The 56,910-nt window shown below is 67.9% G+C and carries 47 protein-coding genes (2 of these 47 cut by a window edge); 27 read left to right on the forward strand and 20 right to left on the reverse strand.

Translation table 11 applies throughout. The features are described from left to right. From hrpA to fadD2, 4 genes are all read right to left on the reverse strand, one after another. Positions 1–1,049, reverse strand: partial view of an ATP-dependent RNA helicase HrpA gene (hrpA, locus tag HMPREF1224_RS18825; protein WP_003105494.1) — the 5' end (the start) only. It extends 2,932 nt beyond the left edge of the window; the window shows 1,049 of its 3,981 coding nt (coding positions 1–1,049); it begins with the start codon at positions 1,047–1,049; the stop codon falls past the left edge of the window. 174 nt (positions 1,050–1,223) lie between these two features. Further along, positions 1,224–1,433 (reverse strand): hypothetical protein, encoded by a 210-nt coding sequence (locus HMPREF1224_RS18830; RefSeq protein ID WP_003105496.1) that lies wholly within the window; start codon positions 1,431–1,433, stop codon positions 1,224–1,226. 120 nt (positions 1,434–1,553) lie between these two features. Continuing rightward, positions 1,554–3,242: a long-chain-fatty-acid--CoA ligase FadD1 gene (gene fadD1 / locus HMPREF1224_RS18835; RefSeq protein WP_003091643.1), complete on the reverse strand. Its 1,689-nt coding sequence runs from the start codon at positions 3,240–3,242 to the stop codon at positions 1,554–1,556. Between the two features lie 234 nt (positions 3,243–3,476). Next, the gene (gene fadD2 / locus HMPREF1224_RS18840) at positions 3,477–5,165 is read right to left on the reverse strand and encodes a long-chain-fatty-acid--CoA ligase FadD2 (RefSeq protein WP_003091644.1); all 1,689 of its coding nucleotides are present in this window, start codon (positions 5,163–5,165) and stop codon (positions 3,477–3,479) included. A gap of 246 nt (positions 5,166–5,411) precedes the next feature. Here fadD2 and HMPREF1224_RS18845 point away from each other — a divergent pair, with 246 nt between their 5' ends. From HMPREF1224_RS18845 to HMPREF1224_RS18855, 3 genes are all read left to right on the forward strand, one after another. Then, positions 5,412–6,362, forward strand: coding sequence for an alpha/beta hydrolase (locus tag HMPREF1224_RS18845; RefSeq protein WP_003115465.1), 951 nt, complete (start codon positions 5,412–5,414; stop codon positions 6,360–6,362). Beyond that, the gene (locus tag HMPREF1224_RS18850) at positions 6,359–6,829 is read left to right on the forward strand and encodes a MaoC family dehydratase (protein WP_003091647.1); all 471 of its coding nucleotides are present in this window, start codon (positions 6,359–6,361) and stop codon (positions 6,827–6,829) included. The genes HMPREF1224_RS18845 and HMPREF1224_RS18850 overlap by 4 nt, the downstream gene beginning before the upstream one ends. A 150-nt stretch (positions 6,830–6,979) precedes the next feature. Next, positions 6,980–8,155, forward strand: coding sequence for an MFS transporter (locus HMPREF1224_RS18855; protein ID WP_003117592.1), 1,176 nt, complete (start codon positions 6,980–6,982; stop codon positions 8,153–8,155). On the opposite strand, the gene HMPREF1224_RS18860 is transcribed toward HMPREF1224_RS18855, so the two are convergent. From HMPREF1224_RS18860 to HMPREF1224_RS18885, 7 genes are all read right to left on the reverse strand, one after another. Next, positions 8,136–8,993: an efflux RND transporter periplasmic adaptor subunit gene (locus HMPREF1224_RS18860; protein WP_003091654.1), complete on the reverse strand. Its 858-nt coding sequence runs from the start codon at positions 8,991–8,993 to the stop codon at positions 8,136–8,138. The two genes, HMPREF1224_RS18855 and HMPREF1224_RS18860, sit on opposite strands and share 20 nt — an antisense overlap. Positions 8,994–9,019: 26 nt before the next feature. Beyond that, entirely contained in the window at positions 9,020–9,223 is a 204-nt protein-coding gene (locus HMPREF1224_RS18865; RefSeq protein ID WP_003091655.1) for a DUF1656 domain-containing protein, read from the reverse strand. Then, positions 9,210–11,204 carry an FUSC family protein gene (locus HMPREF1224_RS18870; protein ID WP_003113160.1) on the reverse strand — a complete coding sequence of 665 codons (1,995 nt, stop codon included), beginning with the start codon at positions 11,202–11,204 and terminating at the stop codon, positions 9,210–9,212. The genes HMPREF1224_RS18865 and HMPREF1224_RS18870 overlap by 14 nt, the downstream gene beginning before the upstream one ends. 208 nt (positions 11,205–11,412) lie before the next feature. Continuing rightward, complete coding sequence (gene ccoM, locus HMPREF1224_RS46095; protein ID WP_003091657.1) at positions 11,413–11,526, reverse strand: cytochrome c oxidase subunit CcoM; 114 nt, start codon at positions 11,524–11,526, stop codon at positions 11,413–11,415. Positions 11,527–11,774: 248 nt separating this feature from the next. After that, positions 11,775–11,936, reverse strand: a complete 162-nt coding sequence (locus HMPREF1224_RS45585; protein ID WP_003091659.1) for a hypothetical protein — start codon at positions 11,934–11,936, stop codon at positions 11,775–11,777. Then, on the reverse strand, positions 11,933–12,535 hold the full coding sequence (locus tag HMPREF1224_RS18880; RefSeq protein WP_003115462.1) for an alpha-ketoglutarate-dependent dioxygenase AlkB family protein: 603 nt from the start codon (positions 12,533–12,535) through the stop codon (positions 11,933–11,935). Before HMPREF1224_RS18880 ends, HMPREF1224_RS45585 begins: the two co-directional genes overlap by 4 nt. Positions 12,536–12,588: 53 nt before the next feature. Further along, positions 12,589–12,897 (reverse strand): hypothetical protein, encoded by a 309-nt coding sequence (locus HMPREF1224_RS18885; RefSeq protein WP_003091664.1) that lies wholly within the window; start codon positions 12,895–12,897, stop codon positions 12,589–12,591. A 234-nt stretch (positions 12,898–13,131) separates the two neighbouring features. Between HMPREF1224_RS18885 and rapA the strand changes: the two genes are divergently transcribed. Continuing rightward, positions 13,132–15,984, forward strand: a complete 2,853-nt coding sequence (gene rapA / locus HMPREF1224_RS18890) for an RNA polymerase-associated protein RapA (RefSeq protein ID WP_371106236.1) — start codon at positions 13,132–13,134, stop codon at positions 15,982–15,984. A 282-nt stretch (positions 15,985–16,266) separates the two neighbouring features. Continuing rightward, positions 16,267–16,722 (forward strand): universal stress protein, encoded by a 456-nt coding sequence (locus HMPREF1224_RS18895; RefSeq protein WP_003091672.1) that lies wholly within the window; start codon positions 16,267–16,269, stop codon positions 16,720–16,722. A 69-nt stretch (positions 16,723–16,791) separates the two neighbouring features. Here HMPREF1224_RS18895 and HMPREF1224_RS18900 read toward each other — a convergent pair whose 3' ends face one another. Beyond that, positions 16,792–18,447, reverse strand: a complete 1,656-nt coding sequence (locus tag HMPREF1224_RS18900) for a phosphoethanolamine transferase (protein WP_003091675.1) — start codon at positions 18,445–18,447, stop codon at positions 16,792–16,794. A 326-nt stretch (positions 18,448–18,773) separates the two neighbouring features. Between HMPREF1224_RS18900 and HMPREF1224_RS18905 the strand changes: the two genes are divergently transcribed. Further along, positions 18,774–20,954: a putative bifunctional diguanylate cyclase/phosphodiesterase gene (locus HMPREF1224_RS18905; RefSeq protein WP_010793250.1), complete on the forward strand. Its 2,181-nt coding sequence runs from the start codon at positions 18,774–18,776 to the stop codon at positions 20,952–20,954. A gap of 3 nt (positions 20,955–20,957) precedes the next feature. Here the strand turns inward: HMPREF1224_RS18905 and HMPREF1224_RS18910 are convergent, their stop codons facing one another. Next, a complete protein-coding gene (locus HMPREF1224_RS18910; protein WP_003113156.1) occupies positions 20,958–21,848 on the reverse strand; it encodes an NAD(P)-dependent oxidoreductase in 891 nt (296 codons plus the stop codon). Positions 21,849–21,996: 148 nt separating this feature from the next. On the opposite strand from HMPREF1224_RS18910, the gene HMPREF1224_RS18915 reads away from it, so the two are divergent. The 6 genes from HMPREF1224_RS18915 to HMPREF1224_RS18940 all read left to right on the forward strand — a co-directional run bounded on the left by HMPREF1224_RS18915 (position 21,997) and on the right by HMPREF1224_RS18940 (position 26,666). Further along, a complete protein-coding gene (locus HMPREF1224_RS18915; RefSeq protein ID WP_003113155.1) occupies positions 21,997–22,854 on the forward strand; it encodes a putative selenate ABC transporter substrate-binding protein in 858 nt (285 codons plus the stop codon). Continuing rightward, a complete protein-coding gene (locus HMPREF1224_RS18920) occupies positions 22,851–23,654 on the forward strand; it encodes a phosphonate ABC transporter ATP-binding protein (RefSeq protein WP_003119655.1) in 804 nt (267 codons plus the stop codon). The genes HMPREF1224_RS18915 and HMPREF1224_RS18920 overlap by 4 nt, the downstream gene beginning before the upstream one ends. Then, positions 23,648–24,481 carry a PhnE/PtxC family ABC transporter permease gene (locus HMPREF1224_RS18925; RefSeq protein ID WP_003113153.1) on the forward strand — a complete coding sequence of 278 codons (834 nt, stop codon included), beginning with the start codon at positions 23,648–23,650 and terminating at the stop codon, positions 24,479–24,481. Before HMPREF1224_RS18920 ends, HMPREF1224_RS18925 begins: the two co-directional genes overlap by 7 nt. After that, entirely contained in the window at positions 24,478–25,248 is a 771-nt protein-coding gene (gene phnE, locus HMPREF1224_RS18930) for a phosphonate ABC transporter, permease protein PhnE (RefSeq protein ID WP_003091685.1), read from the forward strand. The genes HMPREF1224_RS18925 and phnE overlap by 4 nt, the downstream gene beginning before the upstream one ends. Before the next feature lie 123 nt (positions 25,249–25,371). Next, positions 25,372–26,100, forward strand: a complete 729-nt coding sequence (locus tag HMPREF1224_RS18935) for a hypothetical protein (protein WP_010793251.1) — start codon at positions 25,372–25,374, stop codon at positions 26,098–26,100. 65 nt (positions 26,101–26,165) lie between these two features. Further along, the gene (locus HMPREF1224_RS18940) at positions 26,166–26,666 is read left to right on the forward strand and encodes a hypothetical protein (protein WP_003113150.1); all 501 of its coding nucleotides are present in this window, start codon (positions 26,166–26,168) and stop codon (positions 26,664–26,666) included. Between the two features lie 57 nt (positions 26,667–26,723). Here the strand turns inward: HMPREF1224_RS18940 and HMPREF1224_RS18945 are convergent, their stop codons facing one another. Together HMPREF1224_RS18945 and HMPREF1224_RS18950 are read right to left on the reverse strand one after the other, a co-directional pair. Then, positions 26,724–28,802, reverse strand: coding sequence for a phosphocholine-specific phospholipase C (locus HMPREF1224_RS18945; protein WP_003113149.1), 2,079 nt, complete (start codon positions 28,800–28,802; stop codon positions 26,724–26,726). Between the two features lie 230 nt (positions 28,803–29,032). Then, positions 29,033–29,488, reverse strand: a complete 456-nt coding sequence (locus HMPREF1224_RS18950) for a DMT family transporter (RefSeq protein ID WP_003091697.1) — start codon at positions 29,486–29,488, stop codon at positions 29,033–29,035. An 88-nt stretch (positions 29,489–29,576) separates the two neighbouring features. Here HMPREF1224_RS18950 and HMPREF1224_RS18955 point away from each other — a divergent pair, with 88 nt between their 5' ends. Next, on the forward strand, positions 29,577–30,491 hold the full coding sequence (locus HMPREF1224_RS18955; protein WP_003113148.1) for a LysR family transcriptional regulator: 915 nt from the start codon (positions 29,577–29,579) through the stop codon (positions 30,489–30,491). Between the two features lie 7 nt (positions 30,492–30,498). On the opposite strand, the gene HMPREF1224_RS18960 is transcribed toward HMPREF1224_RS18955, so the two are convergent. After that, entirely contained in the window at positions 30,499–31,311 is an 813-nt protein-coding gene (locus HMPREF1224_RS18960; RefSeq protein ID WP_003113147.1) for a MerR family transcriptional regulator, read from the reverse strand. 311 nt (positions 31,312–31,622) lie between these two features. On the opposite strand from HMPREF1224_RS18960, the gene HMPREF1224_RS18965 reads away from it, so the two are divergent. From HMPREF1224_RS18965 to HMPREF1224_RS18975, 3 genes are read left to right on the forward strand one after another with little or no spacing between them, the layout of a single operon-like run. After that, positions 31,623–32,498, forward strand: a complete 876-nt coding sequence (locus HMPREF1224_RS18965) for a M24 family metallopeptidase (RefSeq protein WP_003091703.1) — start codon at positions 31,623–31,625, stop codon at positions 32,496–32,498. Beyond that, on the forward strand, positions 32,495–34,273 hold the full coding sequence (locus HMPREF1224_RS18970) for an SDR family oxidoreductase (protein WP_003117579.1): 1,779 nt from the start codon (positions 32,495–32,497) through the stop codon (positions 34,271–34,273). The genes HMPREF1224_RS18965 and HMPREF1224_RS18970 overlap by 4 nt, the downstream gene beginning before the upstream one ends. A 9-nt stretch (positions 34,274–34,282) precedes the next feature. Continuing rightward, positions 34,283–35,170 carry a metal-dependent hydrolase gene (locus HMPREF1224_RS18975; RefSeq protein ID WP_003117578.1) on the forward strand — a complete coding sequence of 296 codons (888 nt, stop codon included), beginning with the start codon at positions 34,283–34,285 and terminating at the stop codon, positions 35,168–35,170. Between the two features lie 342 nt (positions 35,171–35,512). On the opposite strand, the gene HMPREF1224_RS18980 is transcribed toward HMPREF1224_RS18975, so the two are convergent. Further along, a complete protein-coding gene (locus HMPREF1224_RS18980; RefSeq protein WP_003091706.1) occupies positions 35,513–36,118 on the reverse strand; it encodes an ATP-dependent Clp protease proteolytic subunit in 606 nt (201 codons plus the stop codon). A gap of 481 nt (positions 36,119–36,599) precedes the next feature. Here HMPREF1224_RS18980 and HMPREF1224_RS18985 point away from each other — a divergent pair, with 481 nt between their 5' ends. From HMPREF1224_RS18985 to HMPREF1224_RS19030, 10 genes are all read left to right on the forward strand, one after another. Next, positions 36,600–43,658, forward strand: a complete 7,059-nt coding sequence (locus tag HMPREF1224_RS18985; protein WP_010793252.1) for an amino acid adenylation domain-containing protein — start codon at positions 36,600–36,602, stop codon at positions 43,656–43,658. Further along, the gene (locus HMPREF1224_RS18990; protein ID WP_003091709.1) at positions 43,655–44,821 is read left to right on the forward strand and encodes an FAD-dependent oxidoreductase; all 1,167 of its coding nucleotides are present in this window, start codon (positions 43,655–43,657) and stop codon (positions 44,819–44,821) included. Before HMPREF1224_RS18985 ends, HMPREF1224_RS18990 begins: the two co-directional genes overlap by 4 nt. Continuing rightward, the gene (locus tag HMPREF1224_RS18995; protein ID WP_003119646.1) at positions 44,818–46,146 is read left to right on the forward strand and encodes a condensation domain-containing protein; all 1,329 of its coding nucleotides are present in this window, start codon (positions 44,818–44,820) and stop codon (positions 46,144–46,146) included. Before HMPREF1224_RS18990 ends, HMPREF1224_RS18995 begins: the two co-directional genes overlap by 4 nt. A gap of 1 nt (position 46,147) precedes the next feature. Then, the gene (locus HMPREF1224_RS19000) at positions 46,148–47,062 is read left to right on the forward strand and encodes an SDR family NAD(P)-dependent oxidoreductase (RefSeq protein ID WP_003106196.1); all 915 of its coding nucleotides are present in this window, start codon (positions 46,148–46,150) and stop codon (positions 47,060–47,062) included. Beyond that, the gene (locus HMPREF1224_RS19005) at positions 47,055–48,311 is read left to right on the forward strand and encodes a cytochrome P450 family protein (protein ID WP_010793253.1); all 1,257 of its coding nucleotides are present in this window, start codon (positions 47,055–47,057) and stop codon (positions 48,309–48,311) included. Before HMPREF1224_RS19000 ends, HMPREF1224_RS19005 begins: the two co-directional genes overlap by 8 nt. Beyond that, positions 48,308–48,733, forward strand: a complete 426-nt coding sequence (locus HMPREF1224_RS19010; RefSeq protein ID WP_003091711.1) for a nuclear transport factor 2 family protein — start codon at positions 48,308–48,310, stop codon at positions 48,731–48,733. The genes HMPREF1224_RS19005 and HMPREF1224_RS19010 overlap by 4 nt, the downstream gene beginning before the upstream one ends. Before the next feature lie 3 nt (positions 48,734–48,736). Further along, on the forward strand, positions 48,737–49,729 hold the full coding sequence (locus HMPREF1224_RS19015) for a beta-ketoacyl-ACP synthase III (protein ID WP_003091712.1): 993 nt from the start codon (positions 48,737–48,739) through the stop codon (positions 49,727–49,729). A gap of 13 nt (positions 49,730–49,742) precedes the next feature. After that, on the forward strand, positions 49,743–49,982 hold the full coding sequence (locus HMPREF1224_RS19020) for an acyl carrier protein Acp3 (RefSeq protein ID WP_003106204.1): 240 nt from the start codon (positions 49,743–49,745) through the stop codon (positions 49,980–49,982). A 117-nt stretch (positions 49,983–50,099) separates the two neighbouring features. Then, on the forward strand, positions 50,100–50,852 hold the full coding sequence (locus HMPREF1224_RS19025; RefSeq protein ID WP_031628354.1) for an SAM-dependent methyltransferase: 753 nt from the start codon (positions 50,100–50,102) through the stop codon (positions 50,850–50,852). 91 nt (positions 50,853–50,943) lie between these two features. After that, on the forward strand, positions 50,944–52,110 hold the full coding sequence (locus HMPREF1224_RS19030) for an MFS transporter (protein ID WP_004345139.1): 1,167 nt from the start codon (positions 50,944–50,946) through the stop codon (positions 52,108–52,110). Positions 52,111–52,120: 10 nt separating this feature from the next. Here HMPREF1224_RS19030 and rfaD read toward each other — a convergent pair whose 3' ends face one another. Next, on the reverse strand, positions 52,121–53,113 hold the full coding sequence (gene rfaD, locus HMPREF1224_RS19035) for an ADP-glyceromanno-heptose 6-epimerase (RefSeq protein ID WP_003113140.1): 993 nt from the start codon (positions 53,111–53,113) through the stop codon (positions 52,121–52,123). A 95-nt stretch (positions 53,114–53,208) separates the two neighbouring features. Beyond that, on the reverse strand, positions 53,209–53,499 hold the full coding sequence (locus HMPREF1224_RS19040) for an Rdx family protein (RefSeq protein WP_003091717.1): 291 nt from the start codon (positions 53,497–53,499) through the stop codon (positions 53,209–53,211). A gap of 68 nt (positions 53,500–53,567) precedes the next feature. Here HMPREF1224_RS19040 and plpD point away from each other — a divergent pair, with 68 nt between their 5' ends. Continuing rightward, a complete protein-coding gene (gene plpD, locus HMPREF1224_RS19045; protein WP_004345146.1) occupies positions 53,568–55,754 on the forward strand; it encodes a patatin-like phospholipase PlpD in 2,187 nt (728 codons plus the stop codon). 7 nt (positions 55,755–55,761) lie between these two features. On the opposite strand, the gene HMPREF1224_RS19050 is transcribed toward plpD, so the two are convergent. Beyond that, positions 55,762–56,910, reverse strand: the 3' portion of a protein-coding gene (locus HMPREF1224_RS19050) for a motility hub landmark protein FimV (RefSeq protein ID WP_010793255.1). It continues 900 nt past the right edge of the window; 1,149 of the gene's 2,049 nt are visible here — the last part of the coding sequence; its start codon lies beyond the right edge, outside the window — the gene reads right to left on this strand; the stop codon is at positions 55,762–55,764.

Here is a 56,910-nt window from a genome sequence, read left to right on the forward strand (position 1 = left end):
TTGCGTCCCGGGCGCGGCTGGAAGATCTTCTGCTGCTCGGCCGGGGTCAGTCGCGCGTACAGCGGCAGCACCTCGGTGTGGCGCAGGTTGGCCTTGCGCAGCATCTCCGCGGCGTCGCGGATCTCCCGCTCGCCGGGGAGGAACACCAGCACGTCGCCGGGCCGCTTGCCGACCTCGCGTTCGTGGGCGGCGATCTCGTCGAGGGCGGCGAGGATGCCCTGGTCCACCGACAAGTCGTCCTCGACCCGGTTGCCCTCCTCGTCGGTTTCCGCCGCCAGCGGCCGGTACCAGGTCTCCACCGGATAGGTGCGGCCGGAAACCTCGATCACCGGGGCGCCGTCGAAATGCCGGGAGAAACGCTCCAGGTCGATGGTCGCCGAGGTGATGATCAGCTTCAGGTCCGGACGCCGGTGCAACAGGGTCTTCAGGTAGCCGAGGAGGAAGTCGATGTTCAGGCTGCGCTCGTGGGCTTCGTCGACGATCAGCGTGTCGTAGCGCTCCAGGTAGCGGTCGTGCTGGGTCTCGGCCAGGAGGATGCCGTCGGTCATCAGCTTGACTAGGGTGCTGTCGTCGCTCTGGTCCTCGAAGCGCACCTGGTAGCCGACCAGCGCGCCCAGCGGCGTACCGATCTCTTCCGCGACCCGCGTCGCCACGCTGCGCGCCGCCAGCCGACGCGGCTGGGTATGGCCGATCAGGCCGTGGATGCCGCGACCCAGCTCCAGACAGATCTTCGGCAACTGGGTGGTCTTGCCCGAGCCGGTCTCGCCGGCGATCACCACCACCTGGTGGGCGGCGATAGCGGCCTTGATCTCGTCGCGCTTGGCGGCGATCGGCAGGCTGTCGTCGTAGCGGATCGCCGGCACGCTGGCGCGCCGCGCCTCGACCTTGGCGCAGGAGGTCTGGAAGCGCTCGACCCACTGCGCCAGGCGCGCGTCGTCGGGCTGCTTGCGCAGTTCGTGGAGCTGCCGGCGCAAGCGGTGGCGGTCGCTGATCTGGGCCTGGTCGAGGCGCCGGACGAGTTGGTCAAGGGAAGGAGTCTGGTCGGTCATCTAGGCTTTTCGAATGCTGTGAGCGTGCCGCAGTCGCGGAGGACGGGAGAAGCTCCGGCCACTGCCGAGGCGAAAAATATTCGGAATTGTCGCAGATTTGAGCGGAAGAGGACGAATCCCGGTTAACGCTCGCTGCCGCGATACGGCCGACGCTGCTGGTGGGCGATGGCCCTCTCAGCGCCCCAGTCGCTTGAGCATCTCGGCCAGCGGCAGCGCATCGGCGGTGCCCGCCCGGCAGTCGGCGAGGCGATCCTCGGCCACTGGCGGCCATTGGCGCTCCACCTCGGGGCCGGCGCGATGCAGCAATGCCTGGGTCAGTTCCAGACGCCGGCTGATCGGCAGACGGCGTATTTCTTCGGCCAGGGCAGGATCGAGGCGGGCCATGGGGGGGCCTCCGGCAGGTGATGCGCTGCCGGCACGCCAGCACAGGCACGCTCATCCGCAACCGACTGCCTGCAACGAAGAAGCCCCGCATCGGCGGGGCTTCTTCAGGCAACGGCGGACTTACTTCTGGCCCGCTTTCTTCAGCTCTTCGTCGCGCAGTTCGCGGCGCAGGATCTTGCCGACGTTGGTGGTCGGCAGGCTGTCGCGGAACTCCACGGCCTTCGGCCGCTTGTAGCCGGTCAGGTTGTCATGCATGTGCTGCATGACCTGTTCCTTGGTCAGGGTCGCCCCCGGCTTGACCACCACGAAGACCTTGATCGACTCGCCGGACTTCTCGTCGGGGATGCCGATCGCGGCGCACTGCAGGACGCCCGGCAGGGTCGCCAGCACGTCTTCCAGTTCGTTCGGATACACATTGAAGCCGGAGACCAGGATCATGTCCTTCTTCCGGTCGACGATGCGCATGTAGCCGTCTTCCTGGATGATCGCGATATCGCCGGTCTTCAGCCAACCATCGGCGTCGAGGATCTCGTCGGTGGCCTCCTGGCGCTGCCAGTAGCCCTTCATCACCTGCGGACCCTTCACGCAGAGTTCGCCGCGCTCGCCCAGGGGCACTTCCTGGCCGTCGTCGCCAATCACCTTGCACAGGGTCGAGGGCACCGGGATACCGATGGTGCCGACCTGGATGTTCTGGAACGGGTTGACCGATACCACCGGCGCGGTCTCGGTCATGCCGTAGCCTTCGCAGATGGCGCAGCCGGTGACTTCCTTCCAGCGCTCCGCGGTGGCCAGTTGCAGCGCCATGCCGCCGGAGAGGGTCAGCTTCAGCGCGGAGAAGTCCAGCTTGCGGAAGGTTTCGTTGTTGCACAGGGCGACGAACAGGGTGTTCAGGCCGACGAAGCCGGTGAACTTCCACTGGCCGAGGTCCTTGAGCATCGACGGCAGGTCGCGAGGGTTGGTGATCAGGATGTTGTGGTTGCCGGTGAGCATCATCGCCATGCAATGGAAGGTGAAGGCATAGATGTGGTACAGCGGCAGCGGCGCGATGAGGATCTCGCAGCCCTCGTTGAGGTTGGCGCCCATCAGCGCCTTGCACTGCAACATGTTGGCCACCAGGTTGCGGTGGGTCAGCATGGCGCCCTTGGCGACCCCGGTGGTGCCGCCGGTGTATTGCAGCACGGCGACGTCGTCGGCCTGCGGCGCGGCTTCCTGGAACGACTTGCCGGCGCCCCTGGCCAGCGCGTCGGTCAGCTTGGTGGCTTGCGGCAGGCTGTAGGCCGGCACCATCTTCTTGATGTGCTTGACCACGAAGTTGACGATGAAGCGCTTCAGCGGCGGCAGGATGTCGCCGACTTCGGTGACGATCACCTGCTTGACGCCGGTCTTCGGCAGTACGCCCTCGACCAGGTGGGCCATGTTGGCCAGGCAGACCACCGCCTTGGCGCCGGAGTCGTTGAACTGGTGTTCCAGTTCGCGCGCGGTGTACAGCGGGTTGGTGTTGACCACGATGAGGCCGGCGCGCATGGCGCCGAAGACCACGATCGGGTATTGCAGGACGTTGGGCAACTGGACGGCGATGCGGTCGCCGGGCTTGAGATCGGTGTGCTGCTGCAGGTAGGCGGCGAAGTCGCCGGACAGCTTGTACAGCTCGCCGTAGGTCAGGGTCTTGCCCAGGTTGGTGAACGCGGGCTTGGTGGCAAAACGTTGGCAGGACTCCTTCAGTACCGACAGGATGTTCGGGTACTGGTCGGGATTGATCTCGGCAGCAATACCCGCTGGGTACTTGTCCTTCCAGAAGTTTTCGATCATGGAAGCCCACTCCTAAGCAACAGCTAATCTTCACCGCTCATGGCGGCATCTTGTTGTGATCTGCTCGCTAACCCTGGACCCAGGGCTATTAGGCGCGCCGAGATTATCAGCTTTGCCAGAGGCAGACCAGCACCAAACATGACCTATTCGGTCAAAAAAATGACCGAGACATTAGTCTCGGTCACGGTCTTTCCTGTCCCCGGCAAATGCCCGTTTCAGAGCCTTGTAAGGCTATCAGGCGATTTCGCGCAGCTCACGACGGAGGATTTTACCCACAGGCGTCATCGGTAATGCATCCTTGAGCACAATCTGTCGCGGAATTTTGTATCCGGTGAGGTTTTCCTTGCAGTAGGCCTTGAGTTCCTCGACCGACAGGCTGGGGTCGCGGGCCACCACGAACAGCTTCACCGCCTCGCCGGACTTCTCGTCGGGAATGCCCACTGCCGCGCAACTGGCCACCTTCGGATGGGCCATTACCACGTCTTCGATCTCGTTGGGGTAGACATTGAAGCCGGAGACCAGGATCAGGTCCTTCTTGCGATCGACGATGCGCACGAAGCCGTCCTCGTCGATCACCGCGATGTCGCCGGTCTTCAGCCAGCCTTCGGCATCGAGAATCTCCTCGGTGGCCTCGGGACGCTGCCAGTACCCCTTCATCACTTGCGGACCTTTCACGCAGAGTTCGCCACGTTCGCCGACAGGCAGCTCGTTGCCCTGCTCGTCGATCACCTTGAGCGCCGTGCCCACGACCGGTATCCCCACCGTACCCAGGCGTGCCTGCTCGCCGTAGGGGTTGGTGGTCACCACCGGCGAGCATTCGGTGAGGCCATAGCCTTCCACCACGGTGCAGCCGGTGACGCCCTTCCAGCGCTCGGCGGTGGCGCTGACCAGTGCGGTGCCGCCGGAGTTGGTGAGCTTCAGGTTGGAGAAATCGACGTCCTTGAACCCGGGGTGCTCCATCAGCGCGACGAACAGGGTGTTGAGGCCGAGCAGCGCGGAGAAACGCCACTTCTTCAGTTCCTTGACGAAACCGGGGATGTCGCGCGGGTTGGTGATCAGCACGTTATGGTTGCCGCTGACCATCATGCACATGCAGTTCGCGGTGAAGGCATAGATGTGGTAGAGCGGCAGCGGCGCGATCATCACCTCCTGCGCCTCCTTCATCAGCGGCAGGCCATCCTTGCCGAGCTGGGAAAGCTGGGCGTGGACCTGCAGCATGTTCGCCACCAGGTTGCCGTGGGTGAGCATCGCCCCCTTCGAGACCCCGGTGGTGCCGCCGGTGTACTGCAACACGGCGACATCCTCCAGGCCGACCCTGACCGGCTGCAGGGCATGGCCCTGGCCTTGCTTCAAGGCCTGCCTGAACGGCAGCGCCTGGGGCAAGCGATAATCGGGGACCATCTTCTTCACCGACTTCACCACGCTGTTCACCAGCCAACCCTTCAGCGCCGGCAACAGGTCGCCCATGCGCGCCTCGATCAGGTACTCGATCCGCGTATCCGGGAGCACTTCCTCGACCAGCTTGCCGAACACGTTCAGGTAGACCAGCGCACGCACGCCGGCGTCCTTGAACTGGTGGCGCATTTCGCGGGCGGTGTACAGCGGATTGGTGTTGACCACCACCAGCCCCGCGCGCAAGGCGCCGAACACCGCGATGGGATATTGCAGGACATTGGGCATCTGCACCGCAATGCGGTCGCCGGGCTGGAGATCGGTCTGTTTCTGCAGGTAGGCGGCGAAGGCGGCGGACAGACGATCGAGTTCGGCGTAGCTGAGCGTCACGCCGAGATTGCTGAAGGCCGGGCGGTCGGCGAATTTCTTGCAGGAGCGCTCGAAGACCTCGACCACGGAACGGTAGGCGGCGAAGTCGAGACTGTCGGGTACGCCGGCCGGGCGTTTGTCGTTCCAGAATTCAGGTTGCATTTATTCTTGTCCTCTTACCTGAGCGGGTCTGGCCCGCATGTGCGGGGCATCGGGCAACTTAGCAGTTGCGTCGGACAGCGCAAATACTCCTCCTGCCCTTATTGATAGTGTGAATCTCCAGCCTGTCGCTCTTCGCCGCCCGCCATTCCAGAGCGGCCCGTGCCCAAGGGTGGCGCTTTTCCGGGACGAAGCCGCGTACGCTGCTAGAATGCGCCGGAACGCGTCCGCCCGGCACAAGGAACGAACATGCCCGCCGCTGCCTACTGGCTCCCCGCCAGCGACGAAACCCCGCTGTACACCCGCCACTGGCCGAGCGCAACGGCCGTCGGCGCGGTGATGCTGTCCCACGGCATGGCCGAGCACGCCGGTCGCTACGAGCGTCTCGCCGCCGCGCTGAACGCTGCCGGCTACCACTTCTATGCGATCGACCAGCGCGGCCACGGCCGGACCGCCGAAGCCGACGAGCTGGGCCACTTCGCCGACCAGGGCGGCTGGGGCAAGGTGGTCGGCGACCTGGCCAGCCTGAACCACCATATCCGCCAGCAGCACCCGGAACTGCCGATCTTCCTGCTGGGCCACAGCATGGGCAGCTACATCTCCATGGCCTACCTGCTGCACCACAGCTGCAGCCTGCAAGGGGCGATCCTTTCCGGTTCCAACTACCAGCCGCAAGCGCTCTACCGGATCGCCCGCCTGATCGCCCGCTTCGAGCGCTGGCGCCAGGGGCCGCTGGGCAAGAGCGCGCTGATCGACTTCCTCTCGTTCGGCTCGTTCAACAAGGCGTTCAAGCCCAATCGCACGGCCTTCGACTGGCTCAGTCGCGATCCGCAGGAAGTCGACAGGTACGTGGCCGACCCGCTGTGCGGCTTCCGCTGCAGCAACCAGTTGTGGGTGGACCTGCTCGGCGGCCTGGCCGATATCACCCCGCCCACCCACCTGCGGCAGATCGATGCCGACCTGCCGCTGCTGATCATCGGCGGCGAACGCGACCCGGTCAGCCAGGGCAAGCGCCTGGGCGACCTGGCCGACGCCCTGCGCGGTGCCGGGCTGCGCCAGGTGACCCTGAAGACCTATCCCGAGGCCCGTCACGAGCTGTTCAACGAGAGCAACCGCGACGCGGTCACCCAAGACCTGATCGACTGGCTGGAACAGGCCCTGCGCCACCGCCGGGATCATTCGACAAAGGAGAGAACATGAGCCAGGTCCAGAACATTCCCTACGCCGAGCTAGAGGTCGGGCAAAAGGCCGAGTACACCAGCAGCATCGCCGAGCGCGACCTGCAGTTGTTCGCCGCAGTCTCCGGCGACCGCAACCCGGTGCATCTGGACGCCGCCTACGCGGCCACCACCCAGTTCAAGGAACGCATCGCCCACGGCATGCTCAGCGGCGCCCTGATCAGCGCGGCGATCGCCACCGTGCTGCCCGGCCCAGGCACCATCTATCTCGGCCAGACCCTGCGCTTCACCCGTCCGGTCAAGCTCGGCGACGACCTGAAGGTCGAACTGGAAGTCCTCGAGAAGCTGCCGAAGAACCGCGTGCGCATGGCCACGCGGGTGTTCAACCAGGCAGGCAAGCAGGTGGTCGACGGCGAAGCGGAGATCATGGCGCCGGAAGAGAAGCTCAGCGTCGAGCTGGCCGAACTGCCGCCGATCAGCATCGGCTGAGCGGCTTTCCCTACCGTCGGGCCATCCGGCCCGGCGGACTTGCCGGGCCGCCGCGCGCTGCTCTACCCTGTCCGCTGTCTTACCTCAATCATCAGGGATAACCGAAGGCACTCCACCGCCCGAAACCCCTTACCGGGAATCGGAGCCGCCATGGACCTTCGCTTGCTGTTGCTATCCCTGACCACCTTCGCCGCCGGCCTGGCGGAAAGCATCCTGATCGGCATCCTGCCGCCCCTGGCCGAAGACCTGCGGGTCTCCATCAGCCTGGCCGGCCAGCTCACCACCCTGTTCTCCCTCGGCTTCGCCCTCGCCGCACCGCTGCTCGGCTGGCTGACCCGGCGCATCGAACGCCGCCGCCTGCTGCTGGCGACCCTGCTGCTGTTCGCCCTCAGCAACGCGCTCGCCGCCCTCGCTCCGGGCTATCTCGGCCTGCTCCTGGCTCGCCTGGGAATGTCGGCCTGTTGCGGGCTGCTGATCGTCCTCGCCAGCCTGCTCGCCGCCGAGCTGGCCGCCCCGGCCCAGCGCGGCCGGGCGATCGGCCTGATCTTCATGGGCATCAGCGGTTCGCTGGTGTTCGGCGTGCCACTGGGCGTACAGATCAGCGACTGGTTCGGCTGGCGCTGGATCTTCGCCGGCATCGCGGTCTATTCGCTGCCCTTGTGCCTGCTGCTCTGGCGCTACCTGCCGCAACGCCAGGCCGGCGACCTGCCCGGCCGCGAAGGCTACCTGCGGCAGTTGCGCCAGCCCGCGCTGTGGCTCGCGCAACTGGTATCGATCCTGTTGCTCGGCGGGCACTTCACCCTGTTCGCCTATTTCACCCCGTACCTGGCGAGCATGGCCGGTATTCGCTCGCCCAGCGAGATCAGCCTGATCCTCCTGCTGATCGGCCTGGCAGCGCTGAGCGGCGGCTATATCGGCGGCTGGCTGGCCGACCGCCTCGGCCACCGGCGCGCCCTGCGTCTGGTGCCGGCGGCCTTCGCCCTGGCGCTGGCGGCGGTGCCGCTGAGCCTGGGCAGCATCGGGTTCCTGCCGGTACTGATGGTCTGGAGCGCGATCAGCTGGATGATCTCGCCGGTGGTGCAGAGCTTCCTGCTGCGCAGCGATCCGGCCAGCGGTTCCGCCGGCGTCGCCCTGAACACCTCGGCCATGCACCTGGGCGTGGGCCTCGGCGCGGCGCTGGGCGGCCTGGTGGTGGCGGCACTGGGAGTCGCCGCGACGCCCTGGGTCGGCCTCGCCCTGGTGCTGGCGGCGCTGGCCTGCGCGCTTGGCGCCAGCACGCTGGATGGCGCCACGCAAGCGCTGCCGTTCAGTCCCCCTGCACGGTGACGCTGGCGGTCATCCCGGCGCTCAGGTGGACATCCGCCGGCACCTGGTCGAGGCGGATGCGCACCGGAATGCGCTGCGCCAGGCGCACCCAGTTGAAGGTCGGCTCGACATTGGCCAGCAACTGGCCGTCCGGCGTCGAGTTGCGGTCGGTGATACCGCTGCTGATGCTCTCCACCGTGCCGTCGATCGGCTGATCGCCGCTCATCAGGCGGACCTGGGCGCGCATGCCGACGCGGATGCCGGGCAGCTTGGTTTCCTCGAAGTAGGCGACCACATAGAAGGACTGCTGGTCGACCAACGCCATCACCGCCTGGCCCGCCGTGGCGTAGTTGCCCTGGGCCAGGCGCAGGTTGGTCACCTGGCCGTTGCGCGCGGCGCGCAGCTCGCTGCGCTTGAGGTTGAGTTCGGCGATCTTCACCTGGGCCAGCGCCTCCTGGTACTCGCTGCGAGCGATGGCGGCATTGATCTGGGCGTTTTCCTTGTCCTCGGCGCTGATCGCGCCGATGCCCAGGCGGCTGCGCCGGGCCGCCTCGTTCTGGCGCAACAGGTATTGCTGGTGACGGGTCTCGGCGACGGCGCGGGCCTGCTCCAGGTTGGCCTGGTAGCGTTCCTGGTCGATGCGCATCAGCACGTCGCCGACCTTGACCACCTGGTTGTCCTTGACCTCCAGGTCGGTCACCCAGCCGGACACGTCCGGCGCCACCACCACCACGTCGGCCCGCACCCGGGCATCGCGGGTCCAGGGCGAGAGCATGTAGTAGCGCCAGAGCCAGATGCCGGCGAGGACAGCGGCAGCGACCACCAGCAGGGTGACGACGACGCGAAGCGATGCACGCATGCGAATCTCCTTCTCGGGGCGACGATTCAGGTCGTAGCCGCCCAGGTAATGCCACTCAACATCAAAATGAACAGGGCGCAGTCGAACAGCGCCTCGTGCCAGACCCAGCGACGCAACGGCGTTTTCTGGATCAGCACCCGCAGCGCGGCGGTGGCCGCCAGCGCCAGCAGGGCATAGACGAACAGCGGGCTGAGGTAGACGCCGCCCCAGGCCGATTCATGCAGACTCATGGCTTTCCTCCTGATGGCACCACTGCTGCCAGGTGAACAGCAGTTGCGCCAGGGCCGCGCGCGCCAGGCGGCTGGCTTCGTCGTCGTGGCGAGCGTCACGCTCCAGGGCTTCGCGCAACGGCAGGCTGATCCGCTCCAGGCGGTCACTGCGCGGACCCGCGGGACCGGCCTCAAGCAGTTCGCCCAGTTCCCCGAGGAAGCGGTCGCGCGCCTTGCGCAGGACGCCACGGGCGCCTTCCAGGCAGGCCCGCAGGTGGATCAGTTCGTTACCCAGGTCGAGCGCCAGGAGGCCATCGTCCCAACGCCGCCGCTCCTGCTCCGGCAACAGGTTGGCGTGCCGCGCCAGGCGCAACAGGCGGTCGGCCATGCGCCCGCCGAACCAGTTCTCCGCCTGCGCCAGCGGGCGCCGGGTGAGGCGGCCGAGATCGACGCAGGTGGCGTCCAGCAGGCGTCGGGTCAGCCAGCCCGGACGCAAGGTCAGCAAGCGGAAGATCACCACCGCGAAGCCGACTCCGATCAGCACGCCCTGGGCGGAATTCAGCAGGGTCGCGAGGTTGTAGTCCATCTGGTTGCGCGGCGCGACCAGGACGATGAAGTGGATCGCGAACGAGGTGGCGGTGCCGGCGGTGACCGGTACGGCCATGCCCAGGGTGGCGAAGAACAGCGGCACGCCCATCGCCAGGCAGAGCAGCGGGAAGCCATTCCACTGCGGCAGCAGCCACTGGCTGACCAGCATCGCCGCCGGGATCGCGTAGACGATGCCGCGCAGGAAGCTCAGGCCGATGGCCACCGCGTTGTCGCGGTTGGCGAACAGGCTGCACACCACCGCCGCCAGCAGCATCGCGCCGGACGCCGCCGGCCACGCGGTATAGATCCAGTAGACCGACAGCCCGAGCAACGCCAGGGCGCTACGCGTACCGTAGAACAGCGCCATCTGCAGGTCGCGGTGCCAGGACAGGGTACCGGCGCTGCCCACCCGCCCCTCGACCTCGCCGCTGGCCACCGCGCGCATGCCCTTCTCGGCATTCACCGCCTTGAGCAGCAGCACCGAGCAGCGGGTCAGCAGGTACCGCTGGTCGTTGCTCCACTGCGGCTCGACCGCGACCTGCGCCAACTCCTCGCGCAGCGCCTGCATCGACGCCGGATCGGTTCCTTCCAGGGCGCTGGCCAGCGCGGCCAGCCAGCGCTCCACCCGGCGCTCTTCCTCTTCGCTCAGCCGCGCCCGTTGCCGGGCCACGCCGCGCGCGGTGCGCAACAGGCTGAGCAGGTCGCGCGAGAGCAACGCCAGGGCGCCGGCCCGGCGCCGCCCGCGCTCGCCTTCGAACCAGGCATGGTCGCGCTGCGCATCGACCTCGACGATCTTGCTCAGCGCGTTGAGCAGCCCCTGCGGCTGCCGCTGGCGCGGGTCGATCTCGCCGCGCGCGGCCTGCATGCCCAGCAGCCAGGTGGCGTGGGCCTGCTTGTCGAGGTTCTGCTCGACCCGCTGCGGCCAGAGGATCGCACTGACCGCCGAGGCGCAGATGATCCCCAGGCAGATCTCGGTACAACGCGCCACCGCCTGCTCGAAGACCAGCAGCGGCTGGTCCACCGCCGGCAGGCCAATGATCGCCACCGTATAGCCGGAAAGTACGAAGGCATAGGAAACGTGGTTGCGCAGGGAGGTCGAGGCCGCCGTGCAGAGCCCCAGCCAGAGCGAGATGGCCAGCAGGAACAACCAGGGCGCCTGGGCGAACAGCGCGATCATCAACACCGACATCGCGGTGCCGACCAGGGTGCCGAGCAGGCGGAACAAGCCCTTCGCCACCACCATGCCGGACAACGGCTGGGACACGATCAGCACGGTCATCAGCGCCCATTGCGGCTGCTCCAGGTCGAAGCGAAAGGCGCACCACAACGCCAGGCCGCCGGCCAGGAGCGTCTTGATGGCGAACTTGAGCGCCAGCGTCGAGGGTGCCAGGAACGGCTTCCAGTGAATGGGCACAGGGTCTTCCGAAACGGGGTCTACATCAGCATAGATAGCCGGCGAACGCCGAGGCGATATGTGCAGCCTATATTATTAGGCTGCTAACAATATCGTCCAGCGACATTCGTAGTATCCCGATCGCTGCGCCGGTGTTTTTCCAGGCGCAAAAAAAACGGGCGACCGAAGTCGCCCTAAGTGCCTTGCGTGCTCTGTGTATCCGGGAGGATCAGCCTTTGCGGCTATGGGAATCCTTCCAGATGAAGTAACCGACCCCACCGAAGAAAGCGACCATGAGGCCTACTGTAAGAATCCCTGCGAGAACCACTTCGTCGATGAACATGTTGATGGCCTCCAGTTGCCGGTTGGGTGTTGCTCGATGGGCTCAGATTAGCGAGGCGCGGCGGCGCAATATTGACCTGGATCAATCGCCCGGACGGGCTTTTTCGGCCAGGTGCATGACACTGACCCAGGTCAAGTTTCGCAGGAGGGAGAATGCGGTCGGACGCCGCAGATAACCGGGAAAAACCTGCCCGATCGCCGCACGTTGCCCGCAGGAATGCGCCGCCGGCGAACGCGGCGGCGGAGGCTTCAGCGCTTCTTCGGCTTGCCTTTCGGCTTCTTCCGCGGCTTGCCCAGCGGCAACACCTGTTCGAAGGCCTTGCGGACCTCCTGCAGGCGCTTCTCGTGCACGTCGTGGATGCGCTTGTCGCGCTCGGCGCTGAGGTCGATCACCTTGTCGTCGTCGTTCATGGCTGGGGGTACACCAGGCGGAAGGTCAGGTTCAAACGGGGCATGCAGGAGCGGCGGGTCTTCGCCACCTGATGTTGCCAATGATGCTGGGTTGCGCCGCGCATGACCAGCAGGCTGCCATGGGTCAGTTCCAGAGAGTGGGCGATGCGGGTCTGGCCCTTGCGCCGCAGGTCGAAGCGGCGGCTGCCGCCGAGACTGAGCGAGGCGACCAGCGGATCGCGGCGCAGCTCTGGCTCGTCGTCGCTGTGCCAGCCCATGGAGTCCTGGCCGTCGCGGTAGTAGTTCAGCAGCACGCCGTTGACCCGCTGGCCGACCTCGCGCTCCACGCGCTCGCGGATCTCGCCGAGCAACGCGGTCCATGGCAGCGGCCGGTGGACCTGGCCGGAATAACGGTAGGCGGCGTCAGGGTCGCCGTACCAGGCCACCAGGCGCGGGGTCGGATGCTCCTCGCCATGGATGCGCAGGATCGGCTGTTCCCAGGGCGTTTCCTGTTCCAGGCGCAACAGCCAGGCGCTCGCCAGCGGCGCATCCAGCCAATGCGGGAGATAGCGCAGGTCGGCGTCCGGCAGGGTCAGGGGTGCGTCGGCGAACAGGTCCATGGGCCGCAGGTTACTACGCCGCAAGGCCGCTGCTGAAGCCTGGAAAACCAGGGTTACACTTCGATGTCGATCAATTGTCCCTTGCGCGGCAGCTCGTCCGCCTGGGCGCTCTCCCCCGCCTCGTCAGCCGGCGCCTCGTCCCCCTCGTCGCTCCGCGCGTGCGCCTCGCCGCCCTGGCGGCGCTGGCGACGGCGGTATTCCTCTTCCAGCCAGCTTTCCTCGTCGCGCTCCTGGCGCAAGGCGACGCCATCGCTGCCCGCGCCAGCCTGGGTCGGCGCGACCGGCGGCGTGGCCGGACGGGGCTTGGGCGGGTCCTGCTGGACGGTGACCGGGATCAGGCCCTGGGGGATCGGCGGAAGCATGCAGGCAACCTCTCTGGGTAGTGCCGCGTCATGGGTTCTCGCAGCGTGCCGGTTTGCGGCGTTCTTCTACAAGGGTTATCGGTCGACCCGCCGCTCGACTTGAGAACCAGCCGCCAGGCGGTCGCTCCCGTACCGACGGACGGCTCTCCGACGAAGCCGTGGCGCAACACGCAATCCATCGCCAAGCGTCGCTCAACGCCACGCGTTGCGGTACCATACCCGGCTTTTTGGGAGGTGGACATGGCGCAGTATCAACCGGGGCAACGCTGGATCAGCGACAGTGAAGCGGAATTGGGCCTGGGGACCATCCTGGCCCAGGATGGCCGCCTGCTCACCGTGCTCTATCCGGCGACCGGCGATACCCGCCAATACGCCTTGCGCAATGCGCCGCTGACCCGCGTGCGCTTCGCCCCCGGCGATGAAGTGACGCACTTCGAAGGCTGGAAGATGACCGTCCGCGAGGTCGAGGAAAGCGAAGGCCTATTGGTGTACCACGGCCTCACCGCGCAGAACGAGCAGCGCACCCTGCCGGAAACCCAGCTCTCCAACTTCATCCAGTTCCGCCTCGCCAGCGACCGTCTGTTCGCCGGACAGATCGATCCCCTGCCCTGGTTCTCCCTGCGCTACCACACTCTCGAACGCCGCAGCCAACTGCTCCAGTCCTCGCTCTGGGGCCTCGGCGGCGCCCGCGCCCAGCCGATCGCCCACCAGTTGCACATCGCCCGCGAAGTCGCCGACCGCATGGCGCCGCGCGTCCTGCTGGCCGACGAAGTGGGCCTGGGCAAGACCATCGAGGCCGGCCTGATCATCCATCGCCAGTTGCTCTCCGGCCGCGCCGGGCGGGTGCTGATCCTGGTCCCGGAAAACATCCAGCACCAGTGGTTGGTGGAGATGCGCCGGCGCTTCAACCTGCAGGTGGCCCTGTTCGACAAGGAGCGCTTCGCCGAAAGCGATGCCAGCAATCCCTTCGAGGACACCCAGTTGGCCCTGGTCGCCCTGGAGTGGCTGAAGGAAGACGAACGCGCCCAGGACGCCCTGTTCGCCGCCGGCTGGGACCTGCTGGTGGTCGACGAAGCCCACCACCTGGTCTGGCACCAGGACCAGGTCAGCGCCGAATACGCGCTGGTCGAGCAACTGGCGGAGATCATTCCCGGCGTCCTGTTGCTCACCGCGACCCCGGAGCAACTCGGCCAGGACAGCCACTTCGCGCGCCTGCGCCTGCTCGATCCGAATCGTTTCCACGACCTCGAAGCGTTCCGCCGGGAGAGCGAGCAATATCGCCCGGTCGCCGAAGCGGTGCAGGAACTGCTCGACCACGGCAGTCTTTCCGCCGGCGCGCGCAAGGCCATCCACGGCTTCCTCGGCAGCGAGGGCGACGAGCTGCTGGCCGGCGTCGAGGGCGGCGATGAAGAAGCTCGCTCGCGCCTGGTCCGCGAGCTGCTCGACCGCCACGGCACCGGTCGCGTGCTGTTCCGCAACACCCGTGCCGCCGTGCAGGGCTTCCCCCAGCGCGAACTGCACGCCTATCCGTTGCCGATGCCGAGCCAGTACGAGGAATTGCCGGCCGGCGAACACCCGGACCTGTATCCGGAAGTGAATTTCCAGCAGCAGTGGGAAGACGGCGACGACAACAACCGCTGGTGGCGCTTCGACCCGCGCGTCGAGTGGCTGATCGATACCCTGAAGATGCTCAAGCAGTTCAAGGTCCTGGTCATCTGTGCCCACGCCGAGACGGCCCTCGACCTGGAAGACGCCCTGCGCCTGCGTTCGGGCATCTCCGCCACGGTGTTCCACGAAGGCATGAGCATTCTCGAGCGCGACCGCGCCGCCGCCTACTTCGCCGACGAAGAGTTCGGCGCCCAGGTGCTGATCTGCTCGGAAATCGGCAGCGAAGGCCGCAACTTCCAGTTCGCCCACCACTTGGTGCTGTTCGACCTGCCGGCCCACCCGGACCTGCTCGAGCAGCGCATCGGCCGCCTCGACCGGATCGGCCAGCGACACACCATCCAGTTGCACGTACCGCACCTGGAGAACAGCGCCCAGCAGCGCCTGTTCCAGTGGTACCACCAGGCGCTGAACGCCTTCCTCAATACCTGCCCCACCGGCAACGCCCTGCAACACGAGTTCGGCCCGCGCCTGCTGCCGCTGCTCGACGGCGGCGAGGACAAGGCCTGGGACGCGCTGCTCGCCGAAGGCCGCGCCCGTCGCGAAGCCCTCGAAGCGGAGCTGCACAGCGGTCGCGACCGCCTGCTCGAGCTGAACTCCGGCGGCGCCGGCGAAGGCGAGGCGCTGGTGGAGGCCATCGAGGAACAGGACGACGACTTCGCCCTGCCGATCTACATGGAGCGCCTGTTCGACGCCTACGGCATCCACAGCGAAGACCATTCGGAAAATGCCCTGATCCTCAAGCCAAGCGAGAAGATGCTCGACGCCGGCTTCCCCCTCGGCGACGACGAAGGCGTGACCATCACCTACGACCGTGCCCAGGCGCTGGCCCGCGAGGACATGCAGTTCCTCACCTGGGAACATCCGATGGTTCAGGGCGGCATGGACCTGGTGCTGTCCGGCTCGATGGGCAACACCTCGGTGGCGCTGATCAAGAACAAGGCGCTGAAGCCCGGCACCGTGCTGCTCGAACTCCTGTTCGTCAGCGAGGCCGTGGCACCGCGCGCCCTCCAGCTCGGCCGCTGGCTGCCGCCGCAGGCCCTGCGCTGCCTGCTCGACGCCAACGGCAACGACCTGGCCGGCCGGGTATCCCTGGAAACCCTCAACGACCAGTTGGAAAGCGTGCCACGGGTCAGCGCCAACAAGTTCGTCCAGGCCCAGCGCGATGTGCTGGCCAAGCAGTTCGACGTGGCCGAGGGCAAGATCGTCCCGCGCCACGAGGAACGCGTGGCCAGGGCCAAGCAGCAGTTCGCCGCCGCCATGGACGAGGAACTGGCGCGCCTGACCGCGCTCAAGGCGGTCAACCCGAGCGTCCGCGACAGCGAGCTGGACAGCCTGCGCACCCAGCGCGAGGAAGGCCTGGCCCTGCTCGACAAGGCCTCCCTGCGCCTCGAGGCGATCCGCATCCTGGTCGCCGGCTGACGCCCGGCAACGGCTGCGCGAAACGAGAAGCCATGGGCATCCCCCATGGCTTCTTTCATTTCATTTCCAGCGAAGGCCACAACGGCGAATGGCCGCGCGGCGACCGTTCGCCCCGTTCCCCGGCCCCCGCCGGGCCGCGAGCCAGGCGTCGCAGCGGAATCGCGACGATCGCCCTGCGACTTATTGACCTCCGGCAAAGGTCCGCCGGCCGCGAGGGTCTACAGTGTCCTTGAAGTTTCAAGAACGCCCGGCGGGCGGACACTCACTCTGGAGGGACACCTTATGTACGATCGCATTCTGGTAGCCGTGGACGGCAGCCCGGTCTCCGACCGCGCCCTGGAAGAGGCCATCAAGCTGGCCGGCCTCAGCGGCGGCAAGCTGCGCGTCATCACCATCGTCGACAGCCCGCTGCGCCACCTTCCCGACTACGCGGTGTACTACAACCCCGAGCCGCTGCGCGAAGCCGCGCTGAAAGCCGCCGATGACGTCCTGGCCAAGGCCCGCGAGAAGGTCGAGGCGAGCAACGTCGAAGGCGCCACCTTCGATCGCGTCTGCCAGGAGCGCGCCAGCGAGGAAATCGCCGAGCGCATCGAACTCGAGGCCCAGGCCAGCGATGCCGACGTGGTGGTCATGGGCACCCATGGTCGTCGCGGCATGCGCCGCCTGATGCTCGGCAGCGTGGCGGAAGGCCTGATCCGCGTGGCTTCGCGTCCGGTCCTGCTGGTCCGCGACAAATAAGGCGAAAGCCGACGAAAAAGGCCGTGGGGGGGAATCCTCCACGGCCTTTTTTCTTTCAGCCCCCGTCGCTCACTGGGCTGCCCTGGGCGCGCGGCAACTGGCGAAGATGTCCAGCGCCGGCTGGTACAGCGAAGTCTGTACGTCCAGCAGGCCGAGCACCGAGTGGAACAGGTTGTCGTGGCTCAGGTCCTTGTCGTCGCGCTTGCCGTCCAGGCAACTGCGCTGGATGCCCCAGTTGCCCAGCGCCTGCGGGGCGAACCACATGACCATCGGCACGTGGATCTGCGCCTGGGGCGCGATCGAATAAGGCGCCGCGTGCAGGTAGACGCCATTCTCGCCCAGCGACTCGCCGTGGTCGGACACGTAGATCATCGCCGTATCGCGCTTGTCGGCATTCCGCTTGAGCAATTCGATCACCTTCGTCAGGAAGTGGTCGGTATAGAGGATGGTGTTGTCGTAGACGTTCACCAGCTCTTCCTTGCTGCAACTGCCGAGCTGGTTGGTCCGGCATACCGGCTGGAAGCGCTCCATCTCCTTCGGGTAGCGCTCGTAGTACTCGGGACCGTGGCTGCCATCGGAGTGCAGGACGATGATGGCGTCGTCCTGCAGCCCGTCGATGTACTCCTGCAGGCCTACCAGCAGCGACTCGTCCAGGCAGTTCTTGCCGTCGCAGAACGGACTCGGCTGGGTCTTCGGGATGTCCCGGTTGGGCACCCGCAGGCAGGTGCCCTTGCAGTCGCTGTTGTTCTCCAGCCACAACACCTGCACGCCGGCACGCTGGAGAATGTCCAGCAGGCCTTCGTGGGTCTTGGCCTTCTTGTCGCTGTAGTCCTCGCGCGGGTACTGGGAGAACATGCAGGGCACCGAGACCGCGGTGGAAGTGCCGCAGGAACGGACCTGGGTGAAGTTGACGATGTCCTGCTTGCTCAGCTCCGGGTTGGTCTCGCGAGCGTAGCCGTTCAGCGAGAAATGATCGGCACGGGCGGTCTCGCCGACCACGAACACCAGCAGCGATTTCTTCTGTCGCTGCAGCGCAGCCGGCGCCTGGCGGGCGTCCAGGCCGATCGGCTCGACCACCAGGTGTTCCTTGATCACCAGGCGCTGCTTGGCGTACTTGCCCACCGCGTAGATGTAGTTGGTCGGGTTGATGAAGTGGGTCAGCTTGTCTTCCTCGCGGAAGATCGGGGCGTAGGTGGAATAGAAGCTGCCTACCATTACCGCGACGATCAGCAGGCAGCCGAGCAGCGTCAGGATCTTGTTCAGCAGGCCGCGGAAGAACGGCCGGTAGCGTACCGGCCAGAGCCAGATCAGCAGCGAAGGCAGGACACCGAGCAACAGCAGATAGCCGAGCAGGGTCGGGTTGACCAGGTCGCCGGCCTCGGTGGCGTTGGTCTCGAAGACGTTCTGCACCATCACCGTGTCGATGCTGATGCCGTAGCTGCCCATGAAGTAGGTCGCGCCGGCCGAGCACAGGGCGACCAGGGTCAAGGCCGGCTTGAGCAGCGGGCGGAAGGAAACCAGGGTCAGCAGGAGCGTGAAGGCGGCCCACAGGAACGCCGCGAACGAGGCGAAGAACGCGAAGCCCTTCAAGCCTTGCAGCGGCACCAGGCCATGCAGGGCCTTCCAGGTCGCCGCGTTGTAGAACACCACCAGAACCAGCGCGAACAGCATCACCAGCCGGGTCGAACCGATAGCCGGCAAGAAACGCTTGATACCCCCACCCATTGAAGCAACTCCTGAAACGTAACGGACCGCCGCCACCCCCCGTGGCGGGGCGCCCGAACTCTATCGGGCGCCTGGTCAAAATTTCGTGAAGCCTCGCGAGCCCTCGCGGGCGCAGCGATCATGCCCGTGGCGATGGAGCCGGAACAAGCTCAGCTATGCCTTTTCTCCCCGGGAAAATGCCGAAACCGGCCGTATGTCGGCGGCCAGCGACTTCCTTCCATGCCGACCTTGCAGGTGGCTCCCGCTATCTATACTGGAAGCACAATGCCACCCCCAGCCCGCACCCGCGCCGTCCGCGGGTTTTCCGTGTCCAGGGAGACACCGCTATGGATTGGCAAGGCCTGCGCTTCCTCGGAGAGTCTCCCATCGACGGCTACGTGCTGCAGAACTGCACCTATTCGCCGTCGCTGGTGGCGCTCGCCTTCCTCGTCGCCTGCCTCGCCGGGTACACGGCACTGGACATGGTCGAGCGGGTCGGCAACAGCCTGAGCCACCCGCGCCTCTGGCAATGGATCGGGGCGTTCTGCCTGGGCAGCGGCATCTGGGCCACGCATTTCGTCGCCATGCTCGCGTTCCACGCGCCGATCGCCCTGCGCTACGACCTGCCGATCACCGGCCTGTCGCTGCTGATCGCCGTCGCCGCCTCGTACCTGGCGATGTACATGACCGCCCGCCCGCGCTTCGGCCTGCTGCCCTGCCTGCTCGCCGCCTGCTGCATCGGCCTGGGCATCGCTGCCATGCACTACACCGGGATGGCGGCGATGCGCTCGGTGGCCACCCAGTACTACCAGCCATCGCTGTTCGCCCTTTCGGTACTGATCGCCATCGGCGCCGCCTTCACCGCCCTCGCCGCGGTCCCCTACCTGCGCGGCCGGCGCAGCGCGCGCTACCGCTACATGAAACTGATCGCCAGCCTGCTGCTGGCCGGCGCCATCGCCGCCATGCATTTCACCGGGATGGCCGCGCTGGTGCTCAGCGTACCCGCCGGCACGCCGCTGGAACTGCAAGCCAGCGCCGACTCGCTGCGCCTGGGCTGGCTCACCGGAGTGCTCGCCAGCGCCATCGCCGCCTGCGGCATCTGGGCCGCATGGTCGGAGAAACAACGGGAGCGCCGGCTCAGCGAAAACAGCCGGGTCAACGCCCTGCTCAACCAGCTCGACCACGCCCACGCCTCGCTGCGCCAGATGGCTCGCTACGACAGCCTGACCGGCCTGCAGAACCGCACGGCATTCAACGAAGTGTTCGTCCAGCACCTGGAGAATTGTCGCCTGAGAGGCAAGGGCCTGGCGGTGATGTTCCTCGACCTCGATCACTTCAAGCGGATCAACGATTCCCTCGGCCACGACTCTGGCGACCAACTGCTGAAGATCGTCTCCGAACGCATCCGCAGCGTGTTGCGCGATAGCGACGTGGTGGCGCGCTTCGCCGGCGACGAGTTCTGCGTGCTCGCCGACCTCACCCAGGACCACGAGGCGCACATCCTCTCGCAACGCCTGATGCAGAAGATGAAGGAACCCATCGCCCTGGACGGGCGCACCCTGGTGATGACCGCCAGCGTCGGCGTCAGCCTCTACCCGAACGACGGCGAGCAGTGCGAGGAGCTGCTGAAGAACGCCGGCCTGGCCCTGCACCAGTCCAAGGCCTGCGGGCGCAACAACGCGCAGTTCTTCAGCCGGCAACTGCTGGTGCGGGCGACCCAGGAACTGCAGATGGAGGAGGAACTGCGCCAGGCCCTGCGCGACGACCAACTGGAGCTGCACTACCAGCCGATCCTCGCCCTCGACGACGGCGAGGTACACCAGTTGGAGGCATTGGTGCGCTGGCGCCATCCGACCCAGGGCCTGCTCGGTCCGGACCGCTTCATCGGCCTGGCCGAAGCCAACGGCATGATCGACCAGCTCGACGACTGGGTGCTGCGACGCGCCTGCCGCGACCTGCGCAGCCTGCACCTGGCCGGCCACGAACGGCTGCGGGTGGCGGTCAACTGCTGCGCCAGCAATCTCGGCCGGGCCAGCCTGGTCGACGAAGTCCGTCATGCGCTGGAGCAGGCCGGGCTGGCGGCGTGCTTCCTCGAACTGGAGGTGACCGAGGACGCGCTGATGTACAACATCGACCAGACCATCCCGCTGCTCGAACGCCTCCGCGAGCTGGGCGTCAGCCTGTCGATCGACGACTTCGGCACCGGCTATTCGTCGCTCGCCTACCTGCGGCGCCTGCCGCTGGACGCGCTGAAGGTGGATCGCTCGTTCATCATGGACATCCCCGCCTCGCAGCGGGACATGGAAATCGCCCAGGCGATCATCGCGATGGCCCAGAAGCTCCATCTGAAAGTAGTCGCCGAGGGCGTGGAGACTCCGCAGCAACTGGCGTTCCTGCGGGAGAACCATTGCGAGCTGGTGCAGGGCTACCTGTTCAGCCGGCCGCTGCCGCTGGCGGCCCTGGAAGAGTTCCTCCGCGCCTACCGCTTCGACGCCGCGCCGCCGCTGCGCAGCCTGAACCAGGCCTGAGGTTCACTCGACGGCGGTCCGGTATTGCTCCACCAGGGTCGCCGGATCGCGTTCGAGATAGCCCTGGCTGCCGTGCAGACGCATCAACTGCGCGGCCAACCCGCTCATCGGGGTGGCCGCGCCTTGCTCGCGGGACAGCTTCACCGCGGTATCGAGATCCTTGAGCAGGGTCCGTACGTGCCACTTGACCGGTTCGTAACGGCTCTCGGCCATTTGCGGGGCGAGGATCTGCAACGGCTTCGAGTCGGCGAAGCCGCCCGCCAGCGCCGGAGCGACCAGGCTGGCGTCGACCCCGGCCCGCTCCGCCAGCGCCACCACTTCGGCGATCACCAGGGCGTTGCAGGCAACGATCATCTGGTTGCAGACCTTGGTCACCTGCCCGGCGCCCACCTCGCCCATGCGCGTCAGGCGCTGGCCAAGCCGGGAGAGGACCGGCCGCAGGCGTTCGATATCCGCTGCGCGTCCGCCAGCCATGATCGCCAGGCTGCCGCTTTCCGCGCCCGGCGTGCCGCCGGAGACCGGCGCGTCGACCCAGCGCACGCCGCAGCGCGCCTCCAGCTCGGCGGCCATCTCGCGGGTGGCGGCCGGCTCGGCGCTGGAGAAATCCACCAGCAACTGCCCGGGCCTGGCGTTCTCGACGATGCCGCCGGCGCCGAACACCACTTCACGCACCGCCGCGGTATCGGCCAGGCAAAGCATCAGGATTTCCGCGTCGGCGGCCAGTTCGGCCGGGACCTCGACGGCTTTCGCGCCCTCGGCCGCGAGCAACTCGCGTTTGCCCGGCGAACGGTTCCACACCGCCAGCGGATAGCCGGCGGCCAGCAGCCGGCGGCACATGGGCACGCCCATCAGGCCGAGACCGGCGAAGGCAAGGGAAGGCAGGGAAGCGGACATGGCGGACTCCAATACGCAGCGAATGGGCACGGGGAGCGCCATATTACCCGCGAGGCGCCGGCGAGCAACGCCGCTACGGCTGCCCAAGCGGGCCGCGCACCACTATACTCCCCGGGTTTTTTCCGCCATTGAACCGGAGAACTCTCCCATGTTGAAACGCTCCCTGGCGCTCGCCGCCGGCATCGCCCTGTCCCTGTCCGCCGCGCTCGCCCACGCCGAAACCCTGAAAGAACTCAAGGTCTCGGCGATCCCCGACGAGGCGCCCACCGAGCTACTGCGCAAATTCAAGCCGCTCGGCGCCTATCTGGAGAAGCAACTCGGCATGCCGGTGAAGTTCGTCCCGGTGGCCGACTACGCCGGGGTGGTCGAGGCGCTGGCCGCCGACCGCCTGGACATGGCCTGGCTGGGCGGCTTCACCTTCGTCCAGGCGCGGCTGAAGACCGGCAACGCCATTCCCCTGGTGCAGCGCGAGCAGGACCAGCAGTTCACCAGCAAATTCATCACGGCCGATCCCCAGGTGAAATCCCTGCAGGACCTGAAGGGCAAGACCTTCGCCTTCGGCTCGGTCTCCTCCACCTCGGGCAGCCTGATGCCGCGCTACTTCATGCAGAAGGACGGCATCGTCCCCGAGCAGTTCTTCTCCCGCGTCGCCTACTCCGGCGCCCACGACGCCACCGTAGCCTGGGTCCAGGCCGGCAAGGTCGACGCCGGCGTGCTGAACGCCTCGGTCTGGCAGAAGCTGGTGGACAGCGGCAAGGTCGATACCGCCAAGGTCAAGGTCTTCGCCACCACGCCGACCTACTACGACTACAACTGGACCGTGCGCGGCAACCTCGACCCGGCCCTGGCCGAGAAGATCAAGCAGGCCTTCCTCGCCCTCGACCCGGCGAAACCGGCCGACAAGGAGATCCTCGACCTGCAGGCCGCCAGCCGCTTCATCGAGACCAATCCGGACAACTACAAGGGCATCGAGGAGTCCGCACGCGCCGCCGGCCTGCTGAAGTGAGCCTGAGCCTCGACGGCGTGGACCTGGTCCACGCTGACGGCCAACGCGCCCTTGCCGACATCCGCCTGCGCCTGGCCGCTGGCGAACGGGTAGCCCTGATCGGACCTTCCGGCGCCGGCAAGACCAGCCTGCTGCGGGTGCTCGCCAGCCAATGGCGGCCCAGCGCCGGCCGTGTCGAACTGCTCGGCGAGGAGCCCTGGGCGCTATCCGCCGCCGCCCGCCAACGCCTGCGCGCGCGCATCGGCCTGGTCCACCAGGCACCACCGCTGCCGCCACGGCAGCGGGTGGTCAGCGCGGTACTGGCCGGGCGCCTCGGCCAGTGGCCGCTATGGAAGAGCCTGGTCAGCCTGGTCTATCCGCTGGACCGCGCCGGCGCCCACGACGCACTGCAACGCCTGGATCTCGGCGACAAGCTGTTCCAGCGCTGCGACCAGCTTTCCGGCGGCCAGTTGCAGCGGGTCGGCATCGCCCGGGTGCTCTACCAGCGCGCCGAGCTGATCCTCGCCGACGAACCGGTCTCGGCCATGGACCCGGTGCTCGCCGGCCATACCCTGGCCCTGCTCAACCGCGAGGCCGCCGCGCGCGGCAGCACCCTGCTGGCCAGCCTGCACGCGGTGGACCTGGCGCTGCAACACTTCCCCCGGGTGATCGGGCTGCGCGCCGGACGCATCGCCTTCGACCTGCCCGCCGGCGAAGTCGACCGCGCCGCGCTGGACGCCCTCTACGCCAACGAACAACTGCAGGCCGAGCGCGCCAGCCCGGCCGGCGAACCCGCCGTGGTGCACATCCCACGATGCTGAACGCCGCTTCTCCGCCGCGCGACCCCGCCGCCCTGCCGCGCCTGCTGCTGACCCTGGCCGCGTTGCTGCTGCTCTGGCCGGGGCTGCGCCTCAGCGAACTGGATATCCCCGGCCTGTTCAGCGGCGACAACGCGCGCACCATGGGCGGTTTCCTCGCCGGCTTCTGGCCGCCGGCACACGATCCCGGGTTCCTCGCCCTGCTCGGCCGCGCCACCCTGGAAACCCTCGCCATCGCCACCGCCGGCATGGCCCTGGCCTGGCTCCTGGCGTTTCCCGCCGCACTGCTGGCGACCCGCGCCCTGTCGCTCTCGGCACTGCCGCGCGGCGGCCTGCCGGCCTGGTGGGCACGGGCACTGCGCTGGCCGGTGCGCGGCCTGCTGATCCTCCTGCGCAGCGTGCCGGAAATCGTCTGGGCGCTGCTGTTCGTCCGCGCCGTGGGCCTGGGCCCCACCGCCGGGGTGTTGGCCATCGCCATCACCTATGCCGGCATGCTCGGCAAGGTCTACGCGGAAATCTTCGAGTCGGTGGATCCGCGCCCCACCCGCGCCCTGCTGCTGGGCGGCGGATCGCGGCTGGCGGCGTTCGCCTACGGGGTGCTGCCGAACGCCGCCGGGGAAATGATTTCCTACACTGTCTATCGCTGGGAGTGCGCGATCCGTGCTTCGGTGGTGATGGGCTTCGTCGGCGCCGGCGGCCTCGGCCAGCAGATCGACCTGTCGCTGCGGATGTTCGCCGGCGGCGAGGTTGCCAGCATCCTGCTGACCTTCCTCCTGCTGGTCCTCCTCGCCGACCTGCTGAGCCGCTTCCTGCGCGGGAGGCTGGCATGAGCCGGACCTGGCGCCTGCTGCTCTGGCCGCTGCTGGTAGTGGCCGCGGTGGGCGCCTCGTTCGCCTATCTGGACATGGACACCGCAGGTCTTTTCAGCGGCAAGGGACTGGGCCAGATGGCCGCCTACGCCAGCGAGTTCTTCCCGCCCGACCTGTCCGCTCCGCACCTGCGGGCGATTGGCCGGGGGCTGCTGGAAACCCTGGCCATGTCGGCCATCGGCACCCTGCTGGCGGCGCTGCTCGGCCTGCTCTTCGCGCTGCCGGCGGCAGGTCGCTTCGGCGTGCCGGCGCAGAGCCTGGCGCGACTCCTGCTCAATGCGCTGCGCGCGGTGCCGGAGCTGGTCTGGGGCGCGCTGATGGTGCTGGCGGCCGGGCTCGGGCCGAACGCCGGGACCCTCGCCCTGGCGCTGCACACCGGCGGCGTGCTCGGCCGGCTGTTCGCCGAAGCCCTGGAGAACACCCCGGCGCAGCCCGCCGAGGCCTTGCGCCTGGCCGGCAGCGGACGCCTCGCGGCATTCGCCTATGGCACCCTGCCGGGGGTCTGGCCGCAACTGGTGGCCTATACCCTGTACCGCTGGGAGAACAATATCCGCATGGCCAGCGTGCTCGGCTTCGTCGGTGCCGGCGGGCTCGGGCAGATGCTCTATTTCAGCCTGAGCCTGTTCCAGCAGGCCCAGGCCGCCACGGTGATCCTGGCCATGCTGGTCCTGGTGCTCGGGGTCGACAGCCTGAGCGCCTGGGCGCGGCAGCGCTGGGTCAGCCAATAGGAAAACGCGCCGCCGCGCCCGTTCGAGGAAATTTACGAAGCCCGCCGAAGATCGGGCATCATCGGTGCTCGGAGCCATCAGGGAGGCACCCCGCCTCCAGGTGTCCAGGGAGAGGAAGGAACCATGCGCAAACCACTGCTATCCGCATTACTGCTGGGCCTGCTGGCCCTCGGCGGCTGCAGCCTGCCCCAACAGCAGGCCGGCGCGCCGACCGAGCAGCGGCTCGGCACCCAATGGGGCGAAGGCGTCGCCTCGCCGGTCACCTCGGTGGCCCTGCGACGTCTATCGGAGCAACCGGTCGATCGCCGCCAGGTGTTCTACAGCGCGAGCCGCTTCGATGGACGTGCCATCAAGGAACTGCCCCTGGCCAAGGGCAGGGTGGGCTTCGCCGTACTCGACGAGGATGGCGGCAAGTTCGACCTCGTGCAGCACCGCAGCACCCTGCAATTGCAGGGTCGTGAAGGCCAGCGCTACCGACTGTGGCTGAACAACCTCGGCAACGCGACCTACGAGGTGGTCTCCACGGTAGACGGCCTGGACGTGCTCAACGGCCAGCCGGGCAGCCTGAAGAACCGCGGCTATGTGCTGGAACCGGGCAAGAGCCTGGTGATCGAGGGCTTCCGCAAGAACGAACGGGAAGTCGCGGCGTTCCGCTTCGCCAGCCCCGACGATGCCTACGCCAGCAACAGCGCGGCCGGCGACAGCCGCAACCTCGGCGTGATCGGCGTGGCCCTGTTCGAGCTGGACGCTCCGGCCAGCGGTCGCGAGGCGCCGGCCGACGGACCGCAGGCATTTCCCGCCGACGCCCGGAACGGCGGCGGCTACGCGCCGCCACCACGCTATCGCGACTGAGGCATCTTCACGAAAACTGCGCGGCGGCGTTCCTTCATAAGCAATCCATCTCACAGGAGCCGCCGATGAACCGCTTTTCACTGCCCCGCCCCGACGCACGCCAGTGCGTCGCCGGCCTGGGTTTCTCCGCCCTTCTGCTGCTGGCCTCCTCGGCCAACGCCGCCGCCTGTCGCGACATCACCAGCGTGCAGCAAAGCGCCGACGCCACGCGCAATACCTCGATGGGCGGCCACGTGACCCAGCACATCTACGGGATGACGCCGCCGTCCGGCTCGTCGCAGAAAGACAAGACCCTGTTCAAGTCGAGAGGCAACTACGACGCGGCCTGGCGCCAGTACGGATACATCGACAATCCGGTGGCCTGCAGCGGCAACAGCAAGTTCCAGGTGGTTTCCCTGGAGAAGCTGCACATGGGCAAGATCGATGCCTACTCCTGCAAGCAGGCCGACGGCCAGGGCGCCTGCACGCGCTGGGATACGTACATGGCCAAGGAGATTTCGTACGGTTTCGTCCTGAAGGACGGCAAGTGGATCCTCAATACCCTCTACCCGGTTCCCCTCGACTAGGGCGCAGGCCGTCCGCGCCGGCCGCCCCATTGCAGGGAGCCGGCGCGGCCGTCCGGGTCAGAAGGTCAGCGTGCCCAGGCCCATGCCCGGGTCGCTGAAGCCGGAGCGACCATCTTCCATGCGACCGCTGAAACGCCGCAGGAAGCTGTCCGCCCCCTGCGCGCTGACGCTGAAGTCGTACCAGTTGCCGCTGCTGCGCAGCGAATAGCGGACTTCCCGGCGCTGTCCCGGCGGCACGTTGACGGTACGCCGCTCGCCCTGGCGATAGACGTTGTCCTTGACCGTCAGCTTGACCGGATGGCGGCCACGGTTGATCAGTTGCACGCGCAGGTTGCCGAACAGCGGCTCGTAGTCGATCCGCACTTCCGGCAGCGGCGCCTTGCGCTCCGCCAGGTCGCGCCGCAGGTTGCCGCGAAAGACCCGGAGGAAACCGTTCGGACCGTGCACTTCCAGGTGGTAGTCGCCGCTGGCGTCGCCCTGGAAGCTGTCGTGCAGGCGCTTGCGCGCGCCGACGGTGTAGCGTTTCGGCGGGTTCTCGCTGTCGAGCAGGTCGAACACCTGGAACACCGCGCCGGCCTTGCCGGTGTTGGCGAAGGTCAGGCTCAGCGCATCTCCGCCGCTGCGGTAGCGCGCATGCACGCCCAGCTCGTAGGGCAAGGCGCGGGCCGGACGGATGCCCATTTCCTGCTTGGGCATGGCGGCCACCGCCGGCGGCTTCGGCTTCGGCAGCTTGATCTGGCTGGCGACGATGGCGTCGGCCTGGCTGGTGTCGGGCAGTTCGGGGAACGGCTCGTTGTTCGGGTTGGCGAAGTTGAACGCCGAGGTCAGGTCGCCGCAGACGGCACGACGCCAGGGACTGATATTCGGCTCCATGACCCCGAAGCGCTGCTCCAGGAAGCGGATCACCGAGGTGTGGTCGAACACCTGGGAGTTGACCCAGCCGCCCTTGCTCCACGGCGAGATCACGTACATCGGCACCCGCGGGCCGAGGCCGTAGGGCTGGTTGCGATAACGGATATCGCCCTTGGTGTGCCATTCGAGGGTGGCGTCGGCGGTGGTCTTGCCGCGCAGCGTGCCGTCCTTGTTCAGGCTCGGCGCGGCCGGCGGGGCGACGTGGTCGAAGAAGCCGTCGTTCTCGTCGAACATCACCAGCAGCGCGGTCTTGCTCCAGACCTCCGGGTTGGCGGTCAGCGCGTCGAGTACCCAGGAAGTGTACTCGGCCCCCCAGATCGGGCTGGACGGGCCGGGATGTTCGGAGTACTTGGCCGGGGCGACGATCCAGGACACCTGCGGCAGGCTGTTGGCCAGCACGTCGCGCTTCAGCGCATCGAGCTTCCAGGTGCTCAGGCCGTTGACGATCAGCGGCGAGTCAGGCGCCGCGGCGCGGTACTGGCGGAAGCCGATCAGCGGGTTGTCGGAGAAGTTGTCGGCCATGTCCTGGTAGACCCGCCAGGTGATGCCGGCAGCCTGCAGGCGCTCGGGATAGGTGGTCCAGGTGTAGCCCTGCTCCACCGGGCCGTTGCTGTCGTGGTCGTTGGTGGTTACCGGACCACCGTGCTGGCCGAGCGGGTCGTTGGTGCCGGTCCAGAGGAACAGCCGGTTGGGGTTGGTGCCGCCCTGGAACGAGCAGTGATAGGCGTCGCAGATGGTGAAGGCGTTGGCCATCGCGAACTGGAAGGCGATGTCCTGCTCCTTGTAGTAGCCCAGGGAACGCTCGGTCTTGGCCGGCAGCCACTTGTCCATGCGCCCTTCGTTCCAGGCCTGCTGGGCGTCCGGCCAGGTGTGCGGGGTGCCGTCGACGCGCTGGGCGCTGGTGGTGCTGGTGTCGAAGTGGTAGGGCAGGATCTCGCCCTTGCTGCCCTTCTGGTGCCAGACCCGCTGGCCATCGGGCAGCGGGATCGCCATGCGGTCGCCGAAGCCGCGGACGCCCTTGAGGGTGCCGAAATAGTGGTCGAAGGAGCGGTTCTCCTGCATCAGGATCACCACGTGCTCGACGTCCTTGAGGTTGCCATGCCGGCGGTGCGCGGGAATCGCCAGGGCCGCCTGGATGCTCGACGGCAGCATGCTGGTGGCGACGGTGGCGCCGACCGTACCGGCGGCCAGGCGGATGAAGCTTCTTCTGCTTTTCGAAATCATCGGGGGACTCACCAGGTCAGGGTGTGGCACAGGGCTGCCGAGCGCATCCATGACGCCCGCAGGCTCACTCGGCAGCAAGCTGTTCGAACCCCGACGACGCTAGTGAGGGAAAAAGACGCTTTGGTTTCAACACGCTTTGCAACAACTATTCATGCCAACTTCATCACAATTTGAGATCAAGATTTTGGTCTAGGCCAGATTCCACTTGACAGCCTTCGCCGGCACTCTCCTCACGCTCTTCCCCGCCATTGCAGGAGCAATACCCCCGCCACCACCAGCGCCAGGCCGAGATAGCCCTCCCAGGACAACCGGCGCACCGGGAAACCGGCCCAGCCGAACTGGTCGCAGAGCGCCGAGACCAGCATCTGCCCGGCCACCACGCACGCGATGAAAGTGGCGGCACCCAGGCGCGGCGCGACCAGGATCGCCACCGTCAGGTAGGCCGCGCCGAACAGCCCGCCGAGCCAGCTCCACCAGGGCGCGCCGCCGAGGCTGGCGGTAGCCGGCAGCGGCACCCGCACCAGCAGCAGGCCCAGGCTGACCACCCCGAGGCTGACGCCCAGCGAAGTCAGGCTGGCGCTCAGTGGATGGCCGAGCAGGCGCCCGAGCAAGGCGTTGCTGCCGGCCTGCAGCACCACCATGCCGCCCACCGAAACTGCCATCAGTACCATCAGATAATTGGGCATGCTGATTCTCCTCCTCCGGCGCTTGCCTCTGGAGCAGAGTTTTTGCTATCCACTTCGCGAATGGAAATCGATAGTTGGTACACCTTCCATGCAGCAGATTCATGACCTACGCCGTATCGACCTCAACCTGCTGGTGGTGCTCGACGCGCTCCTCAGCGAGCGCCACGTGTCCCGCGCGGCGCAGCGCCTGGCCATGTCGCAGCCGGCGGTCAGCCACGCCCTCGGGCGTCTCCGCGAACTGTTCGGCGATCCACTGCTGGTGCGGGTAAAAAGCCGCATGCAGTTGACCAGCCTGGCGCTGGAGCTGGCGCCGAAGCTCCAGGCCAGCCTCGACCAGGTACGCGGGGTGATCGGCGGGCCGACCTTCGAACCGGTGCGCAGCCGACGCCACTTCCGCCTGGGCATGTCCGACTACGGCGCCTGGGTGGTGCTGCCGGCGCTGCTGCGCCAGCAACAGGCGCTGGCGCCCGGGGTGAGCTTCGGGATAGTCCAGGAACCGCGCCTGGAAACCGCCCGTCAGGTCGCCGAAGGACAGCTGGACTGCGCGCTGGGGGTATTCCCCCTGCTTCCGGAGGGCGTGCGCGCCAGGCGCCTGTTCGAGGAGCGTTTCGTCTGCGTCTGTCGGCGCAGCCTGTTCGACCGCCCCGACGGCCTGTCCCTCGACCGCTACCTGGCGGCCCGCCACGTGCGCGTCTCGCTACAGGACAACCCGGCCGAGGAAGTCGACAGCGCCCTGGAAAAACGCGGCCTGCGCCGGCAGGTGGCGCTGACCCTGCCGCACTTCACCGTGGCCCCGGCGCTGCTGGCCGGCACCGACCTGGTACTGACCATCGCCGAACGCACCCTCGAAAGGTTGCGGCTACCCGAGGAACTGGCGCTCTGCGAGCCGCCGCTGGCGATCCCGCGCTTCGACTACGTGCAGATCTGGCGCGGCGACGCCGAGCGCGAAGCGGCCGGCGCCTGGCTGCGGGAACAGATCCAGGCGGCGGCGCGGAAGATCTGAAGAAGAGTCAGGAAGGCTTTTCCAGCTTGCGCAGCATCTCGCCGACACGCTCGCCGAGCATTTCGTTGGCCGACAGCTTGAGGCCGCGCGCCAGTTCCACCTGGACCACGTGTTCCGCCAGCGGGCGCAGGCGCAGGAACACCTTGGCCAGCTCCTGCAGGTCCGGCGCCCCGGGCAGCAGGTCGGTGCCGCGGCCGTCCACCAGGTGGGTGACGATCAGGCGGACGATTCCCGCCGCCAGATGCTCGGTGTCGCTGCGCAACTCGCCGAGTTGATCGAGCAGCGCCTCCAGCGGGATGCCGCTGCGGTACAGTTCCAGCCCGGCCTGGAACAGCCGTGGACTGGGGATCTTCATGCGCTCGCCGTCGAACAGCAGCAGGCCCAGCGCCTGGGCCTTGTCGATCACCCGGTCGTTCAGTTCGTCGCCGAAGATCGCCTGGAGTTCGTCGAAGCCGATGCTGCCGGGCGTCTCCAGGTTCCACTCGCCGATGATCGCCTGGTCCAGGCCGAGCACATGGTCGAGGTCGCGGCCCTGTTCCCAGGCCTCCAGCAATTCCTTGATGTTGGCGCTGGAATAGCCGCGCTCGAGCAACTGGCTGATCAGCCGCAGGCGCTTGAGATGACTGTCGAAATACACGCCGACCCGGCCGCGCCGCTCCGGCGGCGGCAGCAGGCCGCGGTCCTGGTAGGCGCGTACGTTGCGCACGCTGCTGCCGGCCGCGCGAGCCAGTTCGTCGACGCTGTATTCGCGGGCATCCTCGGCGGACGGCTGCTCGCCACGTTGCAGCAGGCGCTGCAGGAGGGTCAGGGGTGTGCTCATGGAGGCGGATCATAACGAGGCCCGCCGAACGGCCACAACCTCCGGGGGCGCAACGCTCTTTGCCGGCGTCCGGATGCGCGGGCGCCAACCAAAGACTGGACTCGTCGGTCAGCCGCTTCTCCGGCACCACCGCCAAAACCCGGGGGAAACGTCCCGAGCCTTCTGCCCCGGGCCTTCCGGCGCCGGTAGCAAGTGCCGTAACACCGGCGTGAAGAGACTTCCCAGGGCTGGCGCAACGCCTGCTTATGGGCCAGCATCAACCATGACATCAATCAATGTCACAATAACGACAAGCCAGCCTGGAGAGAGCCATGTCCCAAGGCGCCTGGGTACCCACTCCCGACGATCTCGATCACTTCCGCCAGGTCCAGCGACTGGCCTATACCTGCTGCGAAACCATCCACGGCGAACTGCGCGCCGGCATCAGCGAGAGGGAAGCCGCGGCGCTGATGAAGACCTGGCTGCAGGATCATGGCGTCGACGACTGGTTCCACCAGCCCTTCGCCTGGTTCGGCAGCCGCACCTCGTTCAAGGGCTTCGACGGCCTGCGTCATCTCGGTGGCTTCAACCTGGCCTTCTACCCCGGCAAGCAGCGCCTGGAGGAAGGCATGCCGTTCATCCTCGACTGCGCGCCGACCCTCGGCGCCTATACCGCCGATGTCGGCTACTCCGGCGCACTAGGCCACAACCTGTTGCAGGAGCGGCTGATGGACGATCTGCTGATACACCGACGCACCATCCTTGACCTGGTCCGCGAACGGCGCCCCCTGGCCGAAGTCAGCCAGGCGGTCGACCGGCTCTGCGTGATCCAGGGCACCCTGCCACGGCACAAGGCCTATCCCTTCGAAGTGCTCGCCCATCGCGTGGAAAAGCTCGGCAACCGCCGCGGTCCCTCGGTGGCGCGCTTCGGCGTGCGCAACCTGTACACCCTGACGCGCAACGCGCTGGTCACCGGCAAGCGCGAAGGCTGGTCGCCGCTGTGGTCCAGCGGCAAGCGCTCCGAGCACCCGCCGACGCCCGGTCTCTGGGCGGTGGAACCGCACCTGGGGCTACGCGGGGTGGGCGCCAAGTTCGAAGAACTGCTGGTGGTCACCGAAGACGACGCCTACTGGCTCGACGACGACCTGCCGCACGTCCGCCGCTGGCAGGCGCGCGGACTGCTGCCGCAAGCACGGGAGGCCGCATGAACGCGCTCCTCGCCCTCCCCGACCTGCAGCCGGAACGCCTATTCGTGCAATCCGGCGACGTGCGCCTGGCGGTTCATTGCTGGGGCGCGCCGGACAACGGCAAGCCGACGCTGCTGATGGTGCATGGCTACCCGGACAACCACGAGACCTGGCTGCCGCTGATCCGCCAACTGGCCGGGCGCTACCGCATCGTCGCCTACGACGTGCGTGGCGCCGGCGCTTCGGACAAGCCACGCTGGAGCCGCGACTACCACCTGCAGCGGCTCAGCGAAGACCTGCAGGCGGTGATCCGCGCCACCAGCCCGGACCGCCCGGTACACCTGCTGGCCCATGACTGGGGCTCGATCCAGACCTGGGAAAGCGTCACCGATCCGCAGTGCCGACCGCTGATCGCGTCCTATACCTCGATCTCCGGGCCCTGCCTGGACCATGTCGGTTTCTGGATGCGCGAACACCTCAGGCAGCGCAGTCCGAAGGCCCTGAAAGCGGTATTCGGCCAGTTGCTCCACTCCTGGTACATCGCCTTCTTCCATACCCCCGTCGTACCCGAGCTGCTCTGGAGCGCCGGCCTGGCCCGGCTCTGGCCGCAGTTCCTGAAGCACGCCGAAGGCGTCCGCCATCCGCAGGTCAACCCGACCCAGGCCAGCGACGGCCGGCACGGGGTCAAGCTGTACCGCGGCAACTTCATCCGCAGCCTGTTCCGTCCGCGCAAGCGCCACACCGAAGTGCCGGTGCAACTGATCGTACCGACCCGCGACCGTTACGTCGGCGCCCAGCTGTTCCAGCACCTCAGCCTGTGGGCGCCACGCCTGTGGCGGCGCGAGGCGAGCGTCGGCCATTGGCAACTGCTGGCCGAGCCGGAGCAACTGGCCGGCTGGCTCGGCGAGTTCATCGACGCCCAGGAAACCGGCGAGTCGCCGCCGGCCCTGCAACGCGCCCAGGTCCGGCCCGACGCGCGCTCGATGAACGGCAAGCTGGTGGTGGTCACCGGCGCCGGCGGCGGCATCGGCCGTTCGACCCTGCTCAGCTTCGCCGAGCGCGGCGCCAGCCTGCTCGCCGCCGATCTCGATCTGGAAGCCGCCGAACGCAGCGCCGAACTGGCCCGCGCCCTTGGCGCCACGGCCCATGTCTACCAGGTCGACGTCGGCGATACCCAGGCCATGGAGACCTTCGCCGAGTGGGTGCGCGACACCCTCGGAGTCCCGGATGTGGTAGTCAGCAATGCCGGCATCGGCATGGCCGGACCGATGCTCGACACCTCGCCGGCGGAATGGGAGCGCCTGCTGCGGGTCAACCTGTGGAGCGTGATCGACGGCTGCCGCCTGTTCGGCCGGCAGATGATCGCGGCGAACAAGCCGGGGCACCTGGTCAATGTCGCCTCCGGCGTGGCCTTCGCGCCGTCGCGCAACTACCCCGCCTACGCCACCAGCAAGGCCGCAGTACTGATGCTCAGCGAATGCCTGCGGGCAGAACTGGCCGGACGTTCGATCGGAGTCACCGCGGTGTGCCCGGGCTTCGTCGATACCGGCATCGTCCAGGCCACCCGCTTCGTCGGCATGGACGCCGAACGCCAGGCACGGCGCCAGGCGAAGATCCAGCGCTTCTACAAGCGACGCCGGCTCAGCCCGGACACCGTCGGGGAAAAGCTGGTGCGCGCCGTGGAGCGCAACAAGGCGGTGGTCTCGGTGGGCAGCGAGGTGCACCTCGGCGCCCTGCAATGGCGCTTCGCGCCCTGGGCCACGCGGTTTCTCGCGCGCTTCGACCTGACTTCCTGAGAGCCTGCCATGAGCGAATTCCACCACAAGCTGGTCCAGCGCAAGGTCCGCTTCGACTTCAGCGATACCCCCCTGCACTGGGTTCCCGGCGAAGCGGAAGCGTCCCAGGTGATGAACGTCCTGCACATGCTCCTGCCTTCCGGCGAACTGTGGTTCTGCCGCCTCTACAACAAGGCCCTGCCGCTGGTTAGCGACGCCCGCCTGCGCGACGACGTGCAGGGTTTCATCCGCCAGGAAGCGATGCATTCGCGGGCCCACGACGGCGCGATCCAGCGCTACCTGAGCAGGTTCGACATCGACTCCAAGCCGTTCACCGACAAGATGGATTTCCTTTTCGAACGCCTGCTCTGCGACTACCCGCTGGGGCAGAACCGCCTGACCCGCGCCCTCGACGGCTGGTGGCTGCGCCAGCGCTGCGCGATCATCGCCGCGGTGGAGCATTTCACCTGCGTGCTCGGCAAGTGGGTGCTGGAGGCCCGGGAGCTGGATCGCCGCGGCAGCGACCCGGTGATGCTCGACCTGCTGCGCTGGCACGGCGCCGAGGAAGTAGAGCACCGCAGCGTCGCCCACGACCTGCACATGCATCTGGGCGGCAGCTTCGTCACCCGGCAACTGACCATGCTGTTGGTCATCGCGATACTGGTCTACCTGCTCGCCGACGGCACCCGCACCCTCCTCGACCAGGACCCGAGCCTGCGCGGCGCCAAGCGCCAGGGATTCCTACGAACCTGGTGGCGGCTCGGCAAGCAGGGCCTGCTGCCGAACCTCGCGCGCACCTTCCGCGACGTCGCCCGTTACTTCAATCCCTGGTACCACCCCGAGCACGAGGCGAATACCCAGGAAGCCCTGGAATACCTGGCCAACTCGCCGGCGGCCCGGCGCGCGGCGAACGCCTGAAAACAATTCACTGGAAATACCGGCAAGCGCCGCGGAAGCTGGAACTTTCCCGGCGCTTGTCCATTGTTACGTCAGGTCGAGTCAAACAAGGCCGGCAGACGGAAGGTAATTTCCGTAAGCCTGAAAAATGTCGTTCGATAGAATGATTGAAAATAACGGGCGCGCGACGTGATACTTTGCAAAAGCCAGCCATTCTTGCTGATGGCATTTTGAGAACAAGCAAAATAAAAGTAAGAAAAGTTACCCTATCGATCGGAAATTAAAGAAAGAAAAGCGAGCGAGAAGAGAATCGGGAAATACGCTCTTCGCGCCCGCCTTCGTATTTATCCGGCCTGCGGAAACTCACTGGCCAGGCAGCGTGATCTCCCGTTCCGAAACGATGATCTTGTTGACCAGGCCGTACTGCACGGCCTCCTCCGCGTTCAGCCAGAAGTCGCGCTCGGTGTCGGCACTGATCTTTTCCGGCGTCTGCCCGGTGGCTTCGGCGAAGATCCGGTCGAGGCGTTCCTTCATCCGCACGATCTCGCGGCGGTAGATCTCGATGTTGCTCGCCGGCCCCTGGATGCCACCCGACGGCTGGTGCAGGAGGAAGCGGGTATTGGGCAGCGAATAGCGGTTTTCCTTGTCCGCCGCGGCATAGATCAGCGCGCCGGCGCTGGCAACGCTGCCGGAACCGATCATGATGACCTTCGGTGTGATGAAGCGGATCGCGTCGAAGATCATGTCGCCGGATTCGACGTGGCCACCCGGGGAATTGACGAACATGTAGATCGGATCGTCGCTGATCGAGGCGAGGATGTGCAGCTGCTGGACGACGTCCTTGGCCATCTTCTCGTCGACCCCGCCGGTGACGAACACCTTCCTGACCTTGAGCGCGTACTCCATCAGCTTGGCGCCGATGGCGCCGTGGGAGTCGCCGCCTTCGCGGTCCTTGTCATCGGTTTTCATGCAACCTCCTGGAACTGTTGGTAATCCATCCGGCAAACCTTTCAGGGCATGCGTTCGTTGTTCGCCAGGGCGCGGATATATATCCGTTAATGCGCCTCTTCCGAGCGGCCCATTATGCATCAGCCAGACACTTTCGAAAGGCTTGCTTCAACTTCGAAAAGACCGGCGAAGGTAATCTCGTGAAGCATAGCCATGCAGGGCCGCGACGCACGTTTCCCGGAACCTAACAGATTTGTAAGTTGCCTCGTAAATACCTACCAGAATTAACAGTTAACAACGCGATTACCCTGCAAGAATTAACAGCTATTTCTTCGAGCCTGCCAAAAGTAATAGTACACCCCGCTCTTGCTTCGGGTGCCGCCGCTTCCCTGCCAACCACGCTGGCTACGGCGCGCTGAAACGTCGACGGGTGGAACCTGTCCGGCGAGGCGTGCGGTGCCCGTGTTCGCCGAATCGATGGATTGTTGAAGAGGACGCAGGGATGGTTCGTTTCGCTCGCTTGCCGCTATCGCCCTACCAACGGGACATCTGGGTCGCCGCCGCGCAGTTTCCGGAACTCGACCAGTACACCATCTTCAGCTACGACCGCTTCACCGGCGAGGTCGATACCCAGGCCCTGGAACGGGCGCTGCTGCAGGCGGCGCGAGACACCGAGGCGTTCCGCCTGCGCCTCGGCGAGACGGACGGTACGCCGTACCAGTGGCTGGACACGGATGCCGAGTTCGAGGCGCGCCACGTCGACCTGCGCGCCGACCGCGACCCCGAGGCCGCCGTGCGATCCTGGCTGCGCGACGCCTTCCGCCACGCCTACCCGCTGGACGGCCGCAGCCTGGTGGACCTGGCCCTGCTGCATAGCGACCAGGCGCTCTACGTCTACGTGCGCACCCACCATATCGTCAGCGACGCCTGGGGCCTGCAGCTATTCCTCAGCCGGGTGCGCGCCGGCTACCTGGGCGAGCTAGGCGAGCCACAGGCGCAGATGCCGACGGCTTCCCTCCTGGCGCAGCTCGAGACCGACGACTACTCCGGTTCGGAACAGTACCGCGGCGACCGCGCCTATTTCGCCGAGGCCCTGGAGGGCCTGGAGCCGGCCCTCTTCACCCGCAGGCGCCCGGCCGGGCTGCGCCGCACCGCGCGCCACAGGCTGACGCTGGAACGCACACTGCTCGATGCGATCCGCGATCGTGGCGAATCGCCCTTCCTGTTCCTCTCCGCCGCCGTGGCGCTGTACCTGGCGCGGATCCACCAGAACGACGACGTGGTCCTCGGCGTACCGGTGCTGAACCGCGCCGACCGCGCGGCCAAGCAAGTGGTCGGGCACTTCGCCAATACCCTGCCGCTACGCATCCGCACCGCGCCGGAACAGACCGTCGACGAATTCCTGGCGCAGTTGCGCGAGGCGACCCGGACGCTGCTGCGCCACCAGAAGATGCCCCTCGGCGACCTGTTGCGCGGCGCCTCGCCACTGTTCGACACCACCCTTTCCTATATGCGCTGGCCCGCCGCCCAGGCGATCCCGAACGCCAGCGTCGAGACCGTGGCGCAAACCCACGCCCATGACCCGGACGCGCTGGCCATCTGGGTCTCCGAGTTCGACGGGCACAGCGACGCGCAGGTGGATTTCGAATACGCCTGCGATGTGTTCGACGCCGACTTCCCCATGGACGCCGCGGCGCGGCATATCGAAACCTTCCTGCGCGCCCTGGTGGAGGGCGGCGAGCGCCGCCTCGGCGAACTCGATCCGCTGTCGGCCGCCGAGCGCGAGGAACTGATCCACACCCGCAACGCCACCGACCAGGCATTCCCCGAGCAGGCTACCCTGCCCACGCTGTTCGCCGAGCAGGTGGCGCGCACCCCGCAACGCACCGCGCTGCTGGAAGCCGACGGCGGCACGCTCAGCTATGCCGAGCTGGACGCCAAGGTCCAGGCCGTGGCCGACGCCCTGCGCGCAGCGGGTGTGAGGACCGACGAGCGGGTAGCGCTACTGGTCGCCCGCGGTCCCCACCTGCTGCCGGCGATCCTTGGCGTGCAGCGCGCCGGCGGCGCCTATGTGCCGATCAATCCCGGCCATCCCCTGGAGCGCGTCCGCCTGCTGTTGGAAGACTGCGGTGCCCGCGTGGTGCTGGTGGACGAGCGCGCAGCGACACTCGGCGAGAGCCTCGGCGAGACGCGCGTGCTGCACCTCGAACGCCTGCCGCAGAGCACCGGCGACCTGCCAGCGGCCAACGTGGCGCCCGGCGACCTGGCCTATGTCATCTATACCTCCGGTTCGACCGGCATGCCCAAGGGCGTCATGGTCGAGCACCGCTCGGTGGTCAACCGCCTGAACTGGATGCAGCGTCGTTATCCGATCGGCGAACGCGACGTGCTTCTGCAAAAGACTCCGGTGACGTTCGACGTATCCGTCTGGGAGCTGTTCTGGTGGAGCTTCACCGGCGCCCGCCTGTCGCTGTTGCCGCCCGGCGCCGAGAAGGACCCGCGGGAAATGCTGCGGAGCATCCAGCGCGACGCGGTCACGGTCATCCACTTCGTGCCGTCGATGCTGACGCCGTTCCTCGACCTGCTCGACGGCGACCCGACCGCCCGCACGGCGGCAAGCTCGCTGCGCCTGGTGTTCTGCAGCGGCGAAGCCCTCGCGCCGTTGCAGGTCGCGCGCTTCCGCCGGCTGTTCGGCGACGCCGTGCGACTGGTCAACCTGTACGGACCGACCGAGGCCACCGTCGACGTGTCCGACCATGAGTGCGCCAGCGACAACCCCACGCGGGTCCCGATCGGCCGGCCGATCGACAACCTGCGCCTGTACGTCCTCGACCGCGCGCTCAGGCCGCAGCCCCTCGGCGCCGTCGGCGAGCTATATATAGGAGGCGTCGGCGTCGCCCGCGGCTACCTGAACCGGCCGGAGTTGAACGCCGAGCGCTTCCTCGCCGACCCCTTCGTCGCCGGCGGCCGTCTCTACCGTACCGGCGACCTGGCCCGCTGGCTGGCCGACGGCAACCTCGAATACCTCGGCCGCGCCGACGACCAGGTGAAGATCCGCGGCAACCGGGTCGAACCCGACGAAGTACGCGACCGCCTCGCCGCGCTTCCCGGCGTACGCGACGCCGCGGTCGTGGCACGCGATTCGGCGGTACGCGGCACGCACCTGGTCGGCTACTACGTGGCTGCGGCGGAACTCGACCCCGGTCAATTGCGCGCCGGACTTTCGGCGACGCTGCCGGACTTCATGCTGCCAGCCTTCTTCGTGCGCATCGACAGCCTCCCGCTCAGCGCCAACGGCAAGCTCGACCGCCGGCAACTGCCGGCACCGCCGGAACAGGTGGCGGCGGTTGCGCCGCGCACGGCGACCGAGGCCGAACTGGCGGCGGTGTGGGCCGATGTCCTCGGCGTGGCGGAGGTCGGCGTGCACGACGACTTCTACGCCCTCGGCGGCGACTCGATCCTGATGCTGCGCATCCGCGCCGCCGCACAGCGGCGCGGCCTGGGCTTCGAACTCGCCGACCTGATGCGCAACCCGACGGTGGCGGGCCTCGCCGAGTGCCTGGTGCGTCCGCTCGCGGAGCGAAGCTACCAGCCCTTCGAACTGGTTTCCGAAGTCGACAAGCCGCGCCTGGAAGGGCTGGAGGACGCCTTCCCGACCAGCCGGCTGAGTCTCGGCCTGCTCTTCCATAGCCGCCAGCGCCCCGACTCGTCGGTCTACCACGACGTGTTCCACTACCGCTTCGACCTGGCCTGGGACGAAGCCGCGTTCCGCCACGCGCTGGACCGGGTGGTCGCCGCCTATCCCGCGCTGCGTTCGTCGTTCGACCTCAGCGGTGCATCCGAACCGCTGCAACTGGTGCATACCCAGGCGCGCAGCGAACCGCTGATCCTGGACCTGCGCGGCAACCCGGAGGCCGGGACGGTGCTCGACGAGCACATCCGCCAACGCCGCTTCCATCGCTATTCGCTGCAACAGCCCGGGCTATTCCTGTTCGCCGCGTTCGTCCGCGAGGACGGCCTGGACCTGGTGTTCAGCTTCCACCATGCGATCCTCGACGGCTGGAGCGTGGCCAACCTGATCGTCGCGCTGGTCGCCGCCTACCGTGGCGAGCCGCTGCCGGGCCCCGCGCCGGCGCTGGCCTGCCATGTCCGCGAGGAGCTGGCCGCGCTGGCTTCGCCGGCCGCCGTGGAGTACTGGACCGGGCTGCTGGAGGGCGCGAGGATGACCCGCCTCGACGGCTTCGGCGCCCACGAGCCGCAAGCCGCGCAAGGTCCGGCCAGCCATCGCGAAGCGCTGCCGGACGGGCTGCTCGAACGACTCAAGGCCACTGCGGCGCAACGCGGACTGCCATTGAAATCGCTGCTGCTCGCCGCCCATTGCCTGACCCTGCATCTGTTCTCCCGCAGCGACAGCGTGGTCACCGGCGCGATCAGCAACGGCCGCCCCGAACTGCCCGACGCCGACCGCATGGTCGGCCTGTTCCTGAATACCGTGCCGGTCCGCTCGGAGATTGCCGGGCATAGCTGGATCGAGGTAGCCGATGCGCTGTTCCGCCAGGAGCGCGACGGACACGCCCATCGCCGCTATCCGCTCAGCGCCATCCAGCAGATCGTCGGCGACGAACTGAGCAGCGCCTTCAACTACGTCAACCTGCATGTCCTCGAACCGCTGTGGCAACTGCGCGACTTCCACGTCTGGGAAGAAACCAACTTCGCCCTGCTGGTCAACGTGATCGCCACGCCCAGCGACGGCATGTACCTGCGCATCGACAGCGACGGCCGCGGTATCAGCCGCAGCCAGGCCGCGCTGATCGGCGCGACCTTCGTCGAGCTCCTGTGGCGCCTCGCCGAGCATCCCGACGAAGCCGCCGACTTCGCCTTCCTCGCCCCTCGCCGCGACGCCGCTTCCCAGCCCGAGCCGCTGGTCGACGTCGTCAGCCTGTTCGAACGCCAGGTCGAGGCGCTGCCGGGCAGCGCCGCGCTGGCCTTCGAGGAGCAACGCTGGACCTATCGCGACCTCGACCATGTGGCGCGCTGCGTGGCCACCCGCCTGGTCCGCGCCGGCGCGCGCCGCGGCGATGCGATCGGAGTGGCGCTGAACCGTTCGCCGGAGATGATCGCGACGATCTGGGGCATCCTGCGCGCCGGCCTGGTCTGCGTGCCGCTGGACGTCAGCTATCCCGCGCAGCGCCTGGCGCTGATCCTGGAGACAGCACAGCCGTTCCGGGTGGTCGCGCATCCCGAGCACGCCCATGTCGCCGCGGCGGAACGGGTGCTGCCGGTAGAGGAACTGGTCGCCGACATCGAGCCCGAGACCTTCGCCGCGCCGCAGCTCGACGAGCTGGCCATGCTGCTGTTCACCTCCGGTTCCACCGGGCGGCCGAAGGGCGTCGAGCTTAGCCATCGGATGTGGGCCAACTACACCCAGTGGCAATTGCGCGTCGCCAGCGGCGTACCGGGGCTGCGCACCCTGCAGTTCGCGCCGCTGAGCTTCGACATGGCCTTCCAGGAGATCTTCTCCACGCTGTGCGGCGGCGGCGAGCTGCAACTCATCTCCAACCGCGAGCGGATGGACCCCTCCGCGCTGCTGCATGTCCTCGAACGCCGCCAGGTCCAGCGCGTGCTGTTGCCCTTCGTCGCCCTGCAACGCCTCGCCGAGGCCTCCAACACCCTGGGCGTACGCCCCGGCGCCCTGCGCGTGGTGGTGTCCTCCGGCGAGCAGTTGCGCATCACCGAAGACGTCCGCGCGTTCTGCGCGGCGATGCCCGGGCTGCTGCTGGAGAACCAGTACGGTCCCACCGAGACGCACCAGGTCACCTACCACTCGCTGAGCGGCGATCCGGCGCACTACCCGGACCTGCCGCCGATCGGCCGGCCGCTGGACGGGGTCGAGGTGCAGGTGCTCGACGCCGCGCTGCGCCCGGTACCGGTCGGCGTTACCGGCGAGCTGTACTTCGGCGGCGACTGCCTCGCGCGCGGCTACCACCGCGCCCCCGAACTCACCGCCGAGCGCTTCGTCGAACATCCCTGGCGCCCCGGCGCCAGGCTCTACCGCACCGGCGACCTCGGGCGCATCCTCGGCAACGGCGAGATCGTCTGGCTCGGCCGCGCCGATACCCAGGTCAAGGTCCGCGGCTTCCGCATCGAGCCGGCCGAGGTCGAGCTGGCGATCATGCGCCAGGCCGAGCGCCAGCCGGGCCTGCGCGGCGCGGCGGTGGTGGCTCGCGAGCGCCAGGGCAACGATGCATTCCTCGCTGCCTTCCTGCTCGGCGAGCCCGAGGCGGTGGATCTCGCCGAACTGAAGCAGGCACTGCGCAGCGAACTGCCGGAACACATGGTGCCGGCACACTTCGCCTGGGTCGACGGCTTCGCCCTCACCCCCAGCGGCAAGCGCGACGACGCCGCCCTGCGCGCACTGCCGCTGGAGCACGGGACGAACATCGAGTACCTGGCCCCGCGCGACGACTACGAGCGCACCCTGGCCGGACTCCTCGGCGAGTTGCTGGATCGTCCCCGGGTAGGCATCCGCGACAGCTTCTTCGACCTCGGCGGCACCTCGCTCAGCGCGATGCGCTTCATGCTGCTGATCGAGAAGCGCTATGGCGTCGACTTGCCGATGGCCGCGCTGATCGAGACGCCGACCGTGGAGGGCCTGGCCGAACGCCTGCGGGAACGCTCGGCGGTGCGCGCCTTCGACCCGCTGGTACCGATCCGTGCCGGCGGCAGCCGCCCGCCACTGTTCCTCGTCCACCCGCTCGGCGGCCACGTGCTCTGCTACCTGCCGCTGGTCCGCGCACTGCCGCCGGACCAGCCGGTATATGCCCTGCAGGCGGCCGGCACCGGCCAGGGCAGTACGCCGCTGGCGGTCCTCGAGGACATCGCCGCCAGTTACCTCGCGGCGATCCGCCGGGTGCAGCCGGAAGGCCCCTATTACCTCGGCGGCTGGTCGTTCGGCGGCTTCGTCGCCTACGAGATGGCCCGGCAACTGCGCGCGCTCGACCCGCAGGCGGTCGCCCAACTGATCGTGCTCGACTCCATCACCGTCGACCGCAACCACGCCGGCAGCGCCAGCGACGAAGCCCTGCTGCTGTTCTTCTACTGGGAACTGGTCTGGTTCGAGCGCAGCGACGAGGAGGTCGAGCCGCTGCCTGAAGGCGCGAGCCTGGAGCAGAAGCTCGACCACATCGTCGAACGCGCCATCGAGGCCGGCGTACTTCCCGCCGGCACCCCGCGCGCCACCGTGCAGCGGCTCTACGAGCTGTTCCGGGCGAGCTGGCAGGCACTCATCGGCTATCGCCCGGAAGTCAGCGACCAGGACATGACCCTGCTGCGCGCGGACGGCCCGCTGCCGCTGGCGCTGAAGCCGATGCACGACGCCGCCGGCACCCACTACGGCGACCCGAAGAACGGCTGGCAGCACTGGACCAGTGGCCGCCTCGATGTGATCGACGTCCCCGGCGACCACCTGGTGCTGATGAAAGAACCCTATGTCGAGACGGTCGCGGCAGAGATCGCCGCGTTGCTCGAACCCTCCACCTCCAGCGAACGGACCCGCCCATGAGCAGACACCCCCTGAAGATCGTCATCGCCGGCGCCGGCATCGGCGGGCTCGCCGCGGCCGCCTGCCTGAAGGCCGCCGGCTTCGAGGTCGAACTCTACGAGCGGGCCAGGGAGCTGCGCGCGGTCGGCTCGGCGCTGTCGCTGATGCCCAACGCGCTGACCGCCCTGGAGAGGGTCGGCGTGCGCCCTGACCTTACCCGCGCCCAGGCCTTCGACTCGCTGCGGTTCCTCACCCGGCGCGGGCGACCGATCCGCGCCATCGACTTCGGCGGCCTGGCCCGTCAGCTCGGCCAGCCGAGCCTGGCGATCCACCGCGCGAGCCTGCAGCAGGCGCTGCTGGAACAGGCCCGCGACTGCCGCATCGAACTGGGCGTGAGCGCCACCGGCTACCTGCGCCACGCCGACGGCGAAGGCGTCACCGTGCTCTGCAGCGACGGCCGCGAAGTGCACGCCGACGTGCTGATCGGCGCCGACGGCTTCAACTCGGCGATCCGCGCCACCATGACCGGCCCGGAGCGTCCCACCGACTGGCACTACGTGATCTGGCGCGCCACGCCGGCGTTCCGCCATCCGAAGGTGACGCCGGGCTACGTCGCCCATTACTGGGGCCGTGGGCAGCGCTTCGGTCTCGCCGACATCGGCGAAGGCAACGTCTATTGGTGGGGCACCCGCAACATGCCGGCCGAACAGGCGAAGGACTGGCGCGGCGGCAAGGCGGGCATCCAGCGCCTCTACGCCGGCTGGGCCGACGAAGTGCAGGCGGTCATCGAGGCGACCCCGGAGGCCGACATCAGCAGCCTGCCGGCCCAGGACCGACCGTTCCTGGAGCGCTGGGGCGACGGCCCGGTGACCCTGCTCGGCGATGCCGCGCATCCGATGCTGACCAGCCTCGGCCAGGGCGCCGCCATCGCCATCGAAGACGCCGCGGTGCTGGCCCACTGCCTGGCCACCATCGACGACCCGCAAGCCGCCCTGCGCGCCTACGAGAACCGCCGTCGCGACCGCGCCAGGGCGATGGTCGAGACCTCGCGGGCGCTGAGCCGCATCGAGCAGTTGGAGCATCCGCTGCGCACCGTCGCCCGTGATCTCTACTTCCGCTTCGCTCCGGAGCGAACCTTCGCCCGGCAGAACGAACTGGCACTGACCTTCCCAGGAGTCGAATGATGGCCGAGATACGACGCCCGCTGTCCGCGGTGGAACGCTGGTACTGGCTCAGCGACCAGTTCTCCGCGCTGAACGTGATTTCCCGGGTGCGGGTCCATGGCCGGTTGTCCATCGACGACCTGCGCCGCGGCCTCGACGCGCTGCAGGCGCGGCATCCGCTGCTGCGCGCGCGGATCGAGCACGATGCCGGGCTCGATCCGCGCTGGGTGCCCTGCGAGCGGCCCATCCCGCTGCGCGAGGTGCGCGGCGGCGGCGAGGAGCAATGGCTGCGGGAAATCAACGAGCGCGAATTGCCGGAACGCATCGATCCGGACAGCGGGCCACTGATCCGTACCGTGGCGATCGCCACCGACGCCGGCGCCCACGACCTGCTGGTCGTGGTACCGCACATCATCGCCGACGGCACTACCGTGCTGACCCTCGCCGAACAATGGCTGACCCTGGCCGCCGACCCCGCCGCGCAACCCTGGACCGCCAGCGCCCTGCCGCCGGCGGAGGATCTGCGTCCGCGCCGCTTCACCGGCGACGAAGGCGCGGCGCGCCTGGCCGAGCAGACCGCCCAGGACGAAGCGCTGGTCGGCCGCCACCGCCCGGGCCGGATCGAGCCGAGCAACCCGGTGCCGCTGGAAGCGCGGCGTACCCGCCTGCTGCACCGGGAGCTGGACGGCGCGCAGCTGGAACAGCTGCAACGACGCGCCCGCGAACACGGCACCACGGTACACGGCGCGCTGACCGCGGCGCTGGCCATCGCCGCCGGCCACGACCACCAGCGCCGCCCTAGCCACATCGCCATCGGCTCGCCGATCGACTTCCGCGACGAACTGGAGCCGCCGGTGCGCCCCGACGAAGTAGGCACCTACGTCGCCACGGTACCGGTGGTGCTGGACATCGCCCGGCCGTTCTGGGAGGTCGCCCGCGCGCTCACCGACGACCTCGGCGAACGCCGTCGCCAGGGCCATCATTTCAACCTGGTCACCCTGGTCGCCAGCGCTGCGCCGCGCTGCATGGCCGACGCGCGGCCATTCATGGCCTTCATGGAAGCCGAAGGGCCGATCAACCTGTGCTCCTCCAACATCGGTCGCTATCCGTTCCCCGAGCGGATCGGCGCCTTGCGCCTCTCCGACGCGCAGTTCCTCACCGGCATCTCGGTGAACGGCTACTTCGTGGCCGCCATCAACTCCAGCCATGGCCGGCTGTTCTGGAACTTTACCTATATCGACGAAGCGGTCCCCGGCGAACGCGCCGAACGCCTGGCCGAAGATTGCCTGGGCACCCTGCTGTCGGCGATCCACGCCCCCCAACGATCCGCCCTCGAGGAGCAATGACATGTTATTCACCAGCAAACCTCTCTCGCCCCAGGGCCGCCACGTACTGATCACCGGCGCCTCCAGCGGCCTCGGCCGGGAAACCGCGCTGCACCTGGCCGAACAGGGTTTCCAGGTGATCGCCGGGGTGCGCCGCCAGGAGGATGGCGAGCGCCTGGCGAACGCCTGCCCGTCCGGCCGGATCAGCACGCTGCTGATCGATGTCACCGACGAGGAATCCATTGGCCGGGCCGCCGCGCAGGTGGCGGAGAAAGTCGGCGATACCGGGCTCTGGGGCCTGGTGAACAACGCCGGGATCTGCATTTCCGCGCCGCTGGAATGCGTCTCCAGCGACCTGCTGCGGCGCCAGCTGGAAGTCAACCTGATCGGCCAGCTCGCGGTGACCCGGGCGATCCTGCCGCTGCTGCGCCGTGGCGGCGCGGCGCGCCTGGTGAACGTCACCTCGGGCCTCGGCTCGGTCGCCATTCCCTACCTGGGCGCCTACTCCGCCGCGCAGTTCGCCAAGGAGGGAGTGAGCGACGCCCTGCGCCGCGAGCTGGCACCCATGGGCATCCAGGTCTCGGTGGTCAGCCCCGGGGCGATCTGGACGCCGATCTGGGGCAAGATCGCCAGCGAGGGCGAGCGCGCCCTGGCCGACGCCCCCGACGCCGTCGCCGACCTCTATCGCGATACCTACCTGCGCTTCCTCCAGGCCAACGAGGACGGCGCGCGCAACAGCGCGACCAAGCCCGCCGATGTCGCCGCCGCGGTGCATGCCGCGCTCACCGCGGCCAAGCCGCGGACCCGCTACCGGGTCGGCGCCGACGTGCGCCGCGGTACCCTGCTGGCGCGGCTGCTGCCCGATAGCGTGATCGACGGGATGTTCCGCCCCATCGTCACCGCCGCCCCGGCGGCGAAGGAGGAGCAACGTGCCTGATCGCAAACTGAGACTGGGCGAGGAACTGATCTCGCCACTGCACGCGCTCTACGACGGCCTGCAGGTGGACGGCGCGCCGCGTCCCGCGCATCGCGCCGCCGAGCATCCGGTGTGGGTGGTGACGCGCTACCGCGACGCGCGCAAGGTCCTCAACCATCCGGGCGTCCGCCGCGACGCCCGGCAGGCCGCCGAACTCTACGCGAAGCGTACCGGCAGCCCGCGCGCGGGGATCGGCGAGGGACTCAGCCACCACATGCTCAACCTCGACCCGCCGGACCATACCCGCCTGCGCTCGCTGGTTGGCTGCGCGTTCACCCCGCGCCAGGTGGAGCGCCTGCAACCGCATATAGAACGGATCACCGAGGCATTGCTGGACGCCATGGCCGGCCGCGAACAGGCCGACCTGATGGCCGACTTCGCGATCCCGCTGACCATCGCGGTGATCTTCGAGCTGCTGGGCATTCCCGAGGCCGAGCGCGAACACGCCCGCCAGTCCTGGGAGCGCCAGGCGGAACTGCTGTCGCCGGAGGAGGCCCAGGCCCTGGCCGATGCGCAGGTCGACTACCTGCGCGTGCTGCTCGAGGCCAAGCGCCGGCAGCCGGCCGACGACGTCTACAGCGGGCTGGTGCAGGCCGCCGACGAGAGCGGCCAGTTGAGCGAAGCGGAACTCGTCTCCATGGCCCACCTGCTGATGATGAGCGGCTTCGAGACCACCATGAACATGATCGGCAACGCGCTGGTCACCCTGCTGGTCAACCCGGAGCAACTGGCGTTGCTGCGGGCGCAGCCGGAACTCCTGCCCAACGCCATGGAAGAACTGGTCCGCCACGACAGTCCGGTGCGCGCCTCGATGTTGCGCTTCACCGTGGAAGACGTGGAACTGGACGGGGTCACCATTCCCGCCGGCGAATACATCCTGGTCTCCAACCTGACCGCCAACCACGACGCCGAGCGCTTCGACGATCCCGACCGCCTCGACCTCACCCGCAACACCGATGGCCATCTCGGCTACGGCTTCGGCGTGCACTACTGCGTCGGCGCCTCGCTGGCCCGGCTGGAGGGGCGGATCGCCATCCAGCGCCTGCTCGCGCGCTTCCCCGACCTCCAGTTGGCGGTCCCCCACGCGGAGCTGCAGTGGCTGCCGATCACCTTCCTCCGCGCCCTGATCAGCGTGCCGGTGCGCACCGGATGCAGCGCCCCGGCGAACACCGCCTCCCACGCCAACCCGATCGAGAGGATCGCCCAATGAATGCCAAGGAAATTCTCGTCCACAGCCTGCGCCTCCTGGAAAACGGCGATGCCCGTGGCTGGTGCGACCTGTTCCATCCGGAAGGCGTACTCGAATTCCCCTACGCCCCGCCGGGCTGGAAGACCCGCTTCGAGGGCCGCGAAACCATCTGGGCGCACATGCGCCTGTTTCCCGAGCACCTGACCGTGCGCTTCACCGACGTGCAGTTCTACGAGACCGCCGACCCCGACCTGGCCATCGGCGAATTCCATGGCGACGGCGTGGCCACCGTTTCCGGCGGCAAGCTGGCGCAGGACTACATCTCGGTGCTGCGCACCCGCGACGGACAGATCCTGCTCTACCGCGACTTCTGGAATCCGCTGCGGCACCTCGAGGCCCTGGGCGGGGTCGAGGCCGCCGCCAAGATCGTCCAGGGAGCCTGAGCCATGCCGCGCGCCGCCGTGGTCTGCGGCCTGGGCAGCTACCTGCCCGAGGCCGTGCTCAGCAACGACATGCTCGCCGCCGAGCTGGACACTTCCGACGCCTGGATCAGCAGCCGCACCGGCGTGCGCCAGCGGCATATCGCCGGCGACCTCGGCAGCGGCGACCTGGCCCTGCGGGCGGCCTCCGCCGCGCTCGCCTCGGCGGGGCTGGAGCGAGTCGATGCGGTGGTGCTGGCAACCAGCACCGGCGACTTCTGCTGCCCGGCCACCGCGCCCAGGGTCGCGGCGCGCCTGGGGTTGGTCGGCGCGCTCGCGTTCGACCTGTCCGCCGCCTGCACCGGCTTCGTCTACGGCCTGGCCAGCGTCGGCTCGCTGATCAGCGCCGGGCTGGCGGACAGCGCGCTGCTGGTCGGGGTGGACACTTTCAGCCATACCCTCGACCCCGCCGATCGCTCGACCCGCGCACTGTTCGGCGACGGCGCCGGAGCGGTGGTGCTGCGTGCCGGCGATGCCGAGGAAGAAGGCGCGCTGCTGGCCTTCGACCTCGGCAGCGACGGCCACCAGTTCGACCTGCTGATGACCCCCGCCGTCAGTCGCGCCGAACGCAGTTCCGGACAGGCCTCCAACTACTTCCGGATGGACGGCAAGGCAGTGTTCGGCCAGGCGGTGACGCAGATGAGCGACTCGGTGCGGCGGGTGCTCGACCGGGTCGGCTGGCAAGCTTCGGACCTCCATCACCTGGTCCCGCACCAGGCCAACACACGCATTCTCGCGGCGGTCGCCGACCAGCTCGACCTTCCCGTCGAGCGAGTGGTGAGCAACATCGCCGAGGTGGGCAATACCGTCGCCGCCTCGATTCCCCTGGCCCTGGCCCACGGCCTGCGCCAAGGCATCCTGCGCGACGGCGGCAACATGGTCCTCACCGGTTTCGGTGCCGGACTGACCTGGGGTTCGGTCGCCCTGCGCTGGCCGAAGATCGTTCCGACAATGGACTGAAGAGGGAAGAACAATGCCCAACGACATGGAAGACCATCTCCTCACCGTGCTCAGCGTCGCCAGCGGCGTGCCGAAGGAGGAAATCAGCCGGGACAGCAGGATGGAAGACCTGGCTTTCGATTCGCTGGTGGTCAGCGAGCTGTCGCTGAAGCTGCGCAAGGAGTTCGGCGTCACCGGGGTCGACGACGAACTCGACCTGCTGGAAACGGTGGACGAACTGTTCCAGCTGGTCGAGAAGCACCGCGCCGCCTGAGGCCAGCGAACGCCGGCGTTCCGTCACTTCTCTGCCAGGCGAAGGCGGTGCCGGGACATGGGAACGCGCATCGCCTTCGATCAACCAACACCAGAGCGAGATTCGCTGGAGGAAGAGGTGAGTCAGAACATGGATCTCACGATCGGGACGCATCGGGAGTCGGCTTTCTACGAGCTGGAGTTCGGACCGAGGACGATAATGACCCTGGCCAACTTTCCGGACGACGTGCTGCCGTTGTTGCAAATGGAAAGCCTGATGACCTTCGAGGCGATGGCCTACCTGCGCTGCGACGCACTGGTCGAGCTAGGCTGCTACGACGGCCGGGCGCTGGAAATCGCGCGCCTGCTCAATGCCCGCTATCTCGGCGTCGACCTCGACCAGCGGGCGATCGAGACGCTGCGCACGCGGATCGAGCGCGAGGGCATGAGCGATCGCGCGGACACGGTGGTCGACGACATCCTCAACCACACCAGGCGCGGTGCCTCGGTCGGCTCGCGCGCGCTGTACCTGCTGCCGTTCAACCTGCTGGGCAACTTCCGCGAGCCGAAACAGCTGCTCGACTCCCTCGCCGAGCGCAGCGTGGCGGCGGTGGTCTCGGTGTTCGGCGACAGCGCCGAGGCCACCCGCGTCCGCCAGAGCTACTACCGCCGTTGCGGGGTGCAGGGCCTGGAGTTGCACACGCGGGACGACGGCACCGTGTTCACCGGCAGCGACGGCTTCTACTCGCGCTCGTATTCACGCGCCTGCCTCCACGCCCTGCTCGCCGAGTGCGGGCTGACCGTGGTGCGCAGCGCTTCGAACCTGTTCGCCCACTGCGTGACGGTGCTGCCCGAAGGGGCCGACCAGGGCTTCGGTTCGTCGGCGGCATGAGTCGCCGTCGTGCATTCATCGCGCGGCCACGGCACGGGCAGGTCGCCGTGGCTCGCTTCATCGTCGTCTGAACCGCTCGGGAGCTGGAAACATGCCTTTGATTGTCTACGTGCTCGGTGCCGCGATCTTCGCCCTGACCACCAGCGAATACATGGTCGCCGGGCTGATGCCGGCGCTGGCCGCCGAATTCGGCGTGTCCTTCGCCGCGATCGGCTACCTGGTCACCTTCTACGCCGGTGCGATGGCCGTCGGCGGCCCGCTGTTGTCCACCGCCCTGCTCCGGGTGCCGCGCAAGAACGCCCTGCTCGGCCTGATCGCGCTGTTCGTGGTCGGCCAGGTCATCGGCGCCCTGGCGCCGGGCTATGCGGTGATGGTCGCGGCACGACTGGTCACCGCGGTCGCCGCCGCGGCCTTCTTCGGCGTGGCGCTGACCGCCTGCGCCGAACTGGTCGAAGGCAACCAGTTCGGCCGCGCGTCGTCGCTGGTGCTCGGTGGCCTGATGGTCGGCACCGTGCTCGGCCTGCCCGTCGCCACCTGGCTGGGCGAATGGTACGGCTGGCGCGCGAGCTTCTTCGCGGTGGCGCTGGTGGCGGTGCTGGTCGGCCTGCTGGTGTTGCAGCTGATGCCGGCGATCCCGGGGTCGGCGGGCAGCGGCTCGCTGCGCGAGGAACTGAAGGTGTTCAGGAACGCCCATCTATGGTGGGTCTACGCCACCAGTCTGCTGCTGATCGGCGCCACCTTCGCCGGCTTCACCTATTTCGTGCCGATCCTCACCGAGGTCAGCGGCTTCTCCGCCTCGACCGTACCGCTGCTGCTGGTGGTCTACGGCCTGGCGACGCTGGTGGGCAACAACATCGTCGGCCGCCTGGCCGACCGCCATACCATCGCGGTCCTGGCCTTCGGCCTGCTGGCGGCCATCGCCGCGATGGTGGCCTTCGCCCTGTTCGGACAGGTTCCGGCGGTGGCGGTGGCGGCGCTGGTGGTGATCGGCCTGACCGGGGTGTCGATGAACCCGGCGCTGGTGACCCGCGGCGCACGGGTCGGCCATAACAACATGCTGGTCAACTCGGTGCACACCGCCTGCATCATGCTCGGCGTGATGGCCGGTTCCTGGATCGGCGGCCTGGGCATCGCCGGCGGATTCGGCCTGCAGGGCGCGCTCTGGGTCGGCGCGGCCCTCGGAGTACTGGCGCTGCTGACCCTGCTGCCGGAGCTGCGCTTCGCCCGCGCCCCGGTAGGCGGGGCACTGGGCCGCTGAGCAGGATCCCTCAGGCGCTGCGCGCCAGCCAGCGGCAGTAGCCGGCGACGCCCTCTTCCAGGCTCTGGAAATCGTCGCGGTAGCCCGCCTCGCGCAGCAGCTCCAGGTCGGCGCAGGTATGGCTCTGGTAGCGCGCCCGCAGCGACTCGGGGAACTCGCGGTAGCCGAGCAGGCCGCTTTCCACGGCCTGTTGCAGCGACAGGGGCGGCTGGTCGGCGTTGGCGCGGACGCTATTGATCACCGCCAGGGCGACCTCGTTGAAGGTCCGTGCCTGGCCGCTGCCGAGGTTGAAGATTCCCGAACGCTGCGGATGGTCGAAGAAATGCAGGTTTACCCGCGCCACGTCCTCCACCGCGACGAAGTCGCGCAGGTGGCCGCCGGGCGGGAAGCCGCCGTGTTCGCCGAACAGTTCGACCCGCCCATCGCGGCGCAATTGCTGGTAGCAGTGGTAGGCCACCGAGGCCATCCGCCCCTTGTGTTCCTCGCGCGGCCCGTAGACGTTGAAGTAACGCAGGCCGACCACCTGGCTGCGCGCCTGCGGCAGCGCCCGCCGCACACGCTGGTCGAAGAGGAACTTGGAATAGCCGTAGACGTTCAGCGGCCGCTCGTACTGGCGCGCCTCGCGGAAGGTCCGGCCGGATCCGTAGACCGCCGCCGACGAGGCGTAGAGGAACGGCACGCCGAGTTCCAGGCTGCTTTCCAGCAGGCGGCAACTGTAGCGGTAGTTGTTCTCCATCATGTAGCGGCCATTGCTTTCCAGGGTGCTGGCGCAGGCACCCTGGTGGAACAGCGCGCGGACCGTGCCGAAGTCGCCGCGGGCGTAACGCTCGAGGAAGTCGTTCTGGTCCAGGTAGTCGGCGATATCGGCGTCCGCCAGGTTGCGGAACTGCTCGCCGTCGGTGAGATCGTCCACCGCGATGATGTCGGTCTCGCCGCGCCGGTTCAGCGCCTGCAGCAGATTGCTGCCGATGAAGCCGGCGGCGCCGGTGACGATGATGCTCATGGGCACTCCCTTCGACAGGATGAATGCCCCCAGGCTATGCCTATGCGCCGCGCCGCCCGTTGACCTGCAACAAGCCATGGGCGGACGGCAGCGGTTCAGCGGGAAGGACGATCGTTGTGCCCGAGGTCGCGTTGCGGGTCGATGCGGTCGCGAACCCGCTGTTTGAGCGCCTTGGCCTCGGGGAAGCCGCCGTCGGCCTTGCGTTCCCAGACCTGCACACCGTCGCAGGTGATACGGAAGACGCCACCGGTTCCGGGCTCCAGGCAGACTTTTCCGAGATCGTCGGCGAAGGTGCTGAGCAGTTCCTGGGCCAGCCAGGCGGCACGCAGCAGCCACTGGCACTGGGTGCAATAGGTGATGACGATTTCGGGCTTGGCGGTGGGCATGTCGGCGGCTCAGGGGAAACGGTCGCGCCTATAATAGCCGCCTTTTCACCCGGCTCCGGATCGTTCTCATGCGCCGCCTGCTGCTCGTACTGCTGCTCCTGCTTCCCCTGCCCGCCCTCGCCGCGGAGGCCCGGCCGAAGATCGGTCTGGTCCTCTCCGGCGGTGCCGCCCGCGGCCTGGCCCATATCGGCGTGCTCAAGGCCCTCGACGAACAGGGCATCCAGATCGACGCCATCGCCGGCACCAGCATGGGCGCGGTGGTCGGCGGCCTGTACGCCTCCGGCTACACCCCCGCCGAACTGGAGCGCATCGCCCTGGAGATGGACTGGCAGCAGGCGCTGTCCGACGCGCCGCCGCGCAAGGACGTGCCGTTCCGGCGCAAGCAGGACGACCGCGACTTCCTGGTCAAGCAGAAGATCAGCTTCCGCGACGACGGCACCCTCGGCCTGCCGCTGGGGGTGATCCAGGGCCAGAACCTGGCGATGGTGCTGGAAAGCCTGCTGGTGCACACCAGCGACAACCGCGACTTCGACAAGCTGGCGATCCCCTTCCGCGCCGTCTCCACCGATATCGCAACCGGCGAGAAAGTGGTGTTCCGCAAGGGCCACCTGCCCCAGGCGATCCGCGCCAGCATGTCGATCCCCGCCGTGTTCGCCCCGGTGGAGATCGACGGCAGGCTGCTGGTGGATGGTGGCATGGTCGACAACATCCCGGTGGACGTGGCGCGCGACATGGGCGTGGACGTGGTGATCGTGGTCGACATCGGCAACCCGCTGCGCGACCGCAAGGACCTGAGCACCGTGCTCGACGTGATGAACCAGTCGATCACCCTGATGACCCGGAAGAACTCCGAAGCCCAGCTGGCCACGCTCAAGCCCGGCGACGTGCTGATCCAGCCGCCGCTGTCCGGCTACGGCACCACCGACTTCGGCCGCGTGCCGCAACTGATCGACGCCGGCTACCGCGCCACCACGGTGCTCGCCGCGCGCCTCGCCGAGTTGCGCAAGCCGAAGGACCTCAACAGCGAAGCGCTCGACGTGGCGCGCACGCCGAACCAGCGCAAGCCGGTGATCGACGCGATCCGCGTGGAGAACAACTCGAAGGTCAGCGACGAGGTGATCCGCCACTACATCCGCCAGCCGCTCGGCACGCGCCTCGACCTCGGCCGCCTGCAGGACGACATGAGTACCCTCTACGGCCTCGACTACTTCGACCAGGTGCAGTACCGGGTGGTCAAGGAGAAGAAGCTCAACACCCTGGTGATCCACGCCACCGGCAAGAAAGGCGGCACCGACTTCCTTCGCCTGGGCCTCAACCTGTCCGACGACATGCGCGGCGAAAGCACCTTCAACCTCGGCGGCAGCTACCGCATGAACGGCCTCAACCGGCTCGGCGCCGAGTGGCTGACCCGGGTCCAGCTCGGCGACCGCCAGGAACTCTACAGCGAGTTCTACCAGCCGCTCGACGTCGGCTCGCGCTACTTCGTCGCGCCCTTCCTGTTCCACGAGGCACAGAACGTCGACGTCACCGAGGACAACGACCCGCTGCTGCGCTATCGCCTGGAGCGCTACGGCTACGGCCTCAACGTCGGCCGGCAGATCGCCAACAACGGCGAAATCCGCCTGGGCGCGGTGCAGGCCTACGGCAAGGCCGACGTGCGCATCGGCGACCCGAGCCTGCCGGACATCGACTTCACCGAGGGCTACTACGAACTGAAGTACTCGTTCGATACCGTCGACGACGTCAATTTCCCCCACGAGGGCGAGGAGATCGGCCTGACCATGCGCCGCTACGACAAGTCCCTCGGCTCGGACGACAGCTACCGGCAGTGGGACCTGCGGCTGAACAAGGCGCTCAGCTTCGGCGCCGACACCTGGGTGTTCGGCGGCGGCTACGGGCGCACCCTGGACGACGCCGAGGTGGTCACCTCCAGCTTCACCCTCGGCGGCGCCCGCGAGCTGTCGGGCTTCCGCCGCGACGCGCTGTCCGGGCAGAACTACAGCCTGGGACGGATCGTCTATTACCGGCGCCTCACCGAACGTTCCTTCCTGCCGCTGGACTTCCCGCTGTACCTGGGCGGCAGCATCGAGCGCGGACGCATCTGGAACAACGACAACGAATACGACAGCGGCTACATCAACGCCGCCAGCCTGATGATCGGCTTCGATACGCCGCTGGGGCCGCTGACCTTCAGCTACGGGATCAACGACGAGAACTTCAAGGCGTTCTACCTGAACCTCGGGCAGAACTTCTGAGCGGAGTTCAGGCGATCAGCGCCAGCAACTCGCGCGCCTCGGCCTTCTGCCACGGGTCGCCGTGCGCCACCACCAGGCGCAGGATGCGGCTGGCCTGGTCGAGATCGCCGCTGTCGATGCAGGCGCGGGCCCGGTCCAGGCTGGCCGAGGCCTCCTCCGGCGGCACCGTGGCCGGCTCTGGCTGGTCGAGTTCGAGGTGTTCGTACTCGGCGACATCCGGCAGTTCATGGAGATTGCTCTCGAACGCCAGGGGCTCCTCCGCCGGTTCCGCCTTGCCGGCAGCGGCGCGGCGCGGCAGGTCGGGATTGTCCAGGGGATTCTCCAGGGCGCCCCAGTCGAGATCGAGATCGAGGTTGAGGTCGCCGAAGCCGTCGGCGCCCGAGGTCGCATCCGGTTGCTGCAAAACGGGCGACTCGGCCAGCGGCAGGTCGCTCCAGTCGTCGTCCTTGGTTGTTGCCGCCGGCGTCTCGGTCGCCAGCATCTGTAGCAGCGCCGGGTAGCGTCCGCGCAACTCGTCGATGGCCTCCGGGTTGCCGCCACTGGCCAGGGTTTCCTCGGCCAGCGCGTCGAAGCCGGCCGCATCGCCCAGCTCAGCCAGCACCAGCAACAGCTTCATCCGCGCGCTCAGGCGCTGCGGCTGCTCGGCGAGTACCTGACGCAGCAGGTCGCGGGCCTGTCCGTAGCGACCGTAGGCGATATAGATGTCGGCGCCGTCCAGCTTGTCCGCCGCAGCCATGGCGGCGCGCGGAGCGGCGGCCGGAGCAGGCGGAGGAGACGGCGGCGGGCTGGAGGGAGCGGCGACCGGCGGCCTGGCCTGTTCCTCGACCTTTGCCGGCGCCGGTGCGGCCGCCGGGGGGCGCGGCGCACGCCGCAGCGGCAGGTTCAGGGCGACCCGGCGCTTCGGTTCGACCGCCGGGACAGGAGCCTCTTCGCGGCGGCGACGCAACAGCAACACGCCGAGCAGAGCGAGGACCAGCAGCAGGACGATCATCCAGCGCCAGTACTGCGAGTCCGTCGGCGTTTCAACCGGTTGCGCAACCGAAGGCGCGGCCGCGGCGGGCGGCGGCGCCGCGGGCCGCACCGCCTGGCGCCGGGCCAGTTGCTGTTGCAGTTCGGCGACCTGGTGATCGCGCTGCTGCAGTTGTTCCTGCAAGGC

The sequence above is a fragment of the Pseudomonas sp. P179 genome (assembly GCF_000478485.2).
Lineage (GTDB): Bacteria > Pseudomonadota > Gammaproteobacteria > Pseudomonadales > Pseudomonadaceae > Pseudomonas > Pseudomonas aeruginosa.

What these genes read in the sequence shown, in the direction of transcription:
- HMPREF1224_RS18880 (WP_003115462.1), bottom strand. Translation starts at nt 12,535, where the DNA reads ATGGACCTGTTCGCCGACGCACCCCTGACCCTGCCGGACGCCGACCTG.
- phnE (WP_003091685.1), top strand. Translation starts at nt 24,478, where the DNA reads ATGAGCCGGACCTGGCGCCTGCTGCTCTGGCCGCTGCTGGTAGTGGCC.
- HMPREF1224_RS19000 (WP_003106196.1), top strand. Translation starts at nt 46,148, where the DNA reads ATGTTATTCACCAGCAAACCTCTCTCGCCCCAGGGCCGCCACGTACTG.
- plpD (WP_004345146.1), top strand. Translation starts at nt 53,568, where the DNA reads ATGCGCCGCCTGCTGCTCGTACTGCTGCTCCTGCTTCCCCTGCCCGCC.
- HMPREF1224_RS18845 (WP_003115465.1), top strand. Translation starts at nt 5,412, where the DNA reads ATGCCCGCCGCTGCCTACTGGCTCCCCGCCAGCGACGAAACCCCGCTG.
- HMPREF1224_RS19040 (WP_003091717.1), bottom strand. Translation starts at nt 53,499, where the DNA reads ATGCCCACCGCCAAGCCCGAAATCGTCATCACCTATTGCACCCAGTGC.
- HMPREF1224_RS18990 (WP_003091709.1), top strand. Translation starts at nt 43,655, where the DNA reads ATGAGCAGACACCCCCTGAAGATCGTCATCGCCGGCGCCGGCATCGGC.
- HMPREF1224_RS18925 (WP_003113153.1), top strand. Translation starts at nt 23,648, where the DNA reads ATGCTGAACGCCGCTTCTCCGCCGCGCGACCCCGCCGCCCTGCCGCGC.
- HMPREF1224_RS18980 (WP_003091706.1), bottom strand. Translation starts at nt 36,118, where the DNA reads ATGAAAACCGATGACAAGGACCGCGAAGGCGGCGACTCCCACGGCGCC.
- HMPREF1224_RS18945 (WP_003113149.1), bottom strand. Translation starts at nt 28,802, where the DNA reads ATGATTTCGAAAAGCAGAAGAAGCTTCATCCGCCTGGCCGCCGGTACG.
- HMPREF1224_RS18940 (WP_003113150.1), top strand. Translation starts at nt 26,166, where the DNA reads ATGAACCGCTTTTCACTGCCCCGCCCCGACGCACGCCAGTGCGTCGCC.
- HMPREF1224_RS18985 (WP_010793252.1), top strand. Translation starts at nt 36,600, where the DNA reads ATGGTTCGTTTCGCTCGCTTGCCGCTATCGCCCTACCAACGGGACATC.
- ccoM (WP_003091657.1), bottom strand. Translation starts at nt 11,526, where the DNA reads ATGTTCATCGACGAAGTGGTTCTCGCAGGGATTCTTACAGTAGGCCTC.
- fadD1 (WP_003091643.1), bottom strand. Translation starts at nt 3,242, where the DNA reads ATGATCGAAAACTTCTGGAAGGACAAGTACCCAGCGGGTATTGCTGCC.
- HMPREF1224_RS18830 (WP_003105496.1), bottom strand. Translation starts at nt 1,433, where the DNA reads ATGGCCCGCCTCGATCCTGCCCTGGCCGAAGAAATACGCCGTCTGCCG.
- HMPREF1224_RS18915 (WP_003113155.1), top strand. Translation starts at nt 21,997, where the DNA reads ATGTTGAAACGCTCCCTGGCGCTCGCCGCCGGCATCGCCCTGTCCCTG.
- HMPREF1224_RS18885 (WP_003091664.1), bottom strand. Translation starts at nt 12,897, where the DNA reads ATGCTTCCGCCGATCCCCCAGGGCCTGATCCCGGTCACCGTCCAGCAG.
- HMPREF1224_RS19020 (WP_003106204.1), top strand. Translation starts at nt 49,743, where the DNA reads ATGCCCAACGACATGGAAGACCATCTCCTCACCGTGCTCAGCGTCGCC.
- HMPREF1224_RS18970 (WP_003117579.1), top strand. Translation starts at nt 32,495, where the DNA reads ATGAACGCGCTCCTCGCCCTCCCCGACCTGCAGCCGGAACGCCTATTC.
- HMPREF1224_RS18860 (WP_003091654.1), bottom strand. Translation starts at nt 8,993, where the DNA reads ATGCGTGCATCGCTTCGCGTCGTCGTCACCCTGCTGGTGGTCGCTGCC.
- fadD2 (WP_003091644.1), bottom strand. Translation starts at nt 5,165, where the DNA reads ATGCAACCTGAATTCTGGAACGACAAACGCCCGGCCGGCGTACCCGAC.
- HMPREF1224_RS19010 (WP_003091711.1), top strand. Translation starts at nt 48,308, where the DNA reads ATGAATGCCAAGGAAATTCTCGTCCACAGCCTGCGCCTCCTGGAAAAC.
- HMPREF1224_RS18850 (WP_003091647.1), top strand. Translation starts at nt 6,359, where the DNA reads ATGAGCCAGGTCCAGAACATTCCCTACGCCGAGCTAGAGGTCGGGCAA.
- rfaD (WP_003113140.1), bottom strand. Translation starts at nt 53,113, where the DNA reads ATGAGCATCATCGTCACCGGCGCCGCCGGCTTCATCGGCAGCAATCTG.
- HMPREF1224_RS18950 (WP_003091697.1), bottom strand. Translation starts at nt 29,488, where the DNA reads ATGCCCAATTATCTGATGGTACTGATGGCAGTTTCGGTGGGCGGCATG.
- HMPREF1224_RS18975 (WP_003117578.1), top strand. Translation starts at nt 34,283, where the DNA reads ATGAGCGAATTCCACCACAAGCTGGTCCAGCGCAAGGTCCGCTTCGAC.
- HMPREF1224_RS18865 (WP_003091655.1), bottom strand. Translation starts at nt 9,223, where the DNA reads ATGAGTCTGCATGAATCGGCCTGGGGCGGCGTCTACCTCAGCCCGCTG.
- HMPREF1224_RS18960 (WP_003113147.1), bottom strand. Translation starts at nt 31,311, where the DNA reads ATGAGCACACCCCTGACCCTCCTGCAGCGCCTGCTGCAACGTGGCGAG.
- HMPREF1224_RS18995 (WP_003119646.1), top strand. Translation starts at nt 44,818, where the DNA reads ATGATGGCCGAGATACGACGCCCGCTGTCCGCGGTGGAACGCTGGTAC.
- HMPREF1224_RS18935 (WP_010793251.1), top strand. Translation starts at nt 25,372, where the DNA reads ATGCGCAAACCACTGCTATCCGCATTACTGCTGGGCCTGCTGGCCCTC.
- HMPREF1224_RS45585 (WP_003091659.1), bottom strand. Translation starts at nt 11,936, where the DNA reads ATGAACGACGACGACAAGGTGATCGACCTCAGCGCCGAGCGCGACAAG.
- HMPREF1224_RS18955 (WP_003113148.1), top strand. Translation starts at nt 29,577, where the DNA reads ATGCAGCAGATTCATGACCTACGCCGTATCGACCTCAACCTGCTGGTG.
- HMPREF1224_RS18855 (WP_003117592.1), top strand. Translation starts at nt 6,980, where the DNA reads ATGGACCTTCGCTTGCTGTTGCTATCCCTGACCACCTTCGCCGCCGGC.
- HMPREF1224_RS18910 (WP_003113156.1), bottom strand. Translation starts at nt 21,848, where the DNA reads ATGTCCGCTTCCCTGCCTTCCCTTGCCTTCGCCGGTCTCGGCCTGATG.
- HMPREF1224_RS18905 (WP_010793250.1), top strand. Translation starts at nt 18,774, where the DNA reads ATGGATTGGCAAGGCCTGCGCTTCCTCGGAGAGTCTCCCATCGACGGC.
- HMPREF1224_RS18965 (WP_003091703.1), top strand. Translation starts at nt 31,623, where the DNA reads ATGTCCCAAGGCGCCTGGGTACCCACTCCCGACGATCTCGATCACTTC.
- HMPREF1224_RS18900 (WP_003091675.1), bottom strand. Translation starts at nt 18,447, where the DNA reads ATGGGTGGGGGTATCAAGCGTTTCTTGCCGGCTATCGGTTCGACCCGG.
- HMPREF1224_RS18895 (WP_003091672.1), top strand. Translation starts at nt 16,267, where the DNA reads ATGTACGATCGCATTCTGGTAGCCGTGGACGGCAGCCCGGTCTCCGAC.
- HMPREF1224_RS19030 (WP_004345139.1), top strand. Translation starts at nt 50,944, where the DNA reads ATGCCTTTGATTGTCTACGTGCTCGGTGCCGCGATCTTCGCCCTGACC.
- HMPREF1224_RS19015 (WP_003091712.1), top strand. Translation starts at nt 48,737, where the DNA reads ATGCCGCGCGCCGCCGTGGTCTGCGGCCTGGGCAGCTACCTGCCCGAG.